This window comes from Aeromonas sp. R7-5 (assembly GCF_040908015.1).
Classification (GTDB): Bacteria; Pseudomonadota; Gammaproteobacteria; order Enterobacterales; family Aeromonadaceae; genus Aeromonas; species Aeromonas caviae.
This window is the reverse complement of the sequence record NZ_JBFOCZ010000026.1, coordinates 271,928-329,163: the sequence shown is the minus strand read 5'-3', so window position 1 is coordinate 329,163 and position 57,236 is coordinate 271,928. Positions and strand designations below refer to the sequence as shown.

Below are 57,236 nucleotides of genomic sequence, written 5' to 3'. Positions count from 1 at the left end.
ACTCCTTTGATTACCATGCGGGATTGCATGGCTGCTGATTAACATACCCTTGCTGATTGATTTTTCAACAAAAAATGGGCTCTAGTTGGAAACCTATAGCGTATCTACTGCCGCGCTTCGCTTGCCTCCCAATGAATCGACAAGATGGGCAATTATCATCTTGCCTATTCCTTGGGCTATGTATTTATCCGAATGAATTAGATTTATCCCTCTGATCTCTTTGTGATATGTTCCTCGTGAAGTTGATGTTCTATACCTGTCATTCAATGAGGACACCATGAACGAATTTCTTAAAACTCTACTGAATATCCGTAGCCTTCGGGCAGCTTTGCGTGACTTGTCATTTGAGCAGTTGGAAGAAGTTAAAGAAAAGTTTGACCAAGTGTATGCGGAGCTTTTCGCTGCAACTGAAAAAGAGCGAGCAGCGCAAGCTGAGCATCAACGCAAATTGGCAGAATTTTCTGAAATGCTGAAAGTCGCGGGAATAGACCCTCGTGACTTGGTAGGTAATACGGCCCCAGCTACCAGTACGGAGAAGGGTAAGAGCAAACGAGCGCCACGCCCACCAAAGTATAAGTATCAGGAAGACGGGCAGGAAAAGACCTGGACAGGTCAGGGGCGCATGCCGAAAGCAATAGCCGAGCAGATAGAGCAAGGTAAAAGTCTAGAACAGTTCGCCATCTAAAAGAGACCGCCGAAAGGCGGTTTTTTTCTACCTTTTTCCTCGGTATTTATAAAATAGTGTCACTATCAATATTGATAGAATCATGCAAGATGGTGATAGGCAGTAGAGAATGAAGTCGAAGAAGTACGCCGCATAGGTCTCACTTACATAGTTTCCCGCTAAGACATACTTTGAATAGATTGAAAATAATGGCTTTGCAACTGTGGTTATCGCTAGCGAAAGCACCATGCTAAATAGAGTTAAGGTGATAAGCGCACGAGTCATCATGATGTTTTCCGGGGTTTGAACTCTATCAGTCCGATACTACCTCTATCTGCATTAACTTTTCAATTTTACAGTTTTTCATTTTGCTTTGATTGATTTCAATGCATTGAAAACTAAGCGAAAGTTCGCTTTAAAAAACCATGACTCAAGCACATCACCGCAGTGAAATCCCTACGGAAAACTGACAAAACCCTTTTAAAACAATACCTTGATCATTTCTCGCTGTTTAGTTTGGCCATCTGAATACTGAAATGCATTGAAAAAATGTTCACTCATTTCAGTTTGAGTTTTAACTGCAAGGCCCAGAGCTGGCGGGCTCTGGGCCTATGGTTTTGCCGTAATCCATTTTTGAAAAAAATTTTTCCCACGGGCCGCGCAGGCGGGAGCGGATGAGCGCGGATTTCGTGTATGGAGATGGTATTCACCTGACAGTTGCCCACAAAAGGGAGTGGTCATACGGCTTCAAACCGGATAACAAAACGGTACCCCTACCGTGTTATCCGGAGTCACCGTATGACCACCAACGAGAAAGTAGCACGTCGTAAACTCAGCCTGCTAGAGCTCGCCAAGGAGCTCAATAACGTCAGCAAAGCCTGCAAGCTCATCGGCTACAGCCGCCAGCAGTTCTACGAGATTCGCCGTAACTACCAGACCTATGGGGCCGAGGGCTTGCTCGACAAACTCCCCGGGTGCAAAGGGGCGCATCCCAACCGGGTCGCTCCCGAGATTGAGCAGGCCATCCTCGATTACTCCCTCACCAGACCAACCCATGGCCCGCTGCGGGTCGCCCAAGAACTGGCTCTGCAAGGCATCAACGTCAGTGCGGGCGGTGTGCGTGGCGTGTGGCAACGTCACGACTTGCTCTCCAAGCATGACCGCTTGTTGCGCCTCGAGAAAACCCACAGGGAACAGACGGTTGAGCTCAATGACGAGCAGATCCGCCTGCTCGAGCGCTTCAGCCCCGAGTTTCGCGAACGCCAAATTGAGGTTCACTACACCGGGGAACTGGTGGCGGTCGACACCTTCTTCGTCGGCGCACTCAAAGGGGTGGGCAAGGTGTATCTGCAAACCGTACTGGACTGCTACAGCCGCCACGCCTGGGGACGGCTCTACACCAGCAAGCTGCCGGTGACCTCGGTTCATGTGCTCAATGAAACGGTATTGCCGTTCTTCGAAGCCCATGAGGCGCGGGTCTATACCATCCTGTCGGACAACGGGCGCGAGTTCTGTGGGCGCCCTGACCATCATCCCTACGAGCTGTTTCTGCAACTGGAGGGAATTGAACACCGGACAACCAAGGTACGCAGGCCGCAGAGCAACGGCTTTATCGAGCGGCTACATCGCACCCTGCTGGATGAACACTTCCGTATCAAGGGGAGGACAACCTGGTATGAGTCGGTAGAGCAGATGCAGACAGACCTGGACAGCTATCTGGATCACTACAACACCCAGCGGCCACATCAAGGCAGGATGATGGAAGGACAGACTCCCTACAGCATGTTCAAAAAGGGTCTGAAATTGATACCGAAGGAAGTGCGCACTCGCACTAAAGTAGCGTAAACAAGACACCGGTTTGAGGCCGGTGTCAGGTGATAACTAGATCTGTACAGATTTCGTGACGTATGCGTAGCCGCGGCCCCACTCCTAGAAACGTTATAATTATTCGTCGCTAATAATTTTTATCCACCTCTCCCCAGCATTCGATATACTTCTTGCTTACAAACATGTGGCATTGATGAGTTATCTATATGTATTCTTTTTATTATTTCATAGTAATCATCAACATTAGATGATATATAATCAACGTATATTAATTTTGAAAGATGTAATGCAGTAAAGCGAGAAAGCCCTATAGCCATAATATTTAATGCTTTTCTATCGCATGAGCCGAACTCTAAATAAACATGATATGGCTCAATATCTTTGTCCAAGCTGATGTTTTTAGTAAACAAAACATGCTTCAAAACATCTATGTATGCAGAAAAATATTTAACAAGTTTAAATCTAATCTCATGGTCTAAAGTGCCCAAGTATTCCCGTATAATTGTTGACGCATCTTTTTTTTGAATGCTGTTCTTAGGAGTGTTCTCCCTAACATAAGACACTCTGGTAGCTAGTAACTCGCCTAATGGTTTACCCCACATCCAATTATGTGCCAAATAGCTAATCAGTCTCTTGTAGGGTGGATTTATTTCCCATGCATAACATTCAATGAAAATATCTATAATACTTTCCATTCTCTCTTTTGCTCCCTTAGAGAATGGATTTAATGGTATGTAACTATATATATTTTTCTCTTTTTTCAGGCGGTCATAGATAGCCTGCAAATGATCAGGGCGTATAGATTTGTTTTTCTCCAAAATATCTATAGGGACGTTTATTTCTACTTTAGATATGATGGCTAATGTTTCATCAAGTGACTGGGAGTTACCTTCTGTTCGATAGGCCTCAATAGAGTTTTGGTCATTGGAGATATGGTAATCTTGATATAATTTACTAAATGCCATTTCAGCTTTATCAATTTCATGCTTATTACTAATGGAATCATTAAGTAACTTCTGAATAATTGTGCCGCCGTCAGACATTACTGAGCTTATAGCTGATGTTATTTCCTGTAAAGGTTCTCCTTGATATGAATGCTCATCCCAGGCTCCTGGGCGAATACACCAGACGTTTCCATGGAACTCCTTTAACAGTCTTCCAGCCCTTCCTGATAAATTCTGAAAGTCTGAGCGATTCATTGGTTTATCACCAGATTTTGGGTTTTCTATAATTATATGTTTTGCAGGGAGGTTTACACCTTGCAATAGAGTGCTAGTGCAACAAATATGCAGAATTTCATCGTTTTTAAAGAGGGATTCAACCCCAGCTCTCACAATCGAGGGCATCTTGCCGTAGTGGAACCCGATCCCATGTGCCAGGCATTCAATGAGTGCGTATTCTGGGTGTATTTCTTTTTTTAAGAAATCAATAAAAGCAATTACATTATCACTGGGTTTAAAGCCAGTTGTTAGTTTTGCTAATGCGCGAGCGACGGATTCAGCATCAGCTGGCCCATTAGAGAAAATAATTGCTGATTCGTTGTTTTTAGCTACAGATCTTGCGAAATGTGCCTTTTGTAATGCCTTCTTACCTCGGAACGTAAAGTTTATACTTCTAATCCCGATATCGATTCTCTTTTCCTGGCTTAATAGTTCTATTTTTATTTTATTTGGGGCTCTAGCTACCTCTGAAACCAATAAGATATTTTGTGAAACAGGTGAAATAGTTTCAGTAAAGAAACGACCATTATCAAGCCGGTTAAATACGTTTAAGAAGTAACCTGGATTTTTTATTAATGGGCTTGCAAAAAGAACTTCCGTCCCTGGGAATTTCTTTAATAAAAAATCTATAGAGTTTTGAAGTAAAATCCCCCGCTTCCCTTTCTGTATTTCATGTGCCTCATCAACTATTAAGGACGTAACAGTTGGAACATCATCAATTTCATTTGTTAGAAGGCTCATCAAGCGCTCCTGAGTGAGCACATAAATAATGCCATTTCTTAAACGATCACTGGATACAGGGAAGGGCGCCGTTCTAATAATGACACTCTCTAACTCATTTTTCCTTAGAGAGTCTCTGATGCGTGTTGAAACCTCGGTGATTAATGCTCTTGTCGGTACAACATAAACAATGCATTGAGAGCTTCGTTCCTTAAGTTTTTTAACTAAGTTTAAGCCTAATACAAACGACTTTCCTGCTGATGTAGGTGCAGAAACACTTAATGATTTCTCTTCCTGCATTGAATTGAAAAATGCATATTGAAAGTCAGTGAGTTTTATAGGCTTTTCTTGCTCTATAAAAATAGAGTTTTCTGCTTCGCGAGATATACATTCTAACCTTAAGAAATTTGGAACTTTTCCTTCTGATGTTAGAAATCGCTCTCTCAGTAAATCCCGGCCTGGGAAGTTACCTAACCTGGAGAATATCACTTCAGCTGAAGTAGTTATCGAGTCCTTTAGTTCGGAGTTTAATTCTAAAAGCCTTGTGACGATCTCATATGCTAAAGCCTTTTCTTTTGAAAGATCAGAAAGAGATAGTATCGAACTATAACCAAGTAGTCTTCCGACATCAGAATTAGAAATGGTTATTTCTTCCCCATCCTGAATACCAGGAAGCTGCTTCTGGGTGCTAACGATTTCTAAGCGCTCTATCAAAACCGATATTGTTTTCATAAAAGTCAATCCAAAGCTTTATTGAATGCATTTCTAAAGTCGACAACGGATGGGAAAGGCAAAAAGAAAACCTCGAACACTAAATTTTTTTTACTGAAGACATCGAATTTTTTTTGCAATAAACTAATTAATCGTTCGCTATCCTGGAGGAACTTGCTCCTGAAACTTTCTGATAAAATACTTAGTGGTTCACCAGCGACGTCAGTATAACCGTTGAAATCGTACCCAATAAGGCAGGCGTGATTTATTCTCACATTAGCCCCAGGATTACCATTAACAAACAAATCCCCAATCTCTTTCTTTACTGCTTCATCTGCATATTTAAAATGTTTTGTAACCATGGAAAACTCATGGGTGTACATTTGTACTTGATGGAAAGCATCAATGCTTTTTAACGCAGAATCCATTGCAGATGAAACGCTCTTATATAATTTTGATTCTCCGAAATAAAAATCCACCATGTTGATTTTTTCATTCCACCTGGCGTGTATTCCATCAGATCCCTTTACTTCATCCTTGTGATTGGTTTTTAACTCCATTTTAGATACCATTTGAGGTGCTTTTAATACCGCCTCAATCAAAAAGTAAAGCAAAGTCTCGCCAGCTTCACCTGTTTTATCTGGGGATTCATCAGTTACTTCTGGGTGCCTAAATAGTGATCTTGCCTCTTTAGTTAGTAGGGCATATTGCTTGGCTGTCAAGTTACCACTTCGACTTTTAGCGGATAGACAATAATCAATAATGTATCCATATAATGTATCCGCAAGAGCCTTTACCATTGGTTGTTTATTCCCATCAAACTTCAAATGATGAAGTCTAACTGTAGTTTCCACCCCTAGAATTTTATAGTCATGCTCAATGACGTCTATGCAGTTAGAAAAATCTCTTGCCTCAACAGATATATTACTCGCTATATCCTTTACTAGTTCCATGGCGGCGTCTAATTCCTATACAATAGCTCTTGTCTAACAAACTGAATGCTTGCATATGGATAAAACCAGATGATCTGCATCTATGACATTAAATTCAACAGCATCATCATACTCTTCTAGGTCCTTTGTCCAGTGTGTTTTTTACATTGTGTGGTGTACAGATCTAGTTATCACCTGACACCGGCCTCAAACCGGTGTCTTGTTTACGCTACTTTAGTGCGCACTTCCTTCGGTATCAATTTCAGACCCTTTTTGAACATGCTGTAGGGGGTCTGACCCTCCATCATCCTGCCCTGATGTGGCCGCTGGGTGTTGTAGTGTTCCAGGTAGCTATCCAGGTCTGTCTGCATCTGTTCTACCGACTCATACCAGGTCGTTCTCCCCTTGATACGGAAGTGTTCATCCAGCAGTGTGCGATGCAGTCGCTCGATAAAACCGTTGCTCTGCGGCCTGCGTACCTTGGTTGTCCGGTGTTCAATTCCCTCCAGTTGCAGAAACAGCTCGTAGGGATGATGGTCTGGGCGCCCACAGAACTCGCGCCCGTTATCTGACAGGATGGTATAGACCCGAGCCTCATGGGCTTCGAAGAACGGCAGTACCGTTTCATTGAGCACATGAACCGAGGTCACCGGCAGCTTGCTGGTGTAGAGCCGTCCCCAGGCGTGGCGACTGTAGCAGTCCAGCACGGTTTGCAGATACACCTTGCCCACCCCCTTGAGCGCGCTGACGAAGAAGGTGTCAACCGCCACCAGTTCTCCGGTGTAGTGGACCTCAATCTGGCGTTCGCGAAACTCGGGGCTGAAGCGTTCTAACAGGCGGATCTGCTCGTCATTGAGCTCAATGGTCTGCTCCCGGTGGGTTTTCTCGAGGCGCAACAAGCGGTCGTGTTTGGAGAGCAAGTCGTGACGTTGCCACACGCCACGCACACCACCCGCACTGACATTGATGCCTTGCAGAGCCAGTTCTTGGGCGACCCGCAGCTGGCCATGAGTTGGTCTGGTGAGGGAGTAATCGAGGATGGCCTGTTCAATCTCAGGAGCGACCCGATTGGGATGAGCCCCTTTACACCCGGGCAATTTGTCGAGCAATCCCTCGGCGCCATAGGTCTGGTAGTTACGGCGAATTTCGTAGAACTGCTGACGGCTGTAGCCGATGAGCTTGCAGGCTTTGCTGACATTATTGAGCTCTTTGGCGAGCTCTAGCAGGCTGAGTTTGCGACGTGCTACTTTCTCGTTGGTGGTCATACGGTGACTCCGGATAACACGGTAGGGGTACCGTTTTGTTATCCGGTTTGAAGCCGTATGACCACTCCCTTTTGTGGGCAACTGTCAGGTGAATACCATCTCCATACAGCTCGATGATGGTCGTTATGAAGTGGACATGAGACCGCAGGGGCGCAACGGAAAGCGCATCAGGCGGAAGTTTGACAAGAAGCATGAAGCAACCGCATTCGAACGCTATGTGCAGGCCAATCAACATGATAAGGCTTGGCTGAAAAAGCCGAAGGATGTGAGGAGAATTTTAGAGCTGATCCAGTTGTGGTGGGCCTACCATGGACAGCATGAGAAATGGGGTGCGGAAGATAGGGCGAAAATGGAAAGGGTGAGCGATGGTTTGGGCGACGTTTGCGCCTTTCAACTTGAACCTGCTCGCATTGCTGCGTATCGCTCACAGCGACTCATGAAGGGGAACAAGGCCAGCACGATCAACCGTGAGATAGCCTGTCTAAGTGGTATGTTTTCTGCATTGATAGACTCGGGGCTCTTTTATGGCGACAACCCTCTAGGGGAATTGCGAAAGCTGAAAGTTGCCGTAAGAGCCATGAGTTATTTAACCGCTTCCGAAATCAGGGCGCTGTTAGAGGGGCTGGAAGGGGATAGCTATAAAATCGTGCTGTTCTGTTTGAGTACAGGGGCAAGATGGAGTGAAGCGGCTCAGTTGCGCGCGGAGCATGTGGTTAATCAACGTGCGATATTCGTTGAGACCAAAAATGGTCGCAAGAGGGTGGTGCCGATCTCAACTGAGTTAGAGCAGTTGATTACCAGTTCAGGAAAAGGGCTAGTTTTTCCAAAGGCGGACTATATGGAAATCCGAACGGCACTCAAGGAGGTTAAGCCGTTGCTACCAAAGGGGCAGGCACTACACATATTGCGGCACACCTACGCCACGCACTTCATGATAAATGGTGGAAACATCATTACGCTTCAGCGCATCCTGGGTCATGCCAATATTCAGCAGACAATGGTCTATGCCCATTTTGCACCAGACTACCTCCAAGATGCGGTGATGCTCAATCCGCTAAGGGGAAAGCTTGAGATGGCGTGACCACATAGCGTCCACACTTTGGCTCATTTTGAGGGGTATTAAGGGGTGGTAGTGCTGTAAATCACTGAGAAATAGAAGGTAGTTCAGACCGCATAGATAGACAAAAGGCACCCGAGGGTGCCTTTTTCGTGACAGCGATGTCGCCGGGTGCTTAGGCAGCGGCTTTGAGCTCGACGGGAGCGGCTTTCTTCTGCTCGCCGATGGGCAGCACGGTGCGACCGAACTGCTCGTTGATCACGGTGGCCATGGCCAGGTAGATGGCGCTGGCGCCGCAGATGATACCTTCGAAACCGGCGATGGTGCCGATCAGGGTGCTGCCGGTGAAGTCACGGGCGGCCAGCAGGAAGAACAGCACGGTCAGGGAGGCGAACACGAACTGCTTCACGCGCGGGAAGTTGATGGTGCCTACCAGCATGAACAGGGTGAACATGCCCCACATCAGCAGATACCAGCCCATGTAGGCGTGGGGAGTGGCTTCGGCCAGACCCATGCCCGGCATCATCAGCAGGAACACCAGGCTCCACCAGAAGGTGCCGTAGGAGATGAAGGCGGTAACACCGAAGGTGTTGCCACGCTTGTATTCCATGATGCCGGCGATGATCTGGGCCAGACCGCCATAGCACAGACCCATGGCCAGGATCATGGCGCTGATGGGGAAGAAACCTGCGTTATGGATGTTCAGCAGAATGGTGGTCATACCGAAACCCATCAGACCCAGAGGGGCAGGGTTGGCCAATTTTTCGCTCACGTGGTGTTCTCCAACAATAGAGGTGGGGTTGATAAAAGACGCGCGATTTTAGGCAGGCTCAGGGTCCCGGGCAAGGGGGGGACACACAGAAATGGTAAAAAAAGAACACGAAAGTTTAAGTGGCCAACCATTCGTGCCATTCAGGTAGACGAGTGGTGAACGAAAAACGTTTTCAACGTTGCGATTTTGTATAAAAGACACCTTGGTATGAAAGTCGGCAACGACGATGGTGACTGGGATTGGTGAGGGAAACGCGCCCCCGGGTGGTCGCGTCATGGCGGCTTGATTGAAAAATGAGTTCATATGCCATCAGACCAGAGTGTTTCCCTCCTGTTTGTGGCGCATCGGCCTCCCGTATCGCTTGCCATCGCAGTGTCCGTTGCGCTCCCCATTTTCTCGTCAACCCCGCGCTCGCCACCGTGTTCCCTACACAAGGGCGGGGCGCCAGAGAAACCCGCAAGAGCGCCGTGTTGACTGCCACGGGCGAAAGGGGCGCAAGATTAACGGGCAGGATCAGAGGCTGCCCTTGTCAAAAAGCCAGAGGCGGGATGGGCCATGGGCCCAGATGACAAAAACCGAGACGCAAGAGGTTGGGCCAAGGGATTGCCCTGTGGCCGGAGGCTTCAACATGCAGACACGGCAGCACGGGGGCTCCTGTGAAGACGCTTCAAAATGTAAGGGGGGCGCGGGGTTGGCCCTGTGGCGTGCGCGAGAGGGTGTTCAGGATTGGCCCGATTAGACACTGTATATCTGATCGGGCCATCTATTTTGACATGCCAACATGCTGGATAAAGGGATAACCGGATTGTTCGGGACGGCTAGCGAGAGACATATCCTGATGGAAGGGGTCAGGGGCGGGAGCCCCTCGGGCCATGTGCCGTTGGGGCAAACAAGAGGGGCATCCGGCGGGCGCCGGATCAGTTGTCCAGGGTCAGCACCACCTTGGCTTCCTTGTCCGTCTCCTTCACCTGGCTGTCGAGCACGAAGAGGCGCTCCGGCGCGATGCCCTGGGTATCCACCAGATACTCCTTGGTGTTCTGGGCGCGGCGCATGGCGAGGTTTCGTAGGGACTTGGCGGTGATGAGCTGCTGATCCCGCAGCAGGAGCACCGCCTGGGCGCGCAGGGCTTCGCTCCCTTCATCGAGTCGCAGCCGGTCGGCCAGATCCCCGAGATCTTCGTTGAACTTGGCTTCATAGGCCTCTGCCAGTGCGGATTGCATGGCGGGATCCTGCTCCAGCAGCGTCAAATCCACCGGGCTGCCGGTGGTCTTGGCCAGCAGCCGCTCAAGCTTCTGGCGCTGGAGGATGGGGCGCTCTTCGTTGAAGTTGACCTTGCCGCGGATGTTCATGCTGAGCTTGGGCCTCTCCTTGAGGGCCTGGGCGAGGGTGGTCAGCTTGGTCTGCTGGGTCGGGGTCAGGGCGGGATCGCCAGGCAGGAAGGGGAGCTCGTCGAGATCCTTGGTGCCCCCCGTCAGGGACGCAAGCAGGGAGAAGGGGGAGGTGATGGCCTTGCCGAGGGTATTGCCGAGCACGTCCCAGAAGATGTTGCCCAGGCTGAAATCAGGCTGATCCAGATTGCCCTTCACCTTGAGGTTCATCTTGATGACGCCGTTCGAATCGCTCAGCAGGGCGATGGCGAGGCCGAGGGGCAGATCCTTGGCCTGCTCGCTCTTGACCTTCTCCCCGAGTTGCAGCTTCTTGATGGTGATGTCGTTGTCCCCCTCCAGCCGGTTGCCCTGCAGCTTGTAGTTGAGCTTCATGGAGAGCTGCCCCTTGTCGATGGCATAGCCTGCATAGGTGCTGGAGTAGGGGGTGAAGGTGGTGAGCTCCAGGTTGTTGAAGGCCACGGCCACATCCAGCACGGGATCCTCGATGAGCAGGTTGGCGCCCCCCCGGATGGTGACGGGGGCATAGCGGTCCACCTTGCCGTTGAAGGCGAGCTCGGAGCGCTGCCCCGGGGTGTTGCTGATATGGCGGCTCTGGCCGTCGAGGGAGGCGATGTCCACCACGAACTCCGGGCTCAGGCTGCGATCGGCGAAGCGCAGGTTGCCCTGGGCGGTACGGATCTGATCGATGACGATGTGCGGGGCGGGGGCGCTCTCCCTGGCGTTCGCGGCGGGTTGCGGCAGCAGCAGTTGCTGCACGTTGGTGATCCCCTCTTCGTTGATCTCGATGCGGGCATAGGGTTTGCTGAGCAGGATGTCGGCGATGCGCAGTTGCTGGCTCAGGCCATCATAGTGCAGGCCGCTCAGTTGCAGGTTTTCTATCTGGAGCAGGCGCTGGTTGTCGGCCCGATCCAGCACGTTGAGCCCCGCGACCTCGAGTCCACCGCTTATCTCCAGCTTGCTGATGGCCCCCTGGCGGTCGGTGGCCAGGTCCAGCCTGGTGTGGCTGGCAAGCTCACCGTCCCGCACGCTGATGCGCAGCAGATCCTGCAGGTAGGGTTGGGCCAGGATGAGCGGCAGCCCCTGCTGGCGGATGGCGCCGTTCAGGGTGAAGGGGGTCAGCCCCAGGGTGCCGTCAAACGCCACCGTCGTCCTGGTGTCGAGGGCTGCGTTGAGGGTGAGGGGGCTGGGTTGGGCGGTCTGGCTGCCAAGGGGCCCCAGGGTGAGGGCGATGGCGGAGATGGCCCGTTTCAGGGGCTTGCCGCTGGTGGCTTCGGTCAGGGTGAGGCTGCCCTGGTCGATGCGGGTCTGCTTGAGGGCCCATTGCCAGGGCTTGGCGGGGGTGGCCGGTTGTTTGCCCCCCTTGGGGGTCTTCTGGGGGAGCAGCAGGTCCGCGAGATCCAGTTGTTGCTGGTGGTCAAGGACGGCGGTGATGGCCGGGCTCTTGAGGGTGGCGGCATCGAGCTCAAGGCGCTGCTTGTTGCCATCGATGCGGATCCCGGTCAGCGCCAACTGCTTGAAGCGGGCAAATTCCTCCCCCTTGTTGCGTGTGAGCTGCCAGTTGGCCAGGGTCAGCTTGCCCTTTGACAACTGCCAGTCCAGTCCCTGCTTGCCCTGGGTGAGGCGATAGGCGAGCTCGGCGCTGGCCTCCCCTTTTGCGAGGGTCGCCTTGAGATAGGGGGCCCAGAGGGGGGCGAAGGGGGCGATGGCCACCTTGCCAAGGCTGAGGTTGCCCTTGCCGGCACCGCTCATCATGTCGAACTCCCCTTCGGCCTTGAGGGGGCTCTTCTCGTTGACGGTAGCGCTCAGGCGATAGGGGTTGAGCACCCCCTCTGCGGTGGAAAAGCCGGGCAGGTGCAGGGTGAGCTTGTCCAGGGTGAGGGGCGGCACCCCCCCCGGGCTGCTCTGCTTGCGGCTGTCCCGGTAGCTGAGCCGGCCCTGCTCGACGGACAGCTTGCCGATGGTCACCAGCACGGGCTCGGCGCTAGCTGGCGGTGTTTGCTCCGGCGCAGGGGAGAGCAGGGAGGCCAGTGCATCGGTCAGGTTGAAGCGTGCCTCCCCCTTGAGATCCTCGAGGCGCACCAGATCTGCCCTGGGGGCGGTCAGGGTGGCCTCTTCCAGTACCAGGGCGCGCTGCTGCCAGCTCGCTTTCAAGGCGGGAATGAGCTTCAGCTCTTCAAATGACACCAGTGCTTGCTGCTGGTCATCGAGCAGGGCGCTGGGCCCCAGCACGAGGGAGGGGGAGCGGATCCCCACCTCTATCTTGCCAAGGGAGAGGTGCAGACCGTAATGGGTGGCAAGCCAGCCGGGGAGATGGCGCTGGATGAGGGTCGGCGCCTGCCAGAGCAGGATGGTGATGCCGATGAGCAGGAGCGCGAGAAGATAGAGGGCATAGCGCAGCAGACGAGCGGGCAGAGGCTTGAGCATGATGGTCTCCATTTGATGCGCATATGGTAGCAATTAATCGTGCCCGGTTCATGGGAAGGACTCATGAGGTGCGCCGCACTCTGACCGGGCTGGGGAATTATTGTGCGACCAAGGCCGGATTTTCCCCGTTTGCCCCACCTCGCCGCTTGCCCAAACCGCCCAGTCTGTCCGGCATGCCGTGACGGGCGATGTGGGGAACAAGGGGGTTGCCGGGTCAGGGCCTGCCACTGCGGATATCCACTGGAAAACCGGGATACCGGGGGCGAGATACCCCCAGAGTCTGTCAATCCCCGTCGGTTTTCAAGCCGCCGAGGGAGTGGATGCAGCGCTGCTCGGCGGCATCGAGCTCGGCCATCACCATCTGGATGTCCTCCAGCTGCTGGCGCAGGGAGTGGCGTCTGGCTTCGATGAGCTGGATCATGGAGTGAAGCTGCATCCGGCTGGAGCGGTCGGTGTCGTACATGTCGAACAGCTCGCGGATCTCCGCCAGGCTGAACCCGAGGCGCTTGCCGCGCAGGGTCAATTTCAGGCGGATCCTGTCCTTGTGGCTGTAGATACGGGTCTGCCCCTCCCGGGTCGGGGTGATGAGCCCCTCGTCCTCGTAATAGCGGATGGTGCGGGGGGTGATGTCGAACTCCTGGGCCAGCTCCGAGATGCTGTAGGTTCTCTCCTTGCCACTGGCGTGTCTGGCTCTCATGGTGCGCCCTCCTGATGAGCTGGCGGGGTCCTGGCACAGCGGCAAGGGCCGGGTTCATGATTCATGATGGCCTCCCGGGGTGCGCTGCTCGCGCTCTTGTGCGAGGCGCCGTCCCCTCCCGTGCAGGGCCTGGCCGACCCGTGAGCCGTTGGGGCGCCCCAGCTGCTCGCTCACCCACTGGCCGGTGGCGGCCAGCTGGTCGAGGTCGACGCCGGTGCTCATGCCAAGGCCGTGCAACAGATAGACCACCTCTTCCGACGCCACATTGCCGGAGGCGCCGGGGGCATAGGGGCAGCCGCCGAGCCCGGCCACCGAGCAGTCGATGGTGCGGATGCCGCGCTCGAGCGCCGGCAGCAGGTTGGCCAGCCCCTGGCCGTAGGTGTCGTGAAAATGAACCGCAAGCCGGCCCGCCGGGATCTCGTGCAGTACCGCATCCAGCATGGGAGCCACGGTGCCCGGGGTGCCGACACCGATGGTGTCGCCGAGGGATATCTCGTGGCAGCCCAGATCCAGCAGCCGCTCGGCCAGGGCGGCGACCCGTTTCGGGCGGGTCGGGCCGTCGAACGGGCAGGCGATGACGGTGGAGAGGTAGCCGCGCACCTTGATGCCGAGGCTGCGCGCCTCCTGCACCAGGGGGGCAAAGCGCACCAGGGACTCCTCCACGCTGATGCCGATGTTGGCCCGGGTGAAGCCGTCCGAGCAGGCTGTGAAGAGGCCTATCTCATCGGCGCGTGCGGCGATGGCGGCCTGCAGACCCTGCAGATTGGGCACCAGGGCGCCATAGCGGGTCGGCCCCCTGCGCGGCAGGGCGTTAAAGAGTGCGGCGGAATCCGCCATCTGCGGCACCTTTTTGGGAGAGACGAAGGCCCCCACCTCGATGCGCTGCAACCCGCTCTCGGCCAGGCGGGCGATGAGCGCCAGCCGCTGCGCCAGGGAGAGGGTCGCAGCTTCATTTTGCAGGCCGTCCCGCGGCCCCATCTCCACCAGGCTGACCTTGTCGTCCCGGTTCTCGTGCGTGTGGCTCATGAGCGCTCCTCCTGCGCGGTATGGTCCTCGGCAAAGCGCACCAGCACGGCGCCCTGGCTCACCTGTTCCCCCTGGCGGCACTGCAGGGCCTCAATCACCCCGTCCCGGTCGGCCTTGAGGACGTGCTCCATCTTCATCGCCTCCAGCACCAGAAGGGGTTGCCCCTTGCTGACCGGCTGGCCGGCCTCGACCTGCAACGCCACCACGATGCCGTGCATGGGGGCCAGGATGCCCGGGACATGGCTCGTGTCGTGATCATGGTGGAGCTGATGATGCTGATCATCGAGCGAGAAGCGGATGCGTCTGCCCGCCAGGTGCAGCAAATAGGCACCCTCGCCGAGGGGCTGCACCGGATAGCGCTGCCAATGTCCACTCTGGCACAGGCGGATCTGATCTGACCCGAGTTCAAACGGGATCTGCTCGCCCTGCCAGAGCAGGGCGCCCCCTCGCTCGGCGAGGGTGAGAGTGCGGGTCTCCTCGCCGATGCGCACCGTGGCGCAAAAGCGGCGGGTGGGGCCTAGCCGAAAGCCTGCGGCCTGCTGCCAGGGGGAGGCATCGCGCTCGCAAGTGGCGAGCCAGAGGGTGGCGAGGGGCCAGGCGAGCGCCGGAACGGGCAGGGTGTCGGTGGGAATGGGCCACTGGGTGTGGTGGCGCATCGCCAGCACCTCTGGCGCTTCGCACAGGCGCTGCAGGAGCGGGCCGTTGTGCACCAGAGGGCCGAGCTCCAGGGCTGCCAGGGCATCGGCCAGGGTGGCAAAGGCTTCGCTGCGGCTCGGTGCGTGGGCGACGAGCTTGGCGATCATGGGGTCGTAATAGGGGCTCACCTCATCGCCGGCGGTGACGCCGGTGTCGATGCGCACCCCCTTGGGCCAGGTGAGCCAGTGGATGGGGCCGCTCGCGGGCAGGAAACCGGCGGCCACGTCCTCGGCGTAGAGGCGCGCCTCCACCGCGTGGCCGCGCAGCACCACCTCATCCTGGGTGAGGGGCAGCGGTTTGCCCTCGGCCACCGCCAGCTGCCAGGCCACCAGATCCTGGCCTGTGATGGCCTCGGTAACCGGGTGCTCCACCTGCAACCGGGTGTTCATCTCCATGAAGAAGAACTCTTCTCCGCATAGCAGAAACTCGATGGTGCCAGCCCCTTGATAGTGGATGGCTTTGGCAGCTGCCACGGCCGCCTCGCCCATGGCACGGCGCAGGGCAGGGGAGATGTCGGGGGCGGGGGCCTCCTCGATCACCTTCTGGTGGCGGCGCTGCAAGGAGCAGTCCCTGTCCCCCAGATAGATGGCGTTGCCAAGGGCATCGGCAAAGACCTGCACCTCCACGTGACGGGCGCGGGGGAGATAGCGCTCCAGCAGCACATGGTCGTCGCCAAAGGCGGCACTCGCCTCCCGCTTGACTGCCGCCAGGGCGTCGTCAAAGTCGGCCAGCTGATCGACCCGGCGCATCCCCTTGCCACCGCCGCCACTGGCCGCCTTGATAAGGAGCGGGAAGCCCACCTGGCTCGCCTGATCGCGCAAAAAGTCGGGGTGCTGATCCTCGCCGTGATAACCGGGCAGCACGGGGACGCCGGCTGCCTGCATCAGCCCCTTGGCCCCCGACTTGTCCCCCATGGCGAGGATGGCGGCGCCGCTTGGGCCGACAAAGCGCACGCCCCGCTGTTCGCAGGCGGTGGCAAAGTCGCTGTTCTCGGAGAGAAAACCGTAGCCCGGGTGGATGGCGTCGGCATTTGCCTCTTTGGCAATCTTGAGCACCTTGCCGGTGTCGAGGTAGCTCTCCCGGGCGGGGGCCGGCCCCAGATGCCAGGCCTCGTCGGCTTCGCGCACGTGCATGGCGCGGGCGTCGGTGTCCGAGTAGAGGGCGATGGTGTGAATGCCGAGGCGCCGTGCCGTCTTGATGATGCGCACGGCGATTTCACCGCGATTGGCGATCAGCAGGCGCTTGATGGGAGTGTGATGGGTCATGCTGCCTCCCTGTTGTTCAAGGCGCACAAGTGCGAAGCGTGTTGATCCACACTCCCGTTATATTGACCACAGTTGGCGATCAGCAGGTGCTTGATGGGGTGGTATTGAGTCATGCTTCGTCCTTGAAACGGGGGCGCCATGTTGGGGGGCGTTTGTCGAAGAAGGCCTGGATCCCCTCCTGGGCCTCGAGGCCGACCCGTACCCGGGCGATGGTCTCGACGGTCTGCTCTTCGTGCTGGTGGCCTGGGCGCCCTTCGAGGGCGGCCAGCAGCCGCTTGGTCTCCTTCATCGCCTGGGGGCCGTTGCGACACAACCGCAGGGCCATGGCGCGTCCCTCCGCCAGCAACTGATCAGGCTGGCTGAGCCTGTGCACCACGTTGAGTCGGCAGGCGGTGATGGCATCAAAAGGCTCTGCGCTCAGCATGTAGCGGCGAGCCTGGCGCATCCCCATGGCGCGCACCACGTAGGGGCTGATCACCGCAGGCACCAGTCCCAGGGTCACCTCGGAGAGGCAGAAGCGGGCATTTTCGCTGGCCAGCACGATGTCGCAGGCGCAGACAAGGCCTAAGGCTCCACCGTAGGCGGCCCCCTGCACCAGGGCCACCGTGGGGAAGGGCAGCTCGTCCAGTGCCTGCATCAGGTGGGCCAGCACACGGGCGTCCTCGCGATTCTTGTCAAAGGCGCGGGGGTCGAACGCCTCCCCTTCCATCTTGCGCATCCACTCGAGATCGGCGCCCGCGCAAAAATGCGGCCCCTCGGCGCGCAGCAGCAGCACGTGGGGGCGGTCGGCGAGGGGCTGGCTGTGGGCCAGCTCGCCGAGGCAGTCGAGCAGCCCCTGCATCAGGTCGGCATCGAGGGCGTTGTGACGGGCCGGGCGGGCGAGCACCAGCTCGATCACCGGGCCGTGGCGCTCCAGGCGAAAATGGGCAAGGGGATCGTTGAAGAGCGGGTCTGACATATGAACTCCTTACATCCGGAAGATGCCGTACTGCCCGGGGCCCGGCTCGGCCCCCTGGCAGGCCGCCAGCGCCAGGGCCAGCACGGTGCGGCTCTGGGCCGGGTCGATGACGCCGTCATCCCACAGGCGAGCACTGGCGTAATAGGGGTGACCCTGGCGCTCGTACTGCGCGATCACCGGGGCGCGAATGGCGGCCGCCTCCGGCTCGCCCAGAGTCTTGCCCTCGGCGGCCAGCTTGTCCCGGCGCACCTGCACCAGCACCCCGGCCGCCTGCTCACCCCCCATGACGGAGATGCGGCTGTTGGGCCAGCTGAAGAGAAAATCCGGTTCATAGGCGCGCCCGCACATGCCGTAGTTGCCGGCACCGAAGCTGCCGCCGACGATCAGGGTGATCTTGGGCACCCGGCTGCAGGCCACGGCGGTCACCAGCTTGGCGCCGTGCTTGGCGATCCCCTCTTTCTCCGCCGTACTCCCCACCATAAAGCCGGTGATGTTTTGCAGAAACAGCAGCGGGATCCCCCGCTGGTTGCAGAGCTGGATGAAGTGGGCTCCCTTCTGGGCGCTGTCGCTGTGCAGCACGCCGTTGTTGGCGAGGATCCCCACCTGCATGCCCTCAATGCGGGAAAAACCCGTCACCAAGGTAGTGCCGAACAACGCCTTGAATTCGTCAAACACAGAGCCATCCACCAGCCGGGCGATCAATTCTCGTGCGTCATAGGGGCGCTTGAGACTGGTGCCCACCAGGCCGTAGAGCTCCTCGATGGGGTAGTGCGGCTCATCATAGGAGGGAGCGGATGGGGCGGGTGACGCCGCCGTCTGGTTGTCCCCCAGGTTGCTTACCAGGGTGCGGGCGATGGCCAGGGCATGGGCATCGTCCCGGGCCATGTGATCCGCCACCCCGGAGTGGACGCAGTGCACCTCGGCGCCGCCCAAGGCTTCTGCGCTGATCTCCTCGCCGGTGGCGGCCTTGACCAGGGGCGGGCCCGCCAGAAAGAGGGTGGCCTGTTCCCTGACCATGATGGATTCATCCGCCATGGCGGGCACGTAGGCGCCCCCGGCGGTACAGAGCCCCATCACCACCGCCAGCTGGGGGATGCTCTGGGCCGACATGCGAGCCTGGTTGTAGAAGATGCGGCCAAAATGCTCCCGGTCGGGGAACACCTCGTCCTGCATCGGCAAAAAGGCGCCGCCGGAATCCACCAGATAGAGGCAGGGGAGGCGCAGCCGCTCGGCGATGGCCTGGGCGCGCAGGTGCTTTTTCACCGTGAGCGGGTAGTAGGTGCCGCCCTTCACGGTGGCGTCATTCACCACCAGCATGCACAGGCGCCCAGAGATCCGGCCGATGCCGGTGATGAGGCCGGCGGCGGGCACCGGTTCGTCATAGACCTGCCAGCCGGCCAGCGCCGACAGTTCGAGAAAGGGGGAGCCCGGGTCCAGCAGCTGGTCGATGCGAGCCCGGGGCAGCAGCTTGCCACGGGCCTGGTGGCGGGCGTTGTTGGCCGCGCCCCCGCCCTGGGCTATCTCCTCCAGGCGGGCATTGAGATCGTCGACCAGTGCCTGCATGGCGGCCCGATTGGCCTCATAGTCGGGGCTCGCGGTGTCGAGACGGGAGTGGATCCTGCTCATGCGCTCTCTCCCATCAGCTCGCGGCCGATGAGCCAGCGGCGGATCTCCGAGGTGCCGGCGCCGATTTCGTAGAGTTTGGCGTCCCGCAGCAGGCGGCCGGTGGGGTATTCGTTGATGTAGCCGTTGCCGCCGAGCAGCTGGATGGCATCGAGGGCCATCTGGGTGGCATTTTCGGCTGCAAACAGGATGGCGGCGGCGCAATCCTTGCGGCTGGTGCGGCCCTGATCGCAGGCGCTCGCCACCGAGTAGACCAGCGCCCGGCTGCTGGCGAGGCGGGTATACATGTCGGCGAGCTTGCCCTGCACCAGCTGGAACTCGCCGATGGCCTGACCGAACTGCTTGCGCTCACGCACATAGGGGAGCACCACGTCCATGCAGGCCTGCATGATGCCAAGGGGCCCGGCCGCCAGCACCACCCGCTCGTAGTCCAGACCGCTCATCAGCACCTTGACCCCGCCGTGCAGGGGGCCCAGCAGGTTCTCCTGCGGCACCCGGCAGTTGTCGAACACCAGCTCGCAGGTACTGGATCCGCGCATGCCGAGCTTGTCGAGCTTCTGGGCGGTGGAAAAACCTGGGGTGCTCGCTTCGACGATAAAGGCGGAAATACCTTTGGACCCGGCGGCGGCATCGGTCTTGGCATAGATGACGAAGGTGTCGGCATCGGGCCCATTGGTGATCCACATCTTGTTGCCGTTGAGCACGAAGTGATCCCCCTCGCGCACTGCGGTGAGGCGCATGCTCACCACGTCGGAGCCGGCGCCCGGCTCGCTCATGGCCAGCGCCCCCACGTGTTTGCCGCTGATCAGATCAGGCAGATATCTCGCCTTCTGATCAGGGGTGCCGTGGCGGTGGATCTGGTTGATGCAGAGATTGGAGTGGGCGCCGTAGGAGAGGCCGACCGAGGCGCTGGCGCGGCTCACCTGCTCCATCACCAGCACATGGGCCAGATAGCCGAGGTTCACCCCGTCATACTCCTCCGCCACCGTGATGCCGTGCAGCCCCAGCTCACCCATGCGGGGCCAGAGATCCCGGGGGAAAGCGTTGCTCTGATCGATCTCGCTGGCGCGCGGTGCGATCACTTTCTGGCAGAAAGCCTCGACCTGTTCGGTCAGGGCCTGGAGGGTTTCATCCATCAGGGCATGCATCCGTGCTCTCCTTGGTGCAGTGGACTGCCGATTCCCCTGCCATCAGGGTGATGACTGGTCAGTCCATTCGTGATTCAAGTTTACGTTAGCGTAAACGTAAATGAGTTGTTAGTCTAAGGTAAATTCGATGGCAGCCCGCCGCAAGGGCTACCCGGGCAGAGGAGCGCAAGGAGTGAACAGGATGTGCAACAGCAACATGGATGTGGCCGGCCTGCAGTGGCCTGCCATCGCCTGCCAACGGGCCAGGAGGGGGGCATGAGCCAGCATCACACCCAGTACGGGGATCTGCCGCTCTACATCGGTGGCGAGGCGTGTCCGTCCGCAAGCGGCGAGTGGATCGAGGTGACCGACCCGGCGGACCAGCATCTGCTGGCGCGGGTGCCGAAAGCTACCTCTGCGGAAATTGAGCTGGCGGTGCGCACCGCTCACGACGCCTATCTGCTGTGGCGAGAAGTGCCGACCTCCGAGCGGGCCCGGGTGATGTTCAACTACCAGCATCTGTTGAAAGTGCATCATGACGAGCTGGCGACCCTGCTGGCCCAGGAAACCGGCAAGAACCTGGCGGATGCCAAGGGGGATGTGTGGCGCGGCATCGAGGTGGTGGAGCAGGCCTGCGGTATTGCCAGCCAGACCCTGGGGGAGACCATGGGCAACGTGGCGCGCAGGGTCGACGGCCACTCCTGGGTGCAGCCCCTCGGGGTCTGCGTCGGCATCACGCCGTTCAACTTTCCGGCCATGATCCCGCTCTGGATGTTCCCGTTGGCGGTGGCCTGCGGCAACGGCTTTGTGCTCAAGCCCTCCGAGCAGGATCCGCTCACCCCCATGCGCCTGGCCGAGCTGTTTACCGAGGCGGGGGCCCCCAGGGGCATTCTGTCGGTGGTGCATGGCGGCGCCGAGCAGGTGGATGCGCTGCTGGCCCATCCCGATGTCAAGGCAGTCAGTTTCGTGGGCTCGGCCCGGGTCGGCGGCCACGTCTATCGCAGTGCCACGTCGCAGCTCAAGCGCGCCCAGTGTTTTGTCGGCGCCAAGAATCACATGGTGATCATGCCGGATGCCAACAAGGCGCAGGTACTCGGCAACCTGGTGGGGGCCGGGGTCGGCGCCGCCGGTCAGCGCTGCATGGCCATCAGCGTGGCGGTGTTCGTGGGGAACGCCCGGGAGTGGATCCCCGAGCTCGCCGCCGAGTTCGCCAAGGTGAAACCCGGCGTCTGGCACGATCCCGAGGCGGCTTATGGCCCCCTTATCAGCCCGGAGGCGAAAGTCAGGGTGGAGGGGCTTATCGAGGCGGGGATTGCCGAGGGAGCCGAGTGCCTCTTGGACGGCCGTTTTTGCGACGTACCCGGCTACCCGGTGGGCAACTGGGTGGGACCGACCCTGTTTCGCGGCGTGACCCCCGAGATGCGCATCTACCGGGAGGAGATCTTCGGGCCTGTGCTGGCCTGCCTCGAGGTGGGGAGCCTGGATGAGGCGCTTGCCCTCATCAACGCCAACCCCTATGGCAACGGCACCTCCCTCTTCACCGGCTGTGGCGCCGCCGCCCGCAAGTTCCGCCACGAGGTGGCGGTGGGCCAGGTGGGGATCAACGTGCCCATCCCGGTGCCGCTGCCGTTCTTCTCCTTCACCGGCTGGCGTGGCTCCTTCTACGGGGATCTGCACGCCTACGGCAAGCAGGCGGTGCGTTTTTACACCGAGACCAAGACGGTCACCGAACGATGGTTCGACGAAGACATTCCCAGCGGCCCCAATATGACCATTCAGCTGCGCTGACGGCAGGGGTTGCCCACTTTGCCCGGGTGCCCCCATTGACAGCAACGGATCGACGGAACAAGTACAAAGGAAGCGAACAAGATGGATTTTACCCTGACCGAATCCCAACGGGCCTGTGTCGAGTCGGCCGGCGCCTTCGCCGATCTGGCGCTCAAACCCCATGCCGCGCGCTGGGACAGGGAGCACGAGTTCCCCATCCCCACCATCAAGCAGGCGGCGGCGCTGGGCCTGTGTGGCCTCTATACCCCGGAGCAGTATGACGGTCTGGGCCTGAGCCGGCTCGATGCCAGCCTCATCTTCGAGCGCCTCGCCATGGGCTGCACCTCCACCACCGCCTATCTCACCATCCACAACATGGTGAGCTGGATGCTGGGCAGCTGGCTGCCTGCCGAGGTGGCCGAGGAGTGGGTACCCAGGCTGGCCAGCGGCGAGCTGCTGGGATCCTACTGCCTCACCGAGCCGGGGGCGGGCTCCGACGCTGCGGCCCTCAAGACCCGCGCCGTGCGCGATGGCGAAGATTACCTCCTCGATGGCAGCAAGGTGTTCATCTCGGGCGCCGGCAGCACAGACGTGCTGGTGGTGATGGCCCGCACCGGTGGCGAGGGGGCCAAGGGGATCTCTGCCTTCATGGTACCAGCCCAGACCCCCGGCGTGAGCTACGGCAAGGCGGAGGAGAAGATGGGCTGGAACAGCCAGCCGACCCGGGAGGTGAACTTCAATGCCGTGCGCATTCCCGCCCGTTACCGGTTGGGGGAGGAGGGGGAAGGGTTCAAGTTCGCCATGCAGGCGCTCGATGGGGGGCGCATCAACATCGCCAGCTGTTCGCTGGGCACCGCCCAGCAGGCCCTGGACGACGCGTTGGAGCACGTGCGCCAGCGTCAGCAATTTGGACACCCGATCAGCGAATTCCAGAGCGTGCAGTTTCGCCTGGCCGACATGGCCACCGAGCTGGCCGCCGCCCGCCTGCTGGTGCGCCAGGCGGCCGCCAAACTCGATGAGGGCAGCCCGGACAAGAGTGCCTGGTGCGCCATGGCCAAGCGTTTTGCCACCGATGTGGGTCACCGCATCTGCGACGACGCCCTGCAACTCTTTGGCGGCTATGGTTATATCCGCGAGTATCCGCTTGAGCGCTATCTGCGCGACACCCGGGTGCACCGCATTCTGGAAGGGACGAATGAAGTGATGCGGCTCATCATCGCCCGCCGCCTGCTGGCCGACCCCGGCCTGTCGCTGGAGTAGCGGGAGGGGCCTGCTCTGAGGACGCAGTCGGCGCGTCCTCAGGCTTTGTGAGCCAGGTGCAGGTTGGCTCCATTCAACCCTGTCATCATGGAGCAGTTTTTTTGACAAGGACAACGCAATGACAAGGATCAGGCTCGAATATCACGGCCACGTGGCCTACATCACCCTCGATCACCCACCCGCCAACACCTGGACGCTCGCCAGCCTGAAAGCCTTCTTGCAGATGATGGTGGAGCTGGATGGTCGCCCCGACGTGGTGGCCCTGGTGATCCGCGGTGCCGGAGAGAAATTCTTCTGCGCCGGCGCCGATCTCAAGATGTTCGCCGACGGCAGCCTGGCGCATGCCCGCGAGGTGGCCGAGGCCTTTGGCCACGCCTTCGAGGCGCTGGCCCGCTTTCACGGGGTCAGCATCGCCGCCATCAACGGCTATGCCATGGGAGGGGGGCTCGAAGTCGCGCTGGCCTGCGACATCCGCATCGCCGAGCAGCAGGCCAAGCTGGGGTTGCCGGAGGCCTCGGTGGGGCTCCTGCCCTGTGCTGGCGGCACCCAGCGCCTCACCGAGCTGGTGGGGCCGGGCTGGGCAAAGCGGATGATCCTCTGCGGCGAGAAGGTGAGCGCCACCCTGGCCTACGAGATGGGGCTGGTGGAGGAGGTGGTGACCGAGGGACACGCCTGGGAGGCGGCGCAGCAGATGGCCCAGCTGGTGGAGCGCCAGAGCCCGAGCGCCCTGCGCGCCTGCAAACAGCTCATCAATCAGGGGCGAAGCACCCACAGGGACGCGGCGCTGCCACTCGAGCGCAGCCTCTTTCTCGCCCTGTTTGACGATGCCAACCAGCGCGAAGGGGTGGCGGCCTTCCTCGAGAAGCGGGCCCCGCGCTGGCGTTACGACCAATCCAGGCCGAAAGAGTGAGGGAGTGAAGGATGAATGAGGTATTGATGGCGACCCGCCATGTCGCAGGGGCAGATACCCGGTCTGCGGGGGCCGACCATGAGTGAGCCCGTGCGCATCGAGACCCGCCCCACGGCGGATGGCCGCCACATCGGCATGCTGACTCTGGACAGCCCCGCCTCCCTCAACGCCCTGAGCCTTGAGATGATCCAGTTGTTGCAGGGGGCGTTGACCCGCTGGGAGCAGGATCCGGCCATCGTCTGCGTGCTGCTGCAGGGGGCCGGCGAGAAGGCATTCTGCGCCGGTGGTGACATCCGCTCCTTTTATTACCGCAAGCAGGAGGCGAACCACTCTGAGTTGTTCGGCTATGCCCGCGACTTCTTCCTGCAGGAGTACCGGCTCGATCATCACATCCACTGCTACGGCAAGCCCCTTGTCTGCGTGGCGGACGGCATCTGCATGGGGGGCGGCATAGGCCTCTTTGCCGGGGCCGCTTTTCGGGTGGTGACGGAGAAGAGTCTGTTCGCCATGCCGGAGGTGACCATAGGCCTCTATCCGGACGTGGGGGCCAGCTGGTTTTTGAGCCGGATGCCGGGGCGGCTCGGACTCTGGCTTGGCCTCACCGGTGCCCGCTTCAACGGGGCGGATGCCATCGGCCTGGGGCTCGCGGATCATGCCATGGGGAGCCGCGAGCGGGTGGAACTGCCGGTGCGCCTCGCCGCCCTCGACTGGTCCGCAGGCGACCCCTGCGAGCAGATCGAGGCGCTGCTCACCGATTTGCAGGAGGCCCCTGGTCAGGCATTACCGCCTCCCGTACTGCTGCCCCACCAAGCCCGCATCGATGCGCTGTTGGCTGGCCGCTCCCTGCAAGGGGTGCTGGCACGCCTCGAGGCCGCCGGGCTGGACGAACCGGCGCTGGTTCAGGGGCGGGAGACCTGCCTTCGCGGCAGCCCCATCAGCCGCGCCATTCTCTGGCGCCAGTTCTGGCAGGCACGGCGCCAGTCCCTGGCCGAGGTGTTTGCCGACGAGCTAGCCCTCTCGGTCAATTGCGTGCTCAGAGGGGACTTCGTGGAAGGGGTACGGGCCCTGCTCATCGACAAGGACAAATCACCCCGCTGGCAGGCCCCGCAGAAGGGGGAGGCCTGGCTGGATGCCTTCTATCGCTGGCCCGAGGGTGACAACCTCTTGCGCCCCCGCTGACGTGCGATCACACACAAGGAGCACACCATGACAAGGATTGGGTTTATCGGGCTTGGCAACATGGGGGGCCCCATGGCCGCCAACCTGGCCAGGGCGGGGCACACGGTGCAGGTGTTTGATCTGGTGCCCGAGAGCCTGACCCGCGCCATCGAGGCCGGCTGCCTCGCCACCGGCAATGCCCGGGAAGCGGTGAGCGGTTGCGAGCTGGTCATCAGCATGCTGCCGGCGGGCGAGCACGTGCGCAGCCTCTGGCTGGGGGAGAGTGCCGGTGAGCGGGGTGGCCAGGATCTGCTGGCGGCCCTGTCGCCCGGTGCCCTGGTCATCGACTGCTCCACCATAGACGTGGCCTCGGCCCGTCAGGTGGGGGCGGCGGCGAAGGCGCGCGGCATCCGTTTTCTCGATGCCCCCGTTTCGGGGGGCGTGGCTGGCGCGGCGGCGGGCACGCTCACCTTCATCGTCGGCGGCGAACAAGCGGATTTTGAAGCGGCCAGACCCGTGCTCGCCTGCATGGGGCAGAACCTGTTTCACGCCGGTGCCCTCGGCGCCGGCCAGATCGCCAAGATGTGCAACAACATGCTGCTCGCCATCCACATGGCCGGCACCGCCGAGGCGCTGGCGCTCGGGGTCAAGGAGGGGCTGGATCCCGCCGTGCTATCCACCATCATGGGCAAGAGTTCGGGCAACAACTGGAGCCTTGAGCGCTACAACCCCTGGCCCGGGGTGATGGAGAACGTGCCGGCGTCGCGTGGCTATCAGGGGGGCTTCATGACCCGGCTGATGGTCAAGGATTTGGGGCTCGCCATGGCGTTGGCGGAACATGCCCACAGCGCCGTGCCCATGGGGGCCCTGGCCCGCAACCTCTTCAACCTGCACGCGAGCCTGGGCCAGGAGAACAAGGATTTCTCCAGTATCCTCGAGCTTTATCGGGACAAAACTGCGCCGGGTTAAGGGCCGTTATCTACCTATTTACCCGATAGTCTTTGACTCGACAGTCACCGGCCATCTCACCAGGAGCATTTATGGATATCACACGGAAAGTCATCGCCATCACGGGGGCGGGCAGGGGGCTCGGGCGCGCCATCGCCCTGAGTCTGGCGGAGCAAGGGGCGCAACTTGCGCTCATCGACGTCAACCGCACCGATCTGGAGGTGACCGAGGCGGAGGTGCGCAGCCGTGACGGCCGCTGCGCCCTGTTCGTCTGCAACGTGGCAAGCGAGCCGGAGGTCGAGGCGACCTTTGCCGCCATCAAGGGACAGTTCGGTGCCCTGCACGGCCTCGTCAACTGTGCCGGCATCCTGCGCGACGGCATGCTGATCAAGGTGAAGGAGGGGGGGCTGACGGAGAAGATGAGCCTGGCCCAGTGGCAGAGCGTCATCGACGTCAACCTCACCGGCACCTTCCTGTGCGGGCGCGAGGGGGCGGCGCTGATGGCCACCGGCGGGGAGGGCGGCGTCATCATCAACATCTCCTCCATCGCCCGCGCCGGCAACATCGGCCAGAGCAACTATGCCGCCAGCAAGGCGGGGGTGGCCTCTCTGGTGGTCACCTGGGGGAAGGAGCTGGCTCGCCACGGCATCCGGGTGATGGGCATCGCCCCCGGCGTCTTTGCCACCGACATGACGGCGGCGATGAAACCCGAAGCCATGGCCCGCATGCAGCAGGCCATCCCGGTGGGCACCCTGGGGCAGGCGGCGCAGCTGGCCCAGACGGTGCAGTTCATCCTTGCCAACGACTATCTGTCGGGGCGGATGATCGAGCTGGACGGCGGCTTGAGGCTCTAGTCCCCCCTGCACATACCCTCTCTGACGCCCCTCCTGCAGGGGCGTTTTTGCAGGAGACAGGCCCCAGCGCAAGGGTGCATAGCCATGCAGGTCCGCTTTTTGAAAAGCGGGGCGACATCATGAAAAGTCGTGAAATATCAACGGGTCTTTCTTAATTTGAACCAGCTCACAGGCACCCCGGGTCAGTGCTGTAAAATTGCGCGCGGTCAAGGCGGCTCATGATTGACGGCAAGAGGGATTGCGGCCGGAATAGTCATGCAATATAGTTGCCGCCTTTTTCACGGGGTACGGATTTTTAGCCCCTCCCATGTCGCGCGCTGTATGAATACGGATGCTCAGCCGCCGCCTAATAAAACAGGTTTGAGATGGACAAGAAACTGGGGCTGGGTGCCCTCATTTCGCTGGTGATCGGCTCCATGGTCGGTGCCGGGGTTTTCAGTCTGCCGCAAAACATCGCAGCGCACGCCAGTGCCGGGGCCGTCGCCCTGGGATGGGCCATCACGGGGATCGGCATGATCTGCCTCGCCCTGGTCTACCAGAATCTCTCCATGCGTCGACCGGATCTCGATGGCGGCATCTTCAGCTACGCCAAGGCAGGGTTCGGGGATTTCGTCGGCTTCAACGCCGCCTGGGGTTACTGGCTGTGCCAGCTGCTGGCCAACGTCTCCTACGCCATCGTGGTGTTCAGTGCGCTGAGCTACTTCTTCGACACGCCGGACAATGTCATCTTCGGTGACGGCAACACCCCGGTCGCCATCACGCTCGCTTCCCTGCTCATCTGGTCGGTGCATGCCCTGGTGCTGCGCGGCATCCAGGTGGCGGCGCTGGTGAACATCGTCACCACCATCGCCAAGATGGTGCCCCTCATCGTCTTCTGTGTAGCCATCCTGCTCGCTTTCAACATGGAGACCTTCACCCTGGATCTCTGGGGGCAGGGGAGTCCCGAGCTCGGCTCCGTGATGGATCAGGTCAAGTCCACCATGAAGGTGACCCTCTGGGTCTTCATCGGCATCGAGGGGGCCGTGGTGGTCTCCGCCCGTGCCCGCCATCGCAAGGACGTGGGCCGCGCCACCGTGCTGGCGCTGCTCGGCGCCCTGGCGCTCTACGTCATGGTGACCCTGTTCTCCCTGGGGGTCATGAACCAGCCGCAACTGGCGGCCCTCAAGAACCCCTCCACCGCCATGATCCTGGAAGCCGTGGTCGGCCCCTGGGGCGCCTGGCTCATCAACATCGGCCTGGTGATCTCGGTGATGGGGGCCCTGCTGAGCTGGACCGTGCTGGCGGCGGAAGTGCCCTACATAGCTGGCAAGACCGGGGTCTTCCCGGCCTGGTTCGCCAAGGAGAACAAGAACGGTTCCCCCAAGGTGTCGCTCTGGTGCTCCACCTGCCTGGTGCAGACCTTCCTCATCATCATCTACTTCCAGAACAGCACCTACCTGGCGCTGGTGAACATCGCCACCTCGGCGGCCCTGGTGCCCTATGTCTTCTCCGGTGCTTACGGTCTCAAGCTGGCGTTGAAAGGGGAGACCTACGCGGACCAGCCCCATCAGCGCAAGCGCGACCTGCTGCTGGCCCTGGTGGCCACCGTCTATGGCTGCTGGCTGGTCTATGCCGCCGGAGTGGAGTACCTCTTGCTGGTGGCGCTGCTCTACAGCCCGGGGATCTTCATCTACTGGAAGGCGCGCCAGCACCACGGCCTGCGCAGCCTCAACCGGCTGGAGCAGGGGATGACGGCAGCCCTGCTCGGTTGCGCCGTGCTGGCGTTCTACAAGGTGATGGACGGTACCATTCCCCTGCATTAATCGGCACAATAAAGAGATGGCAAGATGCCATCTCTTTTTTATGGATAATGTCGGTCAAGTTGACCGCTGTTTCGTTATTGAAGGAATGTTTATGCTGTTTGTGGGCTATCTGGTGTTGGGCGCCTTCGCGGGCATGCTGGCCGGGCTGTTCGGTATCGGCGGCGGACTCATCATCGTCCCCGTGCTGGTCCTGAGTTTTCACGCACAGGGCGTGGCGCCGGAGATCATCACCCATCTGGCCCTCGGCACCTCGCTGCCCACCATGATCTTCACCGGTTTCAGCTCCCTGCGTGCGCACCAGGAGGCCGGGGCGGTGGACTGGGGAATGATACGGCGCCTGGGCGCCGGCATGCTGGTCGGTGCTTGGCTCGGAGGCATGACCGCCAACCTGCTCAGCGCCAGCACCCTCAACATCATCATCGGCTGCTTCGCCTGGACCATGGCCCTGCAGATGGGGCTCAATCTGAGGCCAAAAGCGGAGCGACACATGCCGGGCCCTCTTGGTACCGGGATCGCCGGCACCGTCATCGGCTGGATGTCGGCCTTGTTCGGCATCGGTGGCGGCTCGCTGACCGTGCCTTACCTCACCTGGAATTCGGTGCCCATGCGCAACGCCGTGGCCGCCTCCGCCGCCTGCAGCATGCCCATCGCCCTGGCAGGCAGCCTCAGCTACCTCTATGCCGGTTGGGGAGACGTCGATCTGCCCGAGTGGAGCGTCGGATTCATCTATCTGCCGGCCCTGCTTGGCATCGTGCTCACCAGCACCCAGTTTGCCCGTCTGGGCGCCAGACTGGCACACAGAATGTCACCCCGGCGGCTCAAGCAGGCCTTTGCCCTGCTCATGTTGCTGGTGGGTGCCAAATTCATGCTCTTTAGCTGAACCCTTGGCCAGATTGTTGAAAAATAAGGCGAACGGCTCGCACAGCGGTAGAAAGCCGTTGCATTGAGGGGCCAGTTTGCCTATTCTCCTCGCCGGTGGTCCTATTGGTCCTCTCGCATTGATAACCCGTCGACCTGGTCAGGACCGGAAGGTAGCAGCCAAGGCGGGGGACTCGAGTGCCGGGATGTGGCTGGTAGGGCCACCACCTGTTTCTGCTATTCAACAAGTTACAGCTAATACCCCCCTTCAGACCTCTTGGTAATCCACTTCATGTGGATGAATCAGGAGTCTTCAAAGTGAATTGTCAGCTCTCTTCACATGCTATTTGCTCTACCGCAAGGTGAGCCTGTGCCCTATGGGCGTTCATCAGGCTTCAGACCGCGCCTGGCTCAAACTTCCTCTTGATCTTCAGCACTGTCCCCTTGAGATCATGCTTTCCCTCAGTCACCTCCCGTGGCCTCTATGGCCCAGCCATCTTCTGACTTTCAGCACTGCAAGCTCTTGCAATACGCCATCCGGCGCCTCCTTTTGTTGGCGTCGGCAGAGCAGGTTAGGCCATGCGCTTGATGCGACACCATGCCGGGGCCACGCGGCAACGCGAACCCCTCTGGTGGCGGGAGCCCGGGCAGGCTATCTTGCCGTTACTGGAGATGTAGGGAATCGGTTTCATACCGTGCGGCTCTCCCGTTCTGTTTTATGGAAGGTGCGGCCCCGTGCAGGGGCTGCTCCCGACTCACCAGAGACCAGGCTGACAGGCGTGGCATGAATGCAGACCCCGTCAGCCTCTTTTTGCGCCCCTGAGGGGCGCCGTTTTCTGTGGTTGCTCAAAGGAGCCCTGATGATTGGCATGATCGCATCTCTACTCAAACCGGGCCTGCCCGAACACCCTTACTCCTCGCAGTATCAGGGAGGCCGGTTCAACAATGCCGTGACACCCCATGGGCGAAGTCTGTGGGAAGGGGCCAGGCTCTGGTGGGACTTTCTGTTCGCCAAGCCTGAGGGCACGGTGCCGGATCGCGCCATTCCGGTACAGGTCATAACCCGGGAGGGGCTCATCGCGGCGCCGGACAACAGCGTGTGGCGCCTCGGCCACTCCACTCTGCTGCTCAAGTTGCAGGGCACGTTCTGGCTGACGGATCCCGTGTTCAGCGAGCGGGCCTCACCGGTGCAGTGGTTTGGCCCCAAGCGCTGGCATCAGCCGCCCATCACCCTGGAAGCGCTGCCCCCCATCGAGGGGGTGATCCTCTCCCATGATCACTACGACCATCTCGATCACGGGGCCATACTGGCGCTGCAGGAGAAGGTCGGCCACTTCATCACGCCCCTCGGGGTGGGGGCGCGCCTCATGGCCTGGGGGATTGCGAAGGAGAAGATCCGCGAACTGGACTGGTGGCAGCAGACCCGGGTGGGCGGTGTCACCCTGGTAGCGACCCCGGCCCAGCATTTCTCCGGCCGTGGCCTCGGGGACGGCAACCAGACCCTCTGGGCCTCCTGGGTCATTCGCGGCGAGGGGGTCAACCTCTTCTTCAGCGGTGACAGCGGCTACTTCGACGGTTTCAAGGAGATTGGCAGGCGCTACGGTCCGTTCGACGTGACCTTCCTCGAGACCGGGGCCTACGACAAGCGCTGGGAGCTGGTGCACATGCTCCCGGCGCAGACGGCGCAGGCGTTTCACGATCTTGGGGGGAAATGGCTCTATCCGGTGCACAACGGCACCTTCGATTTGGCCATGCACCGCTGGAACGATCCGCTTGAGCAGATTGCCCGCCTGGCTGCGGAGCAACAGATCCCCCTGACCACGCCTGTCATGGGGGAGCCTCTGGATGTGCTGAACCCCCATGAGAGCAGCGCCTGGTGGTGCGATTGACCTGAGTGCCCTCCAAGGACGGTATCACCCCTCAAAGGGGCGTGCGGGAGGCTGGGGGCGGGCCCTGTGAGGGCCCCCGCTGCCTCCCCATCCTCTGTGCCGGACCCGCGACGACCAGGCGGGGAGGGCGCACGGGAGCGCCTTGCCGCGTTATCTTCTGCCACCAGAGTCTTGCTGATACCTCACTCGGGCTGGGCGGCAACCTGGCGCTTGAAGGGACCTGGCTTGTTGGCCTTGCGGTGTTCCGAAACCAGGATCAGCAGGCGCTGCAGGGCGATGAAGCTGAACAGCAGCAGGCCGATGATGATCTTGGTCCACCAGGAGCTGAGGGTGCCGTCGAAGTTGATGTAGGTCTGGATCAACCCCTGGATCAGCACCCCGAACAGGGAACCGAAGACGGTGCCCACCCCGCCGCTCAGCAGAGTGCCGCCGATGACCACGGCGGCGATGGCATCGAGCTCCACCCCGACGGCGGCGAGCGGATAGCCCGCCGAGGTATAGAGCGCGAACACGATGCCTGCCAGGGTCGCCAGGGTGGTGGAGAGCAGGTAGATGCGAATGGTGGTGTGGCGCACCGAGATCCCCATCAGGGCCGCTGAGGTGGCGTTACCGCCGATGGCGTAAACATTGTTGCCAAAGCGGGTGCGGTTGGCGAGCAGGATGCCGAAGACCACCACCGCCAGCATGATGAGGGCCAGCAGGCTCAGGCGACCGCCACCCGGTATCTTCCACGACAGGCTCGACAGGTAGGTGAAGGTGGGGTGATCGATGGGCAGGGACTGCTCGGAGATGAGAAAACTGGCCCCCCGCAGGAAGAACATGCCCGCCAGGGTGATGATGAAGGCGGGGATCTTCAGGGTGTCGATGAGCCAGCCCATGAGGGCGCCAAAGCCTGCCCCGAGCACCAGCACCAGAGGGATGGCCAGCACGGGGCTGACCCCCAGCTTCCCGATGAGCGTTGCCAGCAGCACGCCGGTGAAGGCGATGACGGCCCCCACCGACAGATCGATGCCCCCCGAGAGGATGACGAAGGTCATGCCCACCGCCACTATTCCCAGAAACGCGTTGTCCGTCAGGATGTTGCAGATGATGCGGGTGGACATGAAGGCTGGGAAGGAGGCCAGGCAGAGCAGATAGCCCAGCACGAAGACCATGATGGTCACCATCAGGGGGAGGTTGCGTTTAAACATGGCGAGTCCCTCGCTGGAAGAGGTGGTTGAGGGCCGGTGACTGCATGACCAGCACCGCCAGCACCACCAGGGCTTTGACGATCTGGTTCCACTGGGGCTGGTAGCCGGAGAGCAGGATCCCGGTGTTCACCCCCTGGATGATCAGTATGCCGATCAGGGAGAGGGCGAGGTTGAAGCGCCCCCCCATCAGGGAGGTGCCTCCTATCACCACCGCCAGAATGGCGTCCATCTCGAGCCAGAGCCCGGCGTTGTTGGCATCGGCACCCCGGATGTCGGCGGCGACTATCATGCCGGCGACGGCGGCCATCATGCCGCTCAGCAGGTAGGTGGCGATCACCACCATGGGGGTGTTGAGCCCGGCGTTCTTGGCGGCCTTGATGTTGATCCCCACCGCTTCGATGAAGAGGCCGAGGGCGGTGCGCTTGGTCAGCAGCCAGAGCAGCAGCGCCATGCCCAGGGTGATGATGACCGGGGTGGGCAGATAGAAGAGGGAGCCGCTGCCGATCCAGGCGAGGGCGTCGTTGTTGAAGGTGATGATCTGCCCCTCGGTGATGAGCTGGGCGATGCCCCGGCCCGCTACCATGAGGATCAGGGTGGCGACGATGGGCTGGATCTTGAACACCGCCACCAGCAGGCCGTTCCACAGGCCACACAGAAGGCCCACCCCGATGACGGCGGCGAAGATGACCGGCAGGCTGTGACCGCCGGTGGCCAGGCTGGCCATGGTGGCCCCGCTGATGGCCATGACGGCGCCCACCGACAGGTCGATGCCGCCGGTGGCGATCACCAGCGTCATGCCGAGGGAGAGCAGGGCCACCGGGGCACAGCGGTTGAGGATGTCGATGAGGCTGCCAAACAGCCGCCCATCCTGGATGTGGATGGCGAAGAAGTTGTCGGCGACCAGGGCATTGATGAGCAGCACGCACACCAGGGCGGCGCACTGGGCCGAGCCCGTGGGCCACTCCCTGCGGGCGCGCGACCCCTTGGCGAGGGGGAGAATGGATGACGTCATATCAGGCCTCACATGCAATGGCGTTCATGATGGCAGGGACGCTCAGGGCGTCCGTTGCAAGCTCTGCCACCTGTTTTCTGTCACGAAGGACGATCACCCGATCGGCATAACCCACCAGCTCCTCGAGCTCGGAGGAGATGACCAGCAGGGCCAGCCCGTTGGCGCAGAGGGATTCGATGAGGCGGATGATCTCGGCGTGGGCCCCCACGTCGATGCCCCGGGTAGGCTCGTCCAGGATCAGGAACTGGGGTTTGGTGAGCAGCCAGCGGGCGAGCAACACCTTTTGCTGGTTGCCCCCGGAGAGAAACTGGATGGGCTGCTCCGGTCCCGGGGTCTTGATGGCCAACTGCTCGATGAGGCGGGCGGTGATCTCGTCCTGTTCCTTGCGAGACAGGGGATGCAACCAGCCCCGCTGGGCTTGCAGGGCCAGCACCATGTTCTCCCGCACCGAGGCCGAGGCGATGATGCCGGCGCTCTTGCGATCCTCCGGGCAGAAACCAAAGCCGTTAGTGGCCGCCTGGCGTGCAGAGCGGATGGTCACCGATTTGTCCCGCACCCGGCACTCGCCGCTGTCGCTCGGCACTATGCCGAACATCAGCTCGGCGGTCTCGGTACGACCGGACCCGAGCAGGCCGGCGAGGCCCACTATCTCCCCGGGCATGACGTCGAGACTGAAGGGGGCGATGACTCCCCGCTTGCCATAGTCCCTGAACGACACCATGGGCTGGTTGCTGCGCAGTGTCTTGCCCGCCCGCTTGAGGGCATTGTCGTCCAGCTCGCGTCCCAGCATCATCTTGACCAGCTCCAGTTGTGGCAGTGCCTGGGTGTCGCGGGTGCCGACCAGCTCGCCGTTGCGCAGCACTGTGATGCGATCGCTGATGGCGTAGACCTGATCGAGAAAATGGGTGATGAAGATGAGGCTCACCCCCTGATCCCGCAGGCGTGTCATCAGGGAGAAGAGCATCTGGACTTCGCTGGCATCCAGGCTCGCGGTGGGCTCGTCCAGGATCAGGATCCTGGCGGAGAGTGACACCGCCCGGGCGATGGCCACGATCTGCTGCATGGCGACCGAGTAGTGGTCGAGGGGCAGGGTGACATCCATCTCGAAGCCGTGGCTGGCCATGATGGCGCTGGCCTGCCGGGTCATGGCGCCCCGGTCGATGAAGCCGAAACGGCGTGGCTCGTGGCCGATGAAGAGGTTGTCCGCCACCGACATGTTCGGCAGCAGGTTGACCTCCTGATAGACGGTGCCTATCCCCAGACGCTGGGCATGGGCGGTGTCCGTCGGGGAGATGGGGGCGCCGTCGAGTTCGATACGGCCGGCGTCTCGCTGATAGACACCGGTGAGGGTCTTGATCAACGTGGACTTGCCGGCCCCGTTCTCGCCGAGCAGCGCCATGATCTCTCCCCGGCGCAGGGAGAAGTCCACCTGATGCAGGGCTCGTACTCCGGGAAACGCCTTGCATATTCCGCGGGCATTCAATACGACATCGTGAGTGTTCTCTGACATGAACATTGGCTCTCCGATATAGCGCGCCATACAAGTTCAATCACTTATATGGCGCGCTATGTGACAGTCTGGCGGGGGAGCGGGATTAATAACCCATGTCTTTTTTCAGCTCGAGCTGCGCCTCGGCACTCCCGGGCTCAAACAGTTTGGACTCCGTCTTGATATGTTTGGGGGGCAGGGTGCCATCTTTCTTATAGGCCAGCAGGGCATCGAAGGCCGGTCCCGCCATATTCGGCGTGAGCTCCACCGAGGCATTGGCTTCGCCTGCGATCATCGCCTTGAAAATATCCGGCACGCCATCGATGGAGATGATCTTGATATCCTTGCCCGGTTTCAGCCCAGCCTCTTTAATGGCCTGGATGGCGCCGATGGCCATGTCATCGTTATGGGCGTAGACGGCACAAATATTCTTGCCGCTATTTTCCGCCTTGATGAAGCTCTCCATCACTTCCTTGCCTTTGCTGCGGGTGAAATCGCCGGACTGGGTGCGGATGATCTTGATGGTGGGCACGGCCGAGACGGTGTCGAGGAAGCCCTTCTTGCGATCCAGCGCCACGCTGGCACCCACCGTGCCCTGCAATTCAACCACGTTGCACGGTTTGCCATCCTGCTGCTTGATGAGCCACTGGGCGGCCACTTCCCCTTCGTGGACGCTGTCGGCGGCGACCCCGGTCATGAAGAGACCGTCATCTTTTACCGTGATATTGCGATCCAGCAGGAAGACCGGGATCTCGGCCTCTTTCGCCTCCTGCAATACCGGCTCCCAGCCAGTCTGTACCACGGGGGCAATAAAGATGGCATCCACCCCCTGGGCAATAAAGGAGCGAATGGCCTTGATCTGGTTCTCCTGTTTCTGCTGGGCATCGGCAATTTTCAGGATGATGCCGCGTTTTTGGGCTTCGCTCTTGGCGACCGATGTTTCTGCAGCTCGCCACCCGGATTCAGAACCAATTTGCGAGAAGCCCACGGTCATCTCTGCAGAATATGCAGTGGCCGAGAGAATAAGGGTGCTGATAATGCTCGCCAGTTTCACTTTTTTATACATATGACACTCCTTTGTGATGCATGGTGAAATAAACCGGAACACGTCAGGTTTTTATTGTACGGGTCAAGGTTATAGGCTCTTGAATTAAACGGCGGGAGGTGGCTCACAGAAAATTTTCAGCAGCACGATGCTTCATACAAACAGCAGAAGAGTTCATATATCGAGCCCTGCCTGCATTGTTTTTTATGCATATTTATTTAATTAGGCAACCATTGTGTCCAGAGTGCCACCTGCTTTTTGCCCCCGTTATCGGGGGCGCAGGCACGCAGATGAGGGGCCCTCGTCAACGAAGAGGGGGATATTCCCCTGGCACAGGCGACCCCTCTGGGTGCACCGCTGCCAGCAGGTAATCCACGAAGGCCCGGACCCGGGCCGAGAGGTGACGGTGCTGGGGATAGAGGGCGTAGAAGGGGCGGGATCGCCCCGCAAAGGGGGTCATCACCTCGATCAGCTTGCCTTGCAACAGCGCCTCGGCCGCCACGAAATGGTAGATCTGGAACAGACCGCCCCCAGCCACCGCCCAGCCCAGGCCCGCCAGCACATCGTCAAGCACCCGCTGTCTGCTCTGAACATGAAGGTCGACAGGGTCCCCCTGCTCGTTCACGAACTGCCAGGGGAAGGGGCGACCCGTGCTCGGGGTGATGAACTGGATCAGCTCGTGTTGCGACAGCATCTCCAGGGAGGTTGGCGCGGGGCGGCGGGCGGCATAATCGGGGGCGCAGAAGACCCCGAGGCTGGCATCCTCCAGCTTGCGGGCGATGATCCGCCCATCGCGCGGCTCCCCCAGCCGGATGGCCAGATCGTAACCATCCTCCACGAAGTCGATGTTCCTGTTGGAGACATTGAGCTCCAGCTCAACCTCGGGATAGGCGGCCATGAAGCCTGGCAGCAGGGGCACCAGGCGGTGATGGGCATAGACGGTGCCCACGCTGATGCGCAGCACTCCTCTGGGGTGGCGCTGGCGACCGGTGATGGCCCGCTCGGCCTCAGCGATCTGCTCGAGCGCTTGTTGGCACTGTTCCCGATAGAGCTCCCCGTCATGGGTGAGGCGCACGCTGCGGGTGGTGCGATGGAAGAGTTTGACGCCGAGCCTGGCCTCGAGACGCTGGATGGAGCGGCTCACCGAGGCGGGCGTTACCCCCAGTACCTGAGCCGTAGCGGTAAAGCTGCCAAGTTCGGCTGCCTTGCAAAAGAGCTCTATGGTGCCGAGCTGGACGGGGTCGAAGGCACGGGACATATGTTCATCCATGTAAATAATCAAATTCAATAGTGTGAGTTTATTCGTCCATGGGTAATCAGTAAATTGCTCATCGAGGGCGGCCCGGTGGCCGCCCGATCGATCACTGCCATCAAAAGGAAGATCACGATGAAGAACACTCTCAAGGCCGTGCTGGCCTCACTGCTGCTGGCGACCTCCGCTGCGGCCAGCGCCGCCACGAAAGGCGAGATCCTGGTGCTGCTCTCGAGCGAGACCGAACTGCCGCTGCAAGGGGGCAAGAGCCTGACCACCGGCTTCTACCAGAATGAACTGGGGGTGCCTGCCGCGGCCCTGCTGGAGGCCGGTTATACCCTGACCCCGGTGACCCCGAGAGGGAACCGGCCCGTTGTCGACAAACACTCCGTCGATCCCCAGTACTTTGGTGGCAACCCGCAGGAGATGGTGCGCATCGGCGCCGTCGTGGAGGGGCTGCTTGGCGCCGGCAAGGTGCTCTCTCTGAGGGAGGTGCTGGCATCCGGTCCCGAGCGCTATGCCGGCCTCTTCATTCCCGGTGGCCATGCGCCCCTCATCGATCTTGCCAAGGATCCCGAGGTGGGGACCCTGCTTCGCCACTTCCATGACAACCACAAACCCACGGCCGCCATCTGCCACGGCCCCATCGCGCTGCTGGCGGCGCAGGCGGATCCGGCCGGGTTCGAGCAGTCGGTCATTGCAGGCAAGGCAGACGGCGCCAGAGAGTGGATCTACGACGGTTACAGGATGACCATCTTCTCCGACAAGGAAGAGGCGGTGTTTGAAGGCTCCCTTGGGGGTGACAAGCTGCGCTACTACCCGGCGAAGGCCATGGCCCAGGCCGGCGGCAGCATGCAGTTCGTGGCACCCTGGCAGCCTGGCGTTGTGATCGATCGCGAGCTCATCACAGGCCAGAATCCCTTCTCCGACCACGCTCTGGCGAGCGCCTTCATCGCGGCGCTGGACAAACAGCAAGGGGCAGACTGACGCCAGGAGAGGCGCAAGTTCCCCCCTTGATCAGTGCAGGCAGCCCCCGTGGGCTGCCTTTTTCATGCCCCTGCCTTGGCGAGAAACGCCTTCATGGCGGGGGTGACACTGTGTTTTCGGGTGATGAAGGCGATGGTGCCTGCGCTCGCATCGCTCAAGGGATGGCAGGGCAATTTGAAAAGCTGCTGGGCGGTGGCGGCGATGCCGGCGCTGACCACGGCGCAGCCCAGGCCGTGGCTCACCCCGTTGACCAGGTGGAACAGGGAGTCTGTCTCCAGCACCACCCGCAGGCTGATCTGCTGGCGGGCGGCGGCCTCGTCCAGGTAGCGGCGAAACTGCATGGTGGTGCTTGGCAGGATCAGGGGGAGATCTTGCAGGTCCGCCAGGGTCAGCGGCCCGGTCGAGGCGCAGTGGGCAGGCAGGGGGCCCAGCAGGGCCATGGGGTTGGGGTGGCGAAGCTGGACGTCGAGGGCCCGGCGCTGATGCTCGGTGAGCAACTCGTCAAAGCCGAGCCCGATGTCGATGCGATGCAGATCCAGCTGCTCCATCAGGGTGGCATGGGTCATCACGCAGAGGTGCAGGCCCACCTTGGGGTAGGCGTCATTGAACCCCTTGAGCAGCGGCATGATGTCGATGCTCGACTGGGGCACGACGCCGATGCGCAGCGCGCCCGACAGCCCGCCCCGAAAGAGGCTGAGCTCCTGGCGCATGGCATCCTGTTCCTGAAGCATCCGCTCGGCGTGGTGCAGCACCACTTCCCCCGCCTGGGTCAGGGCTACGAACTGGCTGTTGCGCACCACCAGTTCGGTGCCAAGTGACTTCTCCAGAGCGGTGATGCTGGCCGACAGGGTCGGCTGGGTGATGAAGCAAGCCTTGGCCGCCTTGGCGAAGTGACGGTGCTGGGCCAGCTCGTAGAAATAGTGCAACTGCTTGATATTCATCGTGGTAATGGCAGCAGGCAAAGGCAATGAGCGACAAATTTAATCAATCGACATCCCGATGGCAATAGAAGTTATCTATTGGTGAATAGATTTGTTTCATTGGTTTTGGCGCGGCGGCTTATCTAAACTTGAGGCCCGAATACAGCTTATAAGCGTCTCGCATGATCCCTTTCAATTCACGGTTGCCCAGTCTGGATGAGCTGGTGGAGGAGGTGGCCGTGTCCGTCAACATCAACGGCATCAACCATGCCGTCATGATGGCCACCCCGGACGATCTCGACGATTTCGCCATCGGTTTTCTGTTTGGCGAGGGGATCATCGGGGGCAACCACGATGTACACGATATCCAGAGCACCCCGTCCGAGCACGGCATCGTGCTCGATGTCACCATCGCCAACCGCTGTCTGGCGGCGCTTGGTCAGCGCAAGCGCCGCCTGGCCGGTGCCAGCGGCTGTGGCATCTGCGGCGTGGAGGCCATCGAACATGCGTTGCCCGTGCTCACCCCGCTGACCCCGGGCGCCCCCTTCGACACCGCCTCTTTGCAGGATCTGCGGGAGCGCATCGTCCCCTGGCAGAGCAAGGCCCGCCAGAGCGGTGCCCTTCATGCCGCCCTGGCGCTGGATGATCGCGGCGAGATCCTGGCCTGCCGGGAGGACATAGGGCGGCACAACGCCCTGGACAAGCTCATCGGCATGCAGCTGCGCCAGCCGGTGCAGGCTGCCACCCTGGTCATCACCAGCCGCTGCGGCAGCGAACTCATTCACAAGGCGGTGCAATTTGGCGCCGCTCACCTCATCAGCCTTGCTTCCCCCAGCCAGCTCGCGGTGCGACTGGCCCTGAAGTACAACCTGACCCTGATCCATGTGCCCCGATCCGATGCCCCGGTCTGCTATGCCAGCCCCCGCGCCCAGGATCACGTTGGAGATTCCCATGTCCAGTCATATTGAGAAACCGGCCAAGGCCGGCGGCTTTTCCTCCCTGCAGTCCACCTTCAAGCAGGTGCTGCGCAGCCAGAAGACCCGCCAGAACATCAAGAACCTGCTGCGGGTCAACCAGACCGACGGCTTTGACTGTCCCGGCTGCGCCTGGGGTGACAACAAACAGGGGGCCTTCCAGTTTTGCGAGAACGGCGCCAAGGCGGTGGCCTGGGAATCCACCGGCAAGACGGTGGGGGCCGATTTCTTCGCCGAGCATTCGGTGCGTCGCCTCGCCACCCAGAGCGACTACTGGCTCGAATACCAGGGGCGACTGACCGAGCCCCTGCGCTACAACCCGGCCACCGATCACTACGAGCCGGTCAGCTGGGATCAGGCGTTTGCCCTCATCGCCGACAAACTCAAGAGTCTGGCCAGCCCCGACGAGGTGGAGTTCTACACCTCGGGACGTGCCAGCAACGAAGCCTCCTACCTCTATCAGCTGTTTGGCCGCCTCTATGGCACCAACAACTTCCCCGACTGCTCCAACATGTGCCACGAGGCGAGCGGGGTGGGGCTCATCCAGTCCGTCGGGGTGGGCAAGGGCACCGTGGTGCTCGATGATTTCGACGCCGCCAAAGCCATCTTCGTCTTTGGCCAGAACCCGGGCACCAACCACCCGCGCATGATGAACGCCCTGCGCAAGGCGGCGCGCCAGGGGTGCCAGATCGTCACCTTCAACAACCTCAAAGAGGTGGCCCTCGAGCGCTTCGCGAGCCCCCAGAGCCCGGCGGAGCTACTGACCCCGGCGGCCACCACCATCAGCCACCAGTACCTCACGCCAAAACTTGGCGGTGACATGGCGGCCATTCGCGGCATGGTGAAATACATCCTGGAAGAGGAGGGGGGGCGTATCGATCTCGCCTTTATCGAGCAGCATACCGCGCACTTTGACGACTACCTGGCCCAGGTGAAGGCCACGGAGTGGACGCAGATCGAGGCGCAATCCGGCCTCGGTCGGGAGGCGATCACCCGGGCGGCGCAGATCTTCGCAAGCAGCGAGAGCGTGATCAGCTGCTGGGCCATGGGGATCACCCAGCACAAGCATTCGGTCGACACCATTCGCGAAATCGTCAACCTGCACCTGATGTGCGGCCAGATTGGCAAGCCGGGGGCCGGACTCTGTCCGGTGCGCGGTCACAGCAACGTGCAGGGCAACCGCACCATGGGGATCAACGAGAAACCCAATGCCGCCTTCCTCGATCGCCTGGAGCGCCGCTTCCCGGTGGGCTTCAAGCGCACGCCGGGGCACAACGTCTACGAGGCCCTCAAAGCCCTTCATGGCGGCAAGAGCAAGGTGCTCATCTGCCTTGGGGGCAACCTGGCAGCCGCCGCGCCGGATACCGAGTTCACCTATGAAGCGATGCGAAGGAGCGAGCTCAACGTGCAGATCAGCACCAAGCTCAACCGCAGCCACCTCATGGTGTCAAAAGATGCCCTGATCTTCCCCTGCCTGGGCCGTACCGAGCTCGATCAGCAGCGCTCCGGGGTGCAGAAGATCACCGTGGAGGACACCTTCAGCATGGTGCACGCCTCCACCGGGATGAACGAGCCGGTCTCGCCGCTCTGTCTCTCCGAGATAGACATCGTGGCCCGCATGGCCGAGGCAACGCTTGGCAGCGATCGGGTGGACTGGCTGGCGCTGCGGGATGACTACGGGCTGCTGCGGGATCTCATCGAGGAGACCATCGCGGGCTTTGGCGACTTCAACCGCCGCATCGAGGAGCCCTGCGGCTTCCATCTGGAGAACAGCGCCGCCCTGTTGCGCTGGAACACCGCGAGCGGGCGCGCAGAATTTCGGGCGAGCCGTTTGCCGGACTCCATCCTGCCCGAGTGCACCAGCCACGCGGAGCAGATGGTGGACCAGCCCGTGCTGCTGCTTCAGAGCCTGCGCTCCCACGATCAGTACAACACCACCATCTATGGCATGGATGACCGCTATCGCGGCATCAAGGGGCGACGCAACGTGGTCTTCATGAACGAGGAGGATGCCAGGAGGCTGGGGCTCGCCGAGGAGCAGCGGGTGGACATGAGTGCGGTGTGCAACGACGGGCGCGAGCGGGTGGTGCGGGGCTTTAGCGTCATCTTCTACGAGATCCCGAAAGGCAACATCGCCGCCTACTACCCCGAGACCAACCCCCTGGTGGCCATCGAGAGCATAGGGGAGGGCTCTTTCACCCCCACCTCCAAATCGGTGCCCGTACTGGTGACCCCGAGCGCCGCCTCGGTCGAGAGCCTGGCCGTCACGCTCTGATCCCCTGACATGGATACCGTCCGACCCCTGCCATGGCAGGGGTTTTTTTATGGCCGAACGGTGTCCGGCAAAGCCTGGGCCGATCAGCCCAGGGCCACCACCACGCAGTTTCGGCCCTGGCTCTTGGCATCATAAAGCGCCTTGTCCGCCTCCTTGAGCACGGCGGCGATGCTGGTGGCATCCGCTCCCCAGTGGGCGACGCCGAGGGAGATGGTGATGTGGCCAGCTACCTCCATGTCGTGGCTCGCCACCCGGGTACGCAGGCGCTCGGCGATCTTCTGCGCCTGTGCAAGGGAGACCCCGGGCAGCAGCAGCAGGAACTCTTCGCCGCCGCTTCGACACAAGGCGGCATCGGAACGCAGATCCTGCTGCATCAGGGTGGCGAGGGAGACGATGACGGCATCCCCCACGTCGTGACCGAAGCGGTCGTTGATGGCCTTGAAGTGATCGATGTCCAGGGCAATCACCGTCAGGGGCTGACGCTCGACCTCGTACTCGTCCAGCATCTGCTGCATGGCCCGGCGGTTGAACAGGCCCGTCATGGGGTCGGTGTGGCTGTCGGTGTGCAGTTTGTCGATCTTGGTGTTGAGCAGCCCCAGCCCCTTGAGGATGGCCTGCTTCAACTGGGCCGCTTCGAAATACCAGGCGCGGATCCCCGAGATGCTGGTGGCGGCCCCCTGCTGATCCATGAGCCCGGCCCGGTTGGCCAGTTGCCGCAAGGGTCTGGCGATGATGGTGGCCGAGAGCCAGATGACGAAGAGAATGAAGAGGGTGACCGGGATCATCCCCTTGAGGATCTCCAGCATCTGTTCATCCAGGCCGGCCAGGGTGGCGCTGCGGGGGCGCTGGGCCACTATCCCCCAGCCTGCGTCCGCCACCGGGGCAAAGCCTGCCAGCATCTCGCTGCCCCGGGAGTTGAGCACGCTTTGCGCGCCATCCTGCCCCTTGAGCACCGCATCCACCACCCGGTTCTTGCCAATCTTCTGGCCGAGGCGCTCCGGGTTCGGGTGGTAGATGAGGGTGCGCTGGCGGTCCACCACATAAAGATAAGAACCATCCTGGTAGTAGTGCTGCCCCAGCAGGCTGGAGAGCACGCTGGCGGACTCCAGATAGATGGTGCCGGCGACATAGCCGAGGTAGCGCTTGTCTGCCGAGAAGATGGGGTGGGAGAGGCTGATGAGGTAGTTGCCAGTGAGGGAGACCAGGGGATCCGCGATGAGGGGCTGCTGGCTTGCCAGGGTCCGGCTCGCATTGGCCGAGGTGAGCTTGACCCCTTTCACATGCAATGCCTCGGGAGAGACGGCGACGATGACGGAGTCTGTGTTCACGATGGCCACCGAGTTGAAGGTGTTGGTCTGCTGGCGCAACTGGCCTGCCACCTCCTCGAGTCCATGGAGGTCGTTGCCCTGCAGCAAGGGGGCGAGCCGGGCCGCGCCATAGGCCAGCTGTCCCTGGGCCGAGCGCAGCATGGTCTCGATGGAGGCGGCGAGCTTGGTGGCATAGACCCGGTTTGCTTCCAGGGTGCTGTCGATGAGCAGTTGTCTTTGTGCCTGATAGATGGCGTAAAAGCTGTTGCCAAAGGTAGCCAGCACGCCGATGACGGCCAGCGCAAGGATGAGGCGATGCAGATCAAACCTCAGCAGCCAGTGAGAGTGCATGAACGAAACGGATCCTTGTCGTGGCGTCGGGGCAGTGCGGCAATTTTAAGGGGGGTGACCGCCCAATGCCATCGTTAATGTGATTCTCGAATGGTTCCCTTTCATGGCGTGTCCCGGGGGGATGTCCCGTCCCCTGTCGTCATGAGGCCGGTGAGGGCGGGATCCGCCAGCTCCGCCACCGTCTGCCAGAAGGGGGCGACGAGGGGATTGTCGTTGCCCGGCGGGCGAATGAGCCCGATGATCCAGCTCGCGTCGGCCTCCCCGAGGGGCAGGGTCAGCACATCGGGATGCTCAATGGTGGTGGAGGAAGGGACCAGGGTCCAGGCGATGCCGGCCGCCGCGGTGGCGATGCCGGCGGCGAAGTCGTTGACGTACTGGATGTCCTGAAAGCGCAGGCCGCTCTGGGCCAGATAGTGCACGAACTGATCGTAAAAAGAGGGGGCCTTGTCCCGGCGCAGGATGGCGAGCGGCTTCTCCTGCAGATCGGCGAGCCCCGCCACCCCCTGATAGCCTGCGGGCAGCACGGCGACGAAATGGGCGCGCACCACGGGCAGCACCGGCCAGCCCTTGGGGGCGGGCAGGCGGCAGAAGCCGAGATCCAGCCGGCCCTCCGCCAGCGCCAGCAACTGGTGATGGGTGGAGAGATCGTTGAGCTCAATGGCGACCCCGGGGCGGCTGGCCCGAAAACGGGCGATGGCGGCGGGCACCAGCAGCTTGGTGGCGACCCCGAAGCCGATGCGCAGAGTACCCGCGTGACCCGCCAGCACGTCGCGGGCGCTGCGGGCGAGCTGTTCGCTCTGGGCCACCAGGGTGCAGGCGTCGGCGTAGAGGGCGCGCCCGAGCACCGTCAGCCGGGTGCTGCCGGCGTTGCGCTCGAACAGCTCGCCACCAAGGTCCGTCTCCAGCCGGCGGATCTGCTTGCTCAGGGCCGACTGGGTGACGTGCTGGCGCGCCGCCGCCTGACCAAAGTGCAATACCTCCCCCAGGGTGACGAAGGCTTTCAGATCTCTCAACTCCATGGTGCCTCGCTTGATTCCAGATAGGAATGATAGGTGGCCATATTTGTCATTGGACGGAATTCTAGAAGTGTTGGATGCTGGTGCCAACTCATTTCGGGCCCCTGTACGGGGTCGACGTATCACAGGATGGCCCCCGCCATCCGCGCAGAAGGAGCAACACCAGATGCATCATCACAAGTTCAATGACTTCCCGAACGGTTTCCTCTGGGGCGCCGCCTCCGCCGCCTATCAGGTGGAAGGGGCCTGGAACGAGGAGGGCAAGGGCCCCTCGGTATGGGACAGCTTCACCAAGCTGCCGGGCAAGACCTTTGAAGGGAGCAACGGAGACGTGGCGGTGGATCACTACCACAGGGTGGAAGAGGATGTGGCGCTGATGGCCGAGATGGGGCTCAAGGCCTATCGCTTCTCGGTGAGCTGGCCGCGCATCTACCCGACGGGGCGTGGCGAGGTGAACGAGGCGGGGCTCGCCTTCTATGACAGGCTCATCGACGCCCTGCTGGCCCACGGCATCGAGCCGGTGCTGACCCTCTATCACTGGGATCTCCCCCAGGCCCTGCAGGATGAGTACGGCGGCTGGGAAGACAGGCGCATCATCGACGACTTCGAGCGCTACTGCGTCACCCTCTATCAGCGCTTTGCTGGCAAGGTGAAGTACTGGGTGTCCCTCAACGAGCAGAACTACAACCTGACGAACGCCTATCAGCTTGGCACCCATCCTCCCGCCGTGCAGGACAGAAAGCGTTTCTTCGCCGCCAACCACATCGCGTTTCTCGCCAACGCCCGGGTCATCAAGGCGTTTCGCCAGCACGTGCCAAACGGCCTGATCGGGCCGAGCTTTGCGTACTCCCCTGCTTATCCGGCCTCCTGCGCCCCGAGCGACATGCTGGCGTTCGAGAATGCCGAGGAGTTCACCAACCTCTGGTGGCTGGATGCCTACTGCTTCGGCCGTTACCCCCAGGCGGCGCTCGCCTATCTGCGGGAGACCGGCGAGGCGCCGGAGATCCTGCCGGGCGATCTCGAGCTCTTGCGCGAAGGCACCCCCGACTACATCGGGATCAACTACTACTACACCCTGACCTTCACCGACAACCCCCTCGGCGGCCAGACGATGCAGCGCATCAACACCACGGGCAAGAAGGGCACTACGCCCTCCAGCGGCATTCCCGGCCTCTACAAGACGGCCCCCAATCCGCACCTTGAGACCAGCAACTGGGACTGGGCCATCGATCCCACCGGGATGCGCATCGCCCTGCGCCGGCTCTCCTCCCGTTACGCCCTGCCGCTGATGATCACCGAGAACGGCCTGGGGGAGTTCGACAAGCTGGAAGCCGGGGACAGGGTGAACGACGACTACCGTATCGCCTATCTGCACAGCCACCTCAAGGCGTGCCAGGAGGCGATGCAGGACGGGGTCGAGCTGATTGGATATTGCGCCTGGTCCTTCACCGACATCCTGAGCTGGCTCAACGGCTACCAGAAGCGCTACGGCTTTGTCTACGTGGACAGGGACGAGCAGGGAGGGTCTCTTCGTCGCATCAAGAAAGAGAGCTTCCACTGGTACAGCCAGGTCATTGCAAGCGGTGGCAAGACCCTGTAACGGGCCCTGTTCGCCGCACCTCGTCTGCCCAATGCCGGAAGGCCCCCTCGTCGGAGGGGGCCTTCCTTGTTTGTGCAGCAGGCAACCATGACCGCCTAGATAAACATGCCGCCCGAGGCTTCGATGCGCTGGGCGGTGATCCAGCGGCAGTCATCGGAGAGCAGGGCGGCGATGGCACCACCGATGTCGTCGGGCTGACCCACCCGGCCAAGGGCGGTCTGGCTCGCGAGAAAGTCGTTGACTCCCTTGTTGTCGCGCACCACGCCGCCGCCAAAATCGGTCTCGATGGCGCCGGGGGCCAGCACGTTGACCGCGATGCCCCTGGGGCCCAGCTCCTTGGCCAGATACTGGGTGAGCACCTCGACGCCCCCCTTCATGGCGGCGTAGGCGGCATAACCCGGCATGGCGAAGCGGGTGAGGCCGGTGGAGAGGTTGAGGATGCGACCGCCGTCTGCCAGGAGGGGCAGGAGCGCCTGGGTCAGGAAGAAGGTCCCCTTGAGGTGGATGTTGAGCAGGGTGTCGAACTGCTGCTCCGTGGTCTGCTCGAAGCTGGCATGAATGCCGATCCCGGCGTTGTTGACCAGGAAGTTGAAATGGGCGCGCTGCCACTCCCGGGCGAGCAGTTGCGTCACCTCCTCTGCAAAGGCCGCGAAGGTGGCGCTCTCGCCCACGTCCAGAGCCAGGGCATGGGCCCGAACGCCGAGGGCGCGGGCCTGGGTCACCACCGCCTCCGCCTCTGCGGCCTGGCTGCGGTAGGTGATGATGAGGTCGACGCCTTTGGCGGCGAGGGCCAGGGCCCCGTGCTTGCCAAGGCCGCGGCTGGCCCCAGTGATGAGGGCGATGGGTCTGGTCATGGTATGACTCCTGTCAGGGTGGCGGACACAGGCTCGATACGAGCCGACCGGATCACTGTATTGTTCCTTTTAAACTGGATAAATAGCGTGATAATAGAATCACTGTTCCGTTTATCGAGACAATCAGGCCATGGATCAACTGGATGCGATGAGAGCCTTCGTGCGGGTTGCCGAGCTGGAGAGTTTTACCCGCTGCGCCGAGCAGACGGGCATCCCCAAGGCGACCCTCTCTGCCGCCATCCGCCGGCTGGAGGAGCGCATGGGGACCCGGCTCCTGCTGCGTACCACGCGGCGGGTGCAGCTCACCACGGACGGCCAGCTCTGCTATGCCAGATGCCGGGAGCTTTTGGCGGACATGGAGGAGTTTGACGGCCTGTTTCGCCAGGGGGGGCAGATCTCGGGACAACTGCGGGTCGACATGCCAAGCCGGATGGCCCGCCACCTGGTGATCCCGGCCCTGCCGGACTTTCTGGCGCAGCATCCCGCCCTGCAACTGATGCTGAGCAGCACGGACAGGCGGGTGGATCTGGTGCGCGAGGGGTTTGACTGCGTGGTGCGGGTCGGGGGGCTTGAGCCCTCCAGCCTGGTGGCCAGGCCCCTTGGTCACTATCGCCAGATCAACTGTGCCAGCGCAGGCTACCTGGCTCGCCACGGGGTGCCCCGCACCCTTGGGGATCTGGCGGGCCACCGGCTGGTGCACTATGGTCCCGGGTTTGGTGCCGGGCAGGGGCGCAGCGAACCCGGCTTTGAATACCTGGCGGAAGATGGTCGCCGCGCCCTGCTGCCCATGGCGGGGGCCCTCATGGTCAATGACAGCGAGACCTACCTGGCGGCGGCGCTGGCGGGGCTCGGCATCATCCAGATGCCGCGGGTGGGGGTCGAATCCCTGCTCGCGGGGGGCGAGCTGGTGAGCATCCTGCCCCAGTGGCAGCCGCCGCCGCTCCCCATCCACGCCCTCTATGCCCATCGCCGCCAACTGGCCCCCAGGGTCCAGCTCTTCATCCACTGGCTGGCGGGGTTGCTCGCCGCCCATCTCGGGGGCACCTCAGAGGCGGCTGCGCCTTGAGCGAAACTCCCTCGGCGAGAGGGCAAACGCCTCGCGAAAGAAGCGGGTAAAGCTGCTCTGGCGGGCAAAACCCAGGCGCTCCCCCACTGTCTGCAGGGGGAGGGCAGGATCCTGCAACAGGCGACAGGCCTCCTCCCGGCGCACCCGCTCCAGCAGACCCGAGAAGTGGCACCCTTCCTCCCGCAGATGGCGGTTGAGGGTCCAGCGTGTCAGTCTGAGGTGCTCGCACACCCCATCGAGCAGAGAGGAGGCCTCGGCGCTCTCTTGCCACAGCTGCTGGCGAATGAGTGCCATCACCCTGTCCCGGTAGCGGCTGCTTGGGCGAAGCTGGGCCATCTGCCGGTCGAGCTCCCCGAGCAGCAGGGGTTGCAGGGGCAGGTTGCACTGCCCGTGGGCGAGATCGAGCAAGGCGGCGGGAAAGCGCAGCTCGAAGGCCGCCCCCTGTTGCAACCGCCCTTCCAGCCAGCCTGCCAGCTCACGCCACAGCCTGGGGCGTACCGGGGTGGGCAGCACCAGCAGCCCCTGGCCCGGGTGGTAGAACTGGAGCAGGGCATAGAGGTGGCAGAGGTTGGCCAGGCTGCTCAGGGCGATGACGTCCGGGTGATCGGACTCCGAGTGGTAGCTGATCCTGGCCTGCCCCTCTTCTTCTTGCAGGCGGATCTCGTCGCTCTCGCCGATAAGGGGGCGGTAGGCGAGGAAGAAGTGCAGGGCCTGGCGAAGGGTGGCGGCGTTGCAGCACAGGCTCGCCAGCGACATGAAGTCGGCAAAGAGGCCGGGGAGGGCGGGGGGCGCCCAGTCGAGGGCCAGATCCACGTGGGGGGCTGCCCCGGCCAGCAGCCGGAAGTGGCGCCCGGTGTCGAGCCGCCCCTGGGGGATCAGCAGCTCTTCGTGAGCGATGCCGCAGGGGTGCAGGAGGGCAGCAGGATCCCGCCCGCGGGCCTGCCAGTGGTTGAGGCAGTGCAGGGCAATCCGGTTGGAGACGGTCTTCACGGCAAAAATCCTTGTCAGCGGTGGCCCACCATCATCGGCCAACGGCGGCGGATTGCCGTGAGCCAGCGCCGCTTTCATGTTTCAGATTTGTAACCAAGGGTAACCCTGCAACCCTTTTCACACTTTTCAATCCTGCTCCCAACCGGCAACTTCCTGCACCCGACGGGCAAGTGAGAGGGGCCGCTTTTGCATAGAGTGGCGACTCCTACACACACAAGGAAGATAACAACAATGAAACACCACTCGCTCTCCCGAACCCGTGTCGCCCTCGCCATCGGGGCCCTGCTGCTGGCAGGGTGCAACGACAATGACTCCACCCCCAAGCCCGAGCAGCCGGTTCTGGGCCACCGCACCGTCACCCTCATCGAGCAGGACGGCCTGCAATTCAAGGATCTCGATGGCAGCGGCACCCTGACCCCCTACGAGGACTGGCGCCTCGGCGCCGCCGAGCGAGCCCGGGATCTGGTGGGCAGGCTCACCCTGGCGCAGAAGGCAGGGCTGATGATGCACGGCACCCTGGTGCTGGACGGGGCAGGGCGGGTGAACCTCGCGGCCATGGACAAGATGCTGCGCGAGGACGGGGTCAACACCTTCATCACCCGCATGGCCGGTGATCCGGCGGCCATCGCCGCGGACAACAACACCCTGCAGGCCCTGCTGGAAGGAGTGGGATTCGGCATCCCCATGACGGTGAGCACGGATCCCCGCAACCACTTCACCCATGATCCCAACGCCACCAGCATCGGTGCCGGGGCCTTCTCCCAGTGGCCCGAGACCCTGGGGCTGGCCGCCATCGGCGATGCCGCCCTGGTGCAGCGCTTTGGCGACATCGCCCGTCAGGAGTACCGGGCCGTCGGCATCCACGAGGCCCTCTCGCCCCAGGCGGATCTCGCGACCGAGCCGCGCTGGGGCCGCATCAACGGCACCTTCGGGGAAGACAACCTGCTCGCCAAGTCCCTGGTCAAGGCCTACATCGAGGGCTTCCAGCAGGGGAGCGAGGGGATAGGCAAGGAGAGCGTGGTCACCGTGGTCAAGCACTTCGCCGGGGCCGGTCCCCAGAAGGACGGGCTGGATGCCCACAACCCCTGGGGCAAGGAGCAGATCTATCCCGGCGGTCAGTTTGCCTACCACTTGGTGCCCTTCGAAGGCGCCTTCGAGGCCAGGGTGGCCGCCGTGATGCCCTATTACGCCATGCCCCTGGGACTGACCCAGGATGGGCAGCCCGTCGAGGAGGTGGGGTTTGGCTTCAACCGCCAGATCATCACGGATCTGTTGCGGGGCTACTTCAAGTTTGACGGCGTGGTGCTGAGCGACTGGGGCATCGTCAATGACTGTGACAGCCGCTGCGAGCAGGGGCTGACCCAGGATGAAGTCAATGCCGGGGTGAGCCCCTGGACCGTGCCCTTTGGCATGTCCTGGGGCGTGGAGAAGCTCACCAAGGCCGAGCGCTACGCCAAGGCCATCGACGCCGGGGTGGATCAGTTCGGTGGCGTGGAAGATCCGGCTCCCCTGCTGGCGGCGGTGCAGAGCGGTCTGGTGACCGAGGCGGCCATCACCACCTCGGCCGAGCGGATCTTGGAACAGAAGTTCGCCCTCGGGCTCTTTGAGAATCCCTATGTGGATGCCGAGGCCGCGGTGGCCCTGGTGGGCAAGGCCGAGTTCCAGCAGGAGGCCCAGGCCGCCCAGGCGGCGTCTCACGTGCTGCTGAAGAACGAGGGGGCCCTGCTGCCGCTGAAGGCGGACGGCAAGCGGGTCTATCTGCACAATGTCAACGCCGAGGTGGCCAGGGCCAACGGCTATACGGTGGTGACGAACCTGGCCGACGCGGAGCTTGCCATCGTGCGGGTCAACGCCCCGGGCGAGCAGGATCCCCGCTTCCCGTTTGGCAGCATCCACTTCGGTCAGCTCGGCTTTGCCAGCAATGATCAGGTGGTGCAGGAGACGGCCCACGAAGGGGTCTACCGCGGCGCGGATGACTTTGCCGCCATCCAGGCCATCGAGCAGGCCGGGGTGCCCCTGGTGCTCTCCGTCTATCTGGACAGGCCCGCCATCCTGACCGAGGTGGCCCCGGCGGCCCGGGTGCTACTCGCCAACTTCGGCGCCCTGGATCAGGCCTTGTTCGATGTCATGAGCGGCACCCAGAAGGCACGCGGCAAGCTCCCCTTCGAGCTGCCCTCGAGCTGGCAGGCGGTGCTGGCCCAGTCCCCGGACGTGGCCAAAGACTCACAAAGCCCGCTCTATCCCTACGGGGCCGGTCTGGCCTATTGACGGACAGGGATGTTCTGTCTCTCATCAAGGCGCCTTCGGGCGCCTTTTCCATTGCCCCCATCGACAATCCCGGTTTGGCGCCCGGGGAAGGCTTGGGCATAATGGCGCCCCGGCAACGGGTGCGGTGGCCAGCGCGGCAGGCACCCGGTCAAAGTGCACAGGAGATGAGATGAAATTTATCGGAGCCCACGTCAGTGCGGCGGGCGGAGTGGAAAACACCATCGCCCGGGCCAAAGCCATCGGGGCCAACGCCTTCGCCCTGTTTACCAAGAACCAGCGCCAGTGGCAGGCGGCGCCCCTCTCCGAGGCCAGCATTCGCGCCTTCAAAGCCGCCTGCGAGAAGGAGGGCTTTCGCCCCGAGCAGATCCTGCCCCACGACAGCTACCTCATCAACCTGGGTCATCCCGACCCCGATGCCCTCGCCAAGTCCCGGGATGCGTTCCTGGACGAGATGAAGCGCTGCGAGCAACTGGGGCTGTGCTACCTGAACTTCCACCCGGGCAGCCATCTCAAGCAGATCCCCGAGGCGGTGAGCCTCAAGCTCGTGAGCGAGTCCATCAACTGGGCGCTGGAGCGCAGCGAAGGGGTGACGGCGGTGATCGAGAATACCGCCGGCCAGGGCACCAACCTCGGCTGGTCGTTCGAGCACCTGGCCACCCTCATCGACGGGGTAGAGGACAAGAGTCGGGTCGGCGTCTGCTTTGACACCTGCCACGCCTTCGCCGCCGGTTACGATCTGCGTACCCCCGAGGGGTGCGAGGCGGTGTTTGCCGACTTCGACCGCATCGTGGGGTTCCAGTACCTCAAGGGGATGCATATCAACGGCGCCAAGTGTACCTTCGGTAGTCGGGTCGACCGTCACCACAGCCTGCGGGAGGGCAACCTCGGCGAGGCGGTGTTCCACCACATCATGAACGACGACCGATTTGACGGCATCCCGCTTATCCTCGAGACCATCGACGAGTCCATCTGGGGCGAGGAGATAAGCTGGCTGCGCAGCCTGGCCGGGAGCCCGCGCCCGGCGTGATGCCGGGGTCCACCATTGGGTAGCAAGGAGAGACGATGCACGACGAGACAAGGGCGCCCCTGCGCTTTGGCATTGCCGGGGCGGGGGCCATCGCCCGGCGTTTTTGCCGCGATGTGAACGGGCACGCCAGGGGAGCCGAGGTGGTGGCCATCGCCGCCCGGGACCAGGGACGGGCGAACGAGTTCGCCCGGGATCTGGGGCTGCCCCACGCCTATGGCAGCTATGAGGCCCTGGCCGCCAGCCCCGAGGTGGAGGCCGTCTATGTGGCGGTGATCCACCCGGAGCACGTGGGCCTGGTGAGGCAGATGCTGCTGGCGGGCAAGCACGTACTGGTGGAAAAACCGGCGGTGACCCGGGTAGCAGATTGGGACGCCCTGGTGGCACTCGCCCACGCACGGGGCCTGCTGCTGCTCGAGGCCATGAAGGTGATGTGCTTCCCCGCCATGCGCGCCCTGTTGCAGCGCCTGCCCCTGCTGCCGCCGCCGCGCGAGCTGCGGGCGGCGTTCGGTTCGACCCAGCCCAGGGTGGGCAAGCTGTTCGATCCGGCGCTGGATGGCGGCGCCGCCTGGGACGTGGGGGTCTATCCCCTCTGGCTCCATGCCGCCCTCTGCCATCGGCTGGGGCTGGGCTGCCCCACCCCCGAGGTGACGCTGACGCGGGCTCCGGGGGAGGTGGATCTCGCCGCCAGCTTCACGTTCGATGAGCCGTTTCGGGCGGAGCTCGAGGCCTCCATCATCGAGGATCTCGAGCGGGAAGCGTCCTTGTCCGGGGAGGGGTGGCGCCTGGTCATCGAGGGCAAGTGGTGGAATCCCCAGCACATTCGCTGGCAAGGGGGGCCTGCTCCGGTCATCTGGCCGGCGGACATCTATCTGCCGGTGGAGGGGGGCGGCATGCAGCACGAGGCGGATCACTTCGCCGATTGCCTGCGCCACCGGCTACTGGACTCCCCCTGGGTGCCCCAGGCCGTGACCCGGCAGGTGCTCGGCTGGATTGAAGGGGGACTCGCCGGCTGAGGCCTGGGAAGGGCTGAGGGCCGAGGGGTTCATCGGCTGAACGACAAGGGCGCCAATGGCGCCCTTGTTGCATCCGAAGGGTGTCTCACGCCAGGGTCTGGGCGCGGCAGAAGGCCAGGAAGCGGCGCAGGGCGGCGGAGTGGAACTTCTGCTTGTGCCAGACGAGGGAGAGCTGGCGTGGGAAGCGGCGACTCGGGGTGAGGGCCACCAGGCGCCCCTGTGCCAGTCGGTCTGCCACCGCGAGGCGGGAGATGAAGGAGATGCCGAGCCCCTTCTCCACCGCCAGCATCACCGCCTCCAGGGTATTGAGCTCTATCCCCGCCTGCCAGCGGGGCAGGTGAGGCTGGAGCTGCTGCTCGAACTGCTCGCGGCTGCCGGATTGCGCCTCGCGCAGCACCCAGGTTTCCCCGGCAAGCCGGCGCAGGGGCAGCTCGAGCTGATCCGCCAGGGGGTGACCGGGGGCGGCGATGATGAGCATCTCGTCCTCCAGCCAGGGTTCGCTCACCAGGTCCGGGTGGTGGTTCTCCCCCTCGATGAGGGCGAGATCCAGTTCGAAGTGGGCAAGGGCATGGCACAGGAGGTGGGTGTTGGCGATGGTGACCCTGGGGGCGGCCCCCAGCTCCTGGGCCCCCTCCGCCAGCAGGGCGGGCAGCAGGTAGTTGCCGATGGTCTGGCTGGCCCCGAGGTGCAGCTGGCCGCTCGGCTCGGCATCGGGGCTGAAGAGCTGCTCTATCTCCTGCATCCGGGTCAGCAGCTCCTCGGCGGCCGGTTGCAGCAGGCGCCCCTCGCTGTTGAGCTGGAGCCTCGGGTGCACCCGGTCGAACAGGGGCGTGGCGAGCTGGCGCTCCAGCTCCTGCAGCGACTGGGAGACGGCCCCCTTGCTCAGGCAGAGTTCATTGGCGGCGCCCCCCAGGTTGCCGTGGCGGGCGATGGTGGCAAACACCTTGAGTTGTTGCAGGGTGAGCTTCATATCGTTTGATTTTCCTAAACGCTAAGTTCAATTCATTTAGATATCGTAAACGATAGACCCCCTTTATCCTATGCCCATCGTCATCATCAAGAGGGTATCCGCCATGATCGCAAGAACCCGCCGCTCCCTGGCCGCCGCCCCGACCCCCATGGCCGGTCTGGCACTCGGGATCGCCAGCCTCGGCTGGTGCTGGGAAAATGCCGGTCAGTTCGATGGCCGTCTGCAACTGCTGGGGGCCGCCATCGCCGCCGTGCTGCTCCTCGTCCTGACCTTCAAGTTTCTGATCCACCCGCGCCTGCTGTGGCAGGATCTCGCCCATCCCGTGGTGGGCAGCGTGGTGCCCACCTACGCCATGGGGACCATGGTGGTCTCCAAGGCGGTCGGCCTGCTCGCCCCGACCCTGGGGCAGGGGCTCTGGCTGTTTGCGGTCGTCGTCCACCTCGTCTTCCTCGCCACCTTCGTCTGGCACAGGGCCAAAGCGTTTGAAATCCATCACATGGTGCCGAGCTGGTTCGTGCCGCCGGTGGGGATCATCGTGGCTGACGTGGCCTACCCGGGCGGTCCCTTCGCATCCCTGGCCACCGGCCTGCTCTGGTTCGGCATGGCCTGTTACGGCCTGATGCTGCCGCTGATGCTCTATCGCCTCATCTTCAGCCACGAGGTGCCGGATGCCGCCAAGCCCACCATCGCCATCCTGGCCGCCCCGGCGAGCCTGTCGCTGGCCGGCTACCTCACCGTGAGCCAGGATCCCTCCCTGCTGCTGGTGGCGGTGCTGCTCGGGATCGCCGTGCTGATGACCGGCATCATCTACCTGGCCTTCATCAAGCTGCTGCGCCTGCCGTTCTCGCCGGGTTACGCCGCTTTCACCTTCCCCCTGGTGATCGGGGCCACCGCCCTGTTCAAGGTGAGTCACCTGCTGTCGCAGTGGCCACAGGCGGCCCGCTATGCCGAGCAGCTCCATCAGCTGGCCTATCTGGAGCTGGGGGTGGCCACCCTGGTGGTGGGTTACGTGGCCCTGCGTTATCTGATGTTCTTCCTGCCGGCGGTGCAGGATGACCTGCCGGGGCAGCCCGCACGCCGCTAGGCACAAGGTTTTCTTACCCCCTCGTCATCGACCCCGCCCGTGCGGGGTCTGCCGTTCGTGATGCAGTGAAACAGAGAGGAATCAAATGAAGCAGATTATTTTTGTCAATCCGTGAAGTGGCTTAAATAGTTGCCCATACAGGCGACATTCAGTTGGCGTTAACTGGTAATACCTGTCACGATGCGCGCCACTTTATCTTCCCATTGTTTTGTCGTGCCCCATGTCCTCATCTGATCCCGTGTTTGACGCCCGATTCCAGCCTCGTCTGCTGCACCCCCGTTACTGGTTGAGCTGGCTCGCCCTCGGTGCCATCGGTGTGCTCGCCTTCGTTCCTCCGCGCTGGCGGGATCGCCTGGCCGATGCTCTGACGCCCCTGGTATGCGCCATCTCGAAGAAGCAGATCTACATCGCCAGGACCAACCTCGCCATCTGCTTCAAGGAGAAGAGCGAGGCCGAGCGGGAGTCCATCCTGATGACCTCCATCCGGGTCGGCCTCAAGAGCCTGCTGGGCTTTGGCGAGTTCACCTGGCGCAGCCCCGCCCACGTGATGGGGCGGATCCAGGTCAGCGGCTGGGAACATATCGAGGCGGAGCAGGCCGCTGGCCGACCGGTGATCCTGGTGGTGCCCCACAGCTGGCCCATCGACGCGGCGGGCTACTACTTCGCCCAGCGGGGCCTGCCCATGTGCACCATGATGAAGAGCGCCCGCAACCCGGTGTTCGACTGGC

General features: G+C 61.8%; 44 protein-coding genes and 1 other RNA gene (1 of these 45 cut by a window edge). 23 read left to right on the top strand and 22 right to left on the bottom strand.

Annotated features, from left to right (window positions below):
• The first annotated feature begins 277 nt into the window (after positions 1–277).
• The gene (locus AB5Y53_RS10095; protein WP_319888391.1) at positions 278–685 is read left to right on the top strand and encodes an H-NS family nucleoid-associated regulatory protein; all 408 of its coding nucleotides are present in this window, start codon (positions 278–280) and stop codon (positions 683–685) included.
• A gap of 777 nt (positions 686–1,462) precedes the next feature.
• On the top strand, positions 1,463–2,509 hold the full coding sequence (locus AB5Y53_RS10090) for an IS481-like element ISAs19 family transposase (protein WP_368181890.1): 1,047 nt from the start codon (positions 1,463–1,465) through the stop codon (positions 2,507–2,509).
• A 119-nt stretch (positions 2,510–2,628) separates the two neighbouring features.
• Here AB5Y53_RS10090 and AB5Y53_RS10085 read toward each other — a convergent pair whose 3' ends face one another.
• From AB5Y53_RS10085 to AB5Y53_RS10075, 3 genes are all read right to left on the bottom strand, one after another.
• Entirely contained in the window at positions 2,629–5,163 is a 2,535-nt protein-coding gene (locus AB5Y53_RS10085; protein WP_368181888.1) for a DEAD/DEAH box helicase, read from the bottom strand.
• A 5-nt stretch (positions 5,164–5,168) separates the two neighbouring features.
• Positions 5,169–6,095: a DUF1837 domain-containing protein gene (locus tag AB5Y53_RS10080; RefSeq protein WP_368181887.1), complete on the bottom strand. Its 927-nt coding sequence runs from the start codon at positions 6,093–6,095 to the stop codon at positions 5,169–5,171.
• A gap of 203 nt (positions 6,096–6,298) precedes the next feature.
• Positions 6,299–7,339, bottom strand: a complete 1,041-nt coding sequence (locus tag AB5Y53_RS10075) for an IS481-like element ISAs19 family transposase (RefSeq protein WP_368181886.1) — start codon at positions 7,337–7,339, stop codon at positions 6,299–6,301.
• An 88-nt stretch (positions 7,340–7,427) separates the two neighbouring features.
• On the opposite strand from AB5Y53_RS10075, the gene AB5Y53_RS10070 reads away from it, so the two are divergent.
• Positions 7,428–8,420, top strand: coding sequence for a tyrosine-type recombinase/integrase (locus AB5Y53_RS10070; RefSeq protein WP_368181884.1), 993 nt, complete (start codon positions 7,428–7,430; stop codon positions 8,418–8,420).
• A 151-nt stretch (positions 8,421–8,571) separates the two neighbouring features.
• On the opposite strand, the gene AB5Y53_RS10065 is transcribed toward AB5Y53_RS10070, so the two are convergent.
• The 8 genes from AB5Y53_RS10065 to AB5Y53_RS10030 form a co-directional block, all read right to left on the bottom strand.
• Positions 8,572–9,168, bottom strand: a complete 597-nt coding sequence (locus AB5Y53_RS10065; RefSeq protein WP_069651183.1) for a GPR1/FUN34/YaaH family transporter — start codon at positions 9,166–9,168, stop codon at positions 8,572–8,574.
• A 917-nt stretch (positions 9,169–10,085) separates the two neighbouring features.
• Positions 10,086–12,980: a DUF748 domain-containing protein gene (locus AB5Y53_RS10060; protein WP_368181883.1), complete on the bottom strand. Its 2,895-nt coding sequence runs from the start codon at positions 12,978–12,980 to the stop codon at positions 10,086–10,088.
• A gap of 283 nt (positions 12,981–13,263) precedes the next feature.
• Positions 13,264–13,677, bottom strand: a complete 414-nt coding sequence (locus AB5Y53_RS10055) for a MerR family DNA-binding transcriptional regulator (protein ID WP_010674587.1) — start codon at positions 13,675–13,677, stop codon at positions 13,264–13,266.
• A 54-nt stretch (positions 13,678–13,731) separates the two neighbouring features.
• Entirely contained in the window at positions 13,732–14,703 is a 972-nt protein-coding gene (locus AB5Y53_RS10050) for a hydroxymethylglutaryl-CoA lyase (RefSeq protein ID WP_368181882.1), read from the bottom strand.
• A complete protein-coding gene (locus tag AB5Y53_RS10045; protein WP_368181880.1) occupies positions 14,700–16,664 on the bottom strand; it encodes a biotin carboxylase N-terminal domain-containing protein in 1,965 nt (654 codons plus the stop codon). The genes AB5Y53_RS10050 and AB5Y53_RS10045 overlap by 4 nt, the downstream gene beginning before the upstream one ends.
• Positions 16,665–16,773: 109 nt before the next feature.
• Positions 16,774–17,622, bottom strand: a complete 849-nt coding sequence (locus AB5Y53_RS10040; RefSeq protein WP_368181879.1) for an enoyl-CoA hydratase-related protein — start codon at positions 17,620–17,622, stop codon at positions 16,774–16,776.
• Positions 17,623–17,631: 9 nt separating this feature from the next.
• Positions 17,632–19,248 (bottom strand): carboxyl transferase domain-containing protein, encoded by a 1,617-nt coding sequence (locus AB5Y53_RS10035; RefSeq protein WP_214004863.1) that lies wholly within the window; start codon positions 19,246–19,248, stop codon positions 17,632–17,634.
• Positions 19,245–20,393 carry an isovaleryl-CoA dehydrogenase gene (locus AB5Y53_RS10030; protein WP_368181878.1) on the bottom strand — a complete coding sequence of 383 codons (1,149 nt, stop codon included), beginning with the start codon at positions 20,391–20,393 and terminating at the stop codon, positions 19,245–19,247. The genes AB5Y53_RS10035 and AB5Y53_RS10030 overlap by 4 nt, the downstream gene beginning before the upstream one ends.
• Before the next feature lie 255 nt (positions 20,394–20,648).
• On the opposite strand from AB5Y53_RS10030, the gene AB5Y53_RS10025 reads away from it, so the two are divergent.
• The 10 genes from AB5Y53_RS10025 to AB5Y53_RS09980 all read left to right on the top strand — a co-directional run bounded on the left by AB5Y53_RS10025 (position 20,649) and on the right by AB5Y53_RS09980 (position 31,818).
• Positions 20,649–22,160 carry a CoA-acylating methylmalonate-semialdehyde dehydrogenase gene (locus AB5Y53_RS10025; RefSeq protein WP_368181877.1) on the top strand — a complete coding sequence of 504 codons (1,512 nt, stop codon included), beginning with the start codon at positions 20,649–20,651 and terminating at the stop codon, positions 22,158–22,160.
• 81 nt (positions 22,161–22,241) lie between these two features.
• Entirely contained in the window at positions 22,242–23,399 is a 1,158-nt protein-coding gene (locus tag AB5Y53_RS10020) for an acyl-CoA dehydrogenase family protein (RefSeq protein ID WP_368181876.1), read from the top strand.
• A 118-nt stretch (positions 23,400–23,517) separates the two neighbouring features.
• Positions 23,518–24,309, top strand: coding sequence for an enoyl-CoA hydratase (locus AB5Y53_RS10015; RefSeq protein WP_041215244.1), 792 nt, complete (start codon positions 23,518–23,520; stop codon positions 24,307–24,309).
• Positions 24,310–24,387: 78 nt separating this feature from the next.
• Complete coding sequence (locus AB5Y53_RS10010) at positions 24,388–25,488, top strand: enoyl-CoA hydratase/isomerase family protein (protein ID WP_368181875.1); 1,101 nt, start codon at positions 24,388–24,390, stop codon at positions 25,486–25,488.
• A 27-nt stretch (positions 25,489–25,515) separates the two neighbouring features.
• Positions 25,516–26,436 (top strand): 3-hydroxyisobutyrate dehydrogenase, encoded by a 921-nt coding sequence (gene mmsB / locus AB5Y53_RS10005; protein ID WP_368181874.1) that lies wholly within the window; start codon positions 25,516–25,518, stop codon positions 26,434–26,436.
• Between the two features lie 71 nt (positions 26,437–26,507).
• Positions 26,508–27,269 carry an SDR family oxidoreductase gene (locus AB5Y53_RS10000; protein ID WP_368181872.1) on the top strand — a complete coding sequence of 254 codons (762 nt, stop codon included), beginning with the start codon at positions 26,508–26,510 and terminating at the stop codon, positions 27,267–27,269.
• A gap of 365 nt (positions 27,270–27,634) precedes the next feature.
• Complete coding sequence (arcD, locus tag AB5Y53_RS09995) at positions 27,635–29,071, top strand: arginine-ornithine antiporter (protein ID WP_201957260.1); 1,437 nt, start codon at positions 27,635–27,637, stop codon at positions 29,069–29,071.
• 91 nt (positions 29,072–29,162) lie between these two features.
• Positions 29,163–29,951: a sulfite exporter TauE/SafE family protein gene (locus tag AB5Y53_RS09990; RefSeq protein ID WP_045524789.1), complete on the top strand. Its 789-nt coding sequence runs from the start codon at positions 29,163–29,165 to the stop codon at positions 29,949–29,951.
• Between the two features lie 102 nt (positions 29,952–30,053).
• Positions 30,054–30,150, top strand: an RNA gene (ffs, locus tag AB5Y53_RS09985) — signal recognition particle sRNA small type.
• Between the two features lie 639 nt (positions 30,151–30,789).
• On the top strand, positions 30,790–31,818 hold the full coding sequence (locus AB5Y53_RS09980; protein WP_368181871.1) for an MBL fold metallo-hydrolase: 1,029 nt from the start codon (positions 30,790–30,792) through the stop codon (positions 31,816–31,818).
• Between the two features lie 182 nt (positions 31,819–32,000).
• On the opposite strand, the gene yjfF is transcribed toward AB5Y53_RS09980, so the two are convergent.
• From yjfF to AB5Y53_RS09955, 5 genes are all read right to left on the bottom strand, one after another.
• Positions 32,001–33,008: a galactofuranose ABC transporter, permease protein YjfF gene (gene yjfF / locus AB5Y53_RS09975; protein WP_010674604.1), complete on the bottom strand. Its 1,008-nt coding sequence runs from the start codon at positions 33,006–33,008 to the stop codon at positions 32,001–32,003.
• Complete coding sequence (gene ytfT / locus AB5Y53_RS09970; RefSeq protein ID WP_010674605.1) at positions 33,001–34,020, bottom strand: galactofuranose ABC transporter, ATP-binding protein YtfT; 1,020 nt, start codon at positions 34,018–34,020, stop codon at positions 33,001–33,003. Before ytfT ends, yjfF begins: the two co-directional genes overlap by 8 nt.
• 1 nt (position 34,021) lies before the next feature.
• The gene (gene ytfR, locus AB5Y53_RS09965) at positions 34,022–35,530 is read right to left on the bottom strand and encodes a galactofuranose ABC transporter, ATP-binding protein YtfR (RefSeq protein ID WP_368181870.1); all 1,509 of its coding nucleotides are present in this window, start codon (positions 35,528–35,530) and stop codon (positions 34,022–34,024) included.
• 85 nt (positions 35,531–35,615) lie between these two features.
• Positions 35,616–36,575 (bottom strand): galactofuranose ABC transporter, galactofuranose-binding protein YtfQ, encoded by a 960-nt coding sequence (gene ytfQ / locus AB5Y53_RS09960; protein ID WP_010674607.1) that lies wholly within the window; start codon positions 36,573–36,575, stop codon positions 35,616–35,618.
• A 283-nt stretch (positions 36,576–36,858) separates the two neighbouring features.
• Positions 36,859–37,812, bottom strand: a complete 954-nt coding sequence (locus tag AB5Y53_RS09955) for a LysR family transcriptional regulator (protein ID WP_323906565.1) — start codon at positions 37,810–37,812, stop codon at positions 36,859–36,861.
• Positions 37,813–37,941: 129 nt separating this feature from the next.
• On the opposite strand from AB5Y53_RS09955, the gene AB5Y53_RS09950 reads away from it, so the two are divergent.
• Positions 37,942–38,793, top strand: a complete 852-nt coding sequence (locus AB5Y53_RS09950) for a type 1 glutamine amidotransferase domain-containing protein (RefSeq protein WP_368181869.1) — start codon at positions 37,942–37,944, stop codon at positions 38,791–38,793.
• A gap of 62 nt (positions 38,794–38,855) precedes the next feature.
• Here the strand turns inward: AB5Y53_RS09950 and AB5Y53_RS09945 are convergent, their stop codons facing one another.
• The gene (locus AB5Y53_RS09945; protein WP_128273174.1) at positions 38,856–39,734 is read right to left on the bottom strand and encodes a LysR family transcriptional regulator; all 879 of its coding nucleotides are present in this window, start codon (positions 39,732–39,734) and stop codon (positions 38,856–38,858) included.
• A gap of 161 nt (positions 39,735–39,895) precedes the next feature.
• Here AB5Y53_RS09945 and fdhD point away from each other — a divergent pair, with 161 nt between their 5' ends.
• Together fdhD and AB5Y53_RS09935 are read left to right on the top strand one after the other, a co-directional pair.
• A complete protein-coding gene (gene fdhD, locus AB5Y53_RS09940) occupies positions 39,896–40,681 on the top strand; it encodes a formate dehydrogenase accessory sulfurtransferase FdhD (RefSeq protein WP_201969007.1) in 786 nt (261 codons plus the stop codon).
• Entirely contained in the window at positions 40,665–42,962 is a 2,298-nt protein-coding gene (locus AB5Y53_RS09935; RefSeq protein ID WP_368181867.1) for an FdhF/YdeP family oxidoreductase, read from the top strand. Before fdhD ends, AB5Y53_RS09935 begins: the two co-directional genes overlap by 17 nt.
• Positions 42,963–43,045: 83 nt before the next feature.
• On the opposite strand, the gene AB5Y53_RS09930 is transcribed toward AB5Y53_RS09935, so the two are convergent.
• Both AB5Y53_RS09930 and AB5Y53_RS09925 read right to left on the bottom strand, forming a co-directional pair.
• Positions 43,046–44,620 (bottom strand): sensor domain-containing diguanylate cyclase, encoded by a 1,575-nt coding sequence (locus tag AB5Y53_RS09930; protein ID WP_368181866.1) that lies wholly within the window; start codon positions 44,618–44,620, stop codon positions 43,046–43,048.
• A gap of 101 nt (positions 44,621–44,721) precedes the next feature.
• Positions 44,722–45,639 carry a LysR family transcriptional regulator gene (locus tag AB5Y53_RS09925; protein WP_221366497.1) on the bottom strand — a complete coding sequence of 306 codons (918 nt, stop codon included), beginning with the start codon at positions 45,637–45,639 and terminating at the stop codon, positions 44,722–44,724.
• A gap of 163 nt (positions 45,640–45,802) precedes the next feature.
• On the opposite strand from AB5Y53_RS09925, the gene AB5Y53_RS09920 reads away from it, so the two are divergent.
• Positions 45,803–47,236, top strand: a complete 1,434-nt coding sequence (locus tag AB5Y53_RS09920; protein WP_368181865.1) for a glycoside hydrolase family 1 protein — start codon at positions 45,803–45,805, stop codon at positions 47,234–47,236.
• Between the two features lie 95 nt (positions 47,237–47,331).
• Here the strand turns inward: AB5Y53_RS09920 and AB5Y53_RS09915 are convergent, their stop codons facing one another.
• Positions 47,332–48,090, bottom strand: a complete 759-nt coding sequence (locus AB5Y53_RS09915) for an SDR family NAD(P)-dependent oxidoreductase (protein WP_139701068.1) — start codon at positions 48,088–48,090, stop codon at positions 47,332–47,334.
• 130 nt (positions 48,091–48,220) lie between these two features.
• Here AB5Y53_RS09915 and AB5Y53_RS09910 point away from each other — a divergent pair, with 130 nt between their 5' ends.
• A complete protein-coding gene (locus tag AB5Y53_RS09910; RefSeq protein WP_042017680.1) occupies positions 48,221–49,156 on the top strand; it encodes a LysR family transcriptional regulator in 936 nt (311 codons plus the stop codon).
• On the opposite strand, the gene AB5Y53_RS09905 is transcribed toward AB5Y53_RS09910, so the two are convergent.
• Positions 49,136–50,146 carry a helix-turn-helix domain-containing protein gene (locus AB5Y53_RS09905; protein ID WP_368181863.1) on the bottom strand — a complete coding sequence of 337 codons (1,011 nt, stop codon included), beginning with the start codon at positions 50,144–50,146 and terminating at the stop codon, positions 49,136–49,138. The two genes, AB5Y53_RS09910 and AB5Y53_RS09905, sit on opposite strands and share 21 nt — an antisense overlap.
• A gap of 231 nt (positions 50,147–50,377) precedes the next feature.
• On the opposite strand from AB5Y53_RS09905, the gene AB5Y53_RS09900 reads away from it, so the two are divergent.
• The 3 genes from AB5Y53_RS09900 to AB5Y53_RS09890 all read left to right on the top strand — a co-directional run bounded on the left by AB5Y53_RS09900 (position 50,378) and on the right by AB5Y53_RS09890 (position 54,454).
• Entirely contained in the window at positions 50,378–52,414 is a 2,037-nt protein-coding gene (locus tag AB5Y53_RS09900) for a glycoside hydrolase family 3 protein (RefSeq protein ID WP_368181861.1), read from the top strand.
• Positions 52,415–52,583: 169 nt separating this feature from the next.
• Positions 52,584–53,441 (top strand): deoxyribonuclease IV, encoded by an 858-nt coding sequence (gene nfo / locus AB5Y53_RS09895; protein WP_042880583.1) that lies wholly within the window; start codon positions 52,584–52,586, stop codon positions 53,439–53,441.
• 35 nt (positions 53,442–53,476) lie between these two features.
• Positions 53,477–54,454, top strand: coding sequence for a Gfo/Idh/MocA family protein (locus AB5Y53_RS09890; protein WP_368181859.1), 978 nt, complete (start codon positions 53,477–53,479; stop codon positions 54,452–54,454).
• A gap of 85 nt (positions 54,455–54,539) precedes the next feature.
• Here the strand turns inward: AB5Y53_RS09890 and AB5Y53_RS09885 are convergent, their stop codons facing one another.
• Positions 54,540–55,424: a LysR substrate-binding domain-containing protein gene (locus AB5Y53_RS09885; protein ID WP_039039086.1), complete on the bottom strand. Its 885-nt coding sequence runs from the start codon at positions 55,422–55,424 to the stop codon at positions 54,540–54,542.
• Between the two features lie 103 nt (positions 55,425–55,527).
• Between AB5Y53_RS09885 and AB5Y53_RS09880 the strand changes: the two genes are divergently transcribed.
• Positions 55,528–56,508, top strand: coding sequence for a TDT family transporter (locus tag AB5Y53_RS09880; protein WP_069651447.1), 981 nt, complete (start codon positions 55,528–55,530; stop codon positions 56,506–56,508).
• Between the two features lie 220 nt (positions 56,509–56,728).
• Positions 56,729–57,236: the 5' portion of a lipid A biosynthesis (KDO)2-(lauroyl)-lipid IVA acyltransferase gene (locus tag AB5Y53_RS09875; protein WP_368181858.1), read on the top strand. Its footprint extends 482 nt past the window's final position; only the first 508 of its 990 coding nucleotides appear in the window; the start codon lies at positions 56,729–56,731; its stop codon lies beyond the right edge, outside the window.

What these genes read in the sequence shown, in the direction of transcription:
- AB5Y53_RS10095 (WP_319888391.1), top strand. Translation starts at nt 278, where the DNA reads ATGAACGAATTTCTTAAAACTCTACTGAATATCCGTAGCCTTCGGGCA.
- AB5Y53_RS10090 (WP_368181890.1), top strand. Translation starts at nt 1,463, where the DNA reads ATGACCACCAACGAGAAAGTAGCACGTCGTAAACTCAGCCTGCTAGAG.
- AB5Y53_RS10085 (WP_368181888.1), bottom strand. Translation starts at nt 5,163, where the DNA reads ATGAAAACAATATCGGTTTTGATAGAGCGCTTAGAAATCGTTAGCACC.
- AB5Y53_RS10080 (WP_368181887.1), bottom strand. Translation starts at nt 6,095, where the DNA reads ATGGAACTAGTAAAGGATATAGCGAGTAATATATCTGTTGAGGCAAGA.
- AB5Y53_RS10075 (WP_368181886.1), bottom strand. Translation starts at nt 7,339, where the DNA reads ATGACCACCAACGAGAAAGTAGCACGTCGCAAACTCAGCCTGCTAGAG.
- AB5Y53_RS10060 (WP_368181883.1), bottom strand. Translation starts at nt 12,980, where the DNA reads ATGCTCAAGCCTCTGCCCGCTCGTCTGCTGCGCTATGCCCTCTATCTT.
- AB5Y53_RS10055 (WP_010674587.1), bottom strand. Translation starts at nt 13,677, where the DNA reads ATGAGAGCCAGACACGCCAGTGGCAAGGAGAGAACCTACAGCATCTCG.
- AB5Y53_RS10050 (WP_368181882.1), bottom strand. Translation starts at nt 14,703, where the DNA reads ATGAGCCACACGCACGAGAACCGGGACGACAAGGTCAGCCTGGTGGAG.
- AB5Y53_RS10045 (WP_368181880.1), bottom strand. Translation starts at nt 16,664, where the DNA reads ATGACCCATCACACTCCCATCAAGCGCCTGCTGATCGCCAATCGCGGT.
- AB5Y53_RS10040 (WP_368181879.1), bottom strand. Translation starts at nt 17,622, where the DNA reads ATGTCAGACCCGCTCTTCAACGATCCCCTTGCCCATTTTCGCCTGGAG.
- AB5Y53_RS10035 (WP_214004863.1), bottom strand. Translation starts at nt 19,248, where the DNA reads ATGAGCAGGATCCACTCCCGTCTCGACACCGCGAGCCCCGACTATGAG.
- AB5Y53_RS10030 (WP_368181878.1), bottom strand. Translation starts at nt 20,393, where the DNA reads ATGCATGCCCTGATGGATGAAACCCTCCAGGCCCTGACCGAACAGGTC.
- AB5Y53_RS10025 (WP_368181877.1), top strand. Translation starts at nt 20,649, where the DNA reads ATGAGCCAGCATCACACCCAGTACGGGGATCTGCCGCTCTACATCGGT.
- AB5Y53_RS10020 (WP_368181876.1), top strand. Translation starts at nt 22,242, where the DNA reads ATGGATTTTACCCTGACCGAATCCCAACGGGCCTGTGTCGAGTCGGCC.
- AB5Y53_RS10015 (WP_041215244.1), top strand. Translation starts at nt 23,518, where the DNA reads ATGACAAGGATCAGGCTCGAATATCACGGCCACGTGGCCTACATCACC.
- AB5Y53_RS10010 (WP_368181875.1), top strand. Translation starts at nt 24,388, where the DNA reads ATGAGTGAGCCCGTGCGCATCGAGACCCGCCCCACGGCGGATGGCCGC.
- mmsB (WP_368181874.1), top strand. Translation starts at nt 25,516, where the DNA reads ATGACAAGGATTGGGTTTATCGGGCTTGGCAACATGGGGGGCCCCATG.
- AB5Y53_RS10000 (WP_368181872.1), top strand. Translation starts at nt 26,508, where the DNA reads ATGGATATCACACGGAAAGTCATCGCCATCACGGGGGCGGGCAGGGGG.
- arcD (WP_201957260.1), top strand. Translation starts at nt 27,635, where the DNA reads ATGGACAAGAAACTGGGGCTGGGTGCCCTCATTTCGCTGGTGATCGGC.
- AB5Y53_RS09990 (WP_045524789.1), top strand. Translation starts at nt 29,163, where the DNA reads ATGCTGTTTGTGGGCTATCTGGTGTTGGGCGCCTTCGCGGGCATGCTG.
- AB5Y53_RS09980 (WP_368181871.1), top strand. Translation starts at nt 30,790, where the DNA reads ATGATTGGCATGATCGCATCTCTACTCAAACCGGGCCTGCCCGAACAC.
- yjfF (WP_010674604.1), bottom strand. Translation starts at nt 33,008, where the DNA reads ATGTTTAAACGCAACCTCCCCCTGATGGTGACCATCATGGTCTTCGTG.
- ytfT (WP_010674605.1), bottom strand. Translation starts at nt 34,020, where the DNA reads ATGACGTCATCCATTCTCCCCCTCGCCAAGGGGTCGCGCGCCCGCAGG.
- ytfR (WP_368181870.1), bottom strand. Translation starts at nt 35,530, where the DNA reads ATGTCAGAGAACACTCACGATGTCGTATTGAATGCCCGCGGAATATGC.
- ytfQ (WP_010674607.1), bottom strand. Translation starts at nt 36,575, where the DNA reads ATGTATAAAAAAGTGAAACTGGCGAGCATTATCAGCACCCTTATTCTC.
- AB5Y53_RS09955 (WP_323906565.1), bottom strand. Translation starts at nt 37,812, where the DNA reads ATGTCCCGTGCCTTCGACCCCGTCCAGCTCGGCACCATAGAGCTCTTT.
- AB5Y53_RS09950 (WP_368181869.1), top strand. Translation starts at nt 37,942, where the DNA reads ATGAAGAACACTCTCAAGGCCGTGCTGGCCTCACTGCTGCTGGCGACC.
- AB5Y53_RS09945 (WP_128273174.1), bottom strand. Translation starts at nt 39,734, where the DNA reads ATGAATATCAAGCAGTTGCACTATTTCTACGAGCTGGCCCAGCACCGT.
- fdhD (WP_201969007.1), top strand. Translation starts at nt 39,896, where the DNA reads ATGATCCCTTTCAATTCACGGTTGCCCAGTCTGGATGAGCTGGTGGAG.
- AB5Y53_RS09935 (WP_368181867.1), top strand. Translation starts at nt 40,665, where the DNA reads ATGTCCAGTCATATTGAGAAACCGGCCAAGGCCGGCGGCTTTTCCTCC.
- AB5Y53_RS09930 (WP_368181866.1), bottom strand. Translation starts at nt 44,620, where the DNA reads ATGCACTCTCACTGGCTGCTGAGGTTTGATCTGCATCGCCTCATCCTT.
- AB5Y53_RS09925 (WP_221366497.1), bottom strand. Translation starts at nt 45,639, where the DNA reads ATGGAGTTGAGAGATCTGAAAGCCTTCGTCACCCTGGGGGAGGTATTG.
- AB5Y53_RS09920 (WP_368181865.1), top strand. Translation starts at nt 45,803, where the DNA reads ATGCATCATCACAAGTTCAATGACTTCCCGAACGGTTTCCTCTGGGGC.
- AB5Y53_RS09915 (WP_139701068.1), bottom strand. Translation starts at nt 48,090, where the DNA reads ATGACCAGACCCATCGCCCTCATCACTGGGGCCAGCCGCGGCCTTGGC.
- AB5Y53_RS09910 (WP_042017680.1), top strand. Translation starts at nt 48,221, where the DNA reads ATGGATCAACTGGATGCGATGAGAGCCTTCGTGCGGGTTGCCGAGCTG.
- AB5Y53_RS09900 (WP_368181861.1), top strand. Translation starts at nt 50,378, where the DNA reads ATGAAACACCACTCGCTCTCCCGAACCCGTGTCGCCCTCGCCATCGGG.
- nfo (WP_042880583.1), top strand. Translation starts at nt 52,584, where the DNA reads ATGAAATTTATCGGAGCCCACGTCAGTGCGGCGGGCGGAGTGGAAAAC.
- AB5Y53_RS09890 (WP_368181859.1), top strand. Translation starts at nt 53,477, where the DNA reads ATGCACGACGAGACAAGGGCGCCCCTGCGCTTTGGCATTGCCGGGGCG.
- AB5Y53_RS09885 (WP_039039086.1), bottom strand. Translation starts at nt 55,424, where the DNA reads ATGAAGCTCACCCTGCAACAACTCAAGGTGTTTGCCACCATCGCCCGC.
- AB5Y53_RS09880 (WP_069651447.1), top strand. Translation starts at nt 55,528, where the DNA reads ATGATCGCAAGAACCCGCCGCTCCCTGGCCGCCGCCCCGACCCCCATG.